Origin of the sequence: Paenibacillus sp. S28, from assembly GCF_016624415.1 — a bacterium.
Classification (GTDB): Bacteria; Bacillota; Bacilli; order Paenibacillales; family Paenibacillaceae; genus Paenibacillus_AQ; species Paenibacillus_AQ favisporus.
Map to the genome: position 1 here is coordinate 1 of NZ_JACVTM010000009.1, position 57239 is coordinate 57239.

The 57239-nt window shown below is 55.0% G+C and carries 53 protein-coding genes and 2 riboswitches (1 of these 55 running past the window's edge); of the genes, 16 read left to right on the top strand and 37 right to left on the bottom strand.

What is annotated here, in order from left to right; translation table 11 throughout:
• Nucleotides 1–5204 (bottom strand): hypothetical protein (locus tag IAE55_RS20840; RefSeq protein WP_200633806.1); only part of this gene is annotated, 5204 nt, incomplete at its 3' end.
• A gap of 366 nt (nucleotides 5205–5570) precedes the next feature.
• Between IAE55_RS20840 and IAE55_RS20845 the strand changes: the two genes are divergently transcribed.
• A complete protein-coding gene (locus IAE55_RS20845; protein WP_260986967.1) occupies nucleotides 5571–6674 on the top strand; it encodes a YheC/YheD family endospore coat-associated protein in 1104 nt (367 codons plus the stop codon).
• Nucleotides 6675–6865: 191 nt separating this feature from the next.
• On the opposite strand, the gene IAE55_RS20850 is transcribed toward IAE55_RS20845, so the two are convergent.
• Genes IAE55_RS20850 through IAE55_RS20860 form a run of 3 tightly spaced genes read right to left on the bottom strand, consistent with a single transcriptional unit; the run spans nucleotide 6866 to nucleotide 9889 of the window.
• Nucleotides 6866–7678: an energy-coupling factor transporter transmembrane component T family protein gene (locus tag IAE55_RS20850; RefSeq protein WP_145163207.1), complete on the bottom strand. Its 813-nt coding sequence runs from the start codon at nucleotides 7676–7678 to the stop codon at nucleotides 6866–6868.
• Nucleotides 7675–9285, bottom strand: coding sequence for an ABC transporter ATP-binding protein (locus IAE55_RS20855; RefSeq protein WP_234489748.1), 1611 nt, complete (start codon nucleotides 9283–9285; stop codon nucleotides 7675–7677). The genes IAE55_RS20850 and IAE55_RS20855 overlap by 4 nt, the downstream gene beginning before the upstream one ends.
• Nucleotides 9278–9889, bottom strand: coding sequence for an ECF transporter S component (locus tag IAE55_RS20860; protein ID WP_116234145.1), 612 nt, complete (start codon nucleotides 9887–9889; stop codon nucleotides 9278–9280). The genes IAE55_RS20855 and IAE55_RS20860 overlap by 8 nt, the downstream gene beginning before the upstream one ends.
• A 79-nt stretch (nucleotides 9890–9968) precedes the next feature.
• Nucleotides 9969–10082: riboswitch (TPP riboswitch) on the bottom strand.
• Between the two features lie 281 nt (nucleotides 10083–10363).
• Here IAE55_RS20860 and asd point away from each other — a divergent pair.
• The gene (asd, locus tag IAE55_RS20865) at nucleotides 10364–11158 is read left to right on the top strand and encodes an archaetidylserine decarboxylase (RefSeq protein WP_200633807.1); all 795 of its coding nucleotides are present in this window, start codon (nucleotides 10364–10366) and stop codon (nucleotides 11156–11158) included.
• Nucleotides 11159–11176: 18 nt separating this feature from the next.
• On the opposite strand, the gene IAE55_RS20870 is transcribed toward asd, so the two are convergent.
• From IAE55_RS20870 to pdxR, 5 genes are all read right to left on the bottom strand, one after another.
• Entirely contained in the window at nucleotides 11177–12034 is an 858-nt protein-coding gene (locus IAE55_RS20870) for an SDR family oxidoreductase (RefSeq protein ID WP_200633808.1), read from the bottom strand.
• 24 nt (nucleotides 12035–12058) lie between these two features.
• A complete protein-coding gene (locus tag IAE55_RS20875) occupies nucleotides 12059–13054 on the bottom strand; it encodes a phosphotransferase enzyme family protein (protein ID WP_200633809.1) in 996 nt (331 codons plus the stop codon).
• 232 nt (nucleotides 13055–13286) lie between these two features.
• On the bottom strand, nucleotides 13287–13409 hold the full coding sequence (locus IAE55_RS34130) for a hypothetical protein (protein ID WP_260866982.1): 123 nt from the start codon (nucleotides 13407–13409) through the stop codon (nucleotides 13287–13289).
• Between the two features lie 91 nt (nucleotides 13410–13500).
• Nucleotides 13501–14286 carry an AraC family transcriptional regulator gene (locus IAE55_RS20880; protein WP_076174099.1) on the bottom strand — a complete coding sequence of 262 codons (786 nt, stop codon included), beginning with the start codon at nucleotides 14284–14286 and terminating at the stop codon, nucleotides 13501–13503.
• A gap of 197 nt (nucleotides 14287–14483) precedes the next feature.
• Nucleotides 14484–15947: a MocR-like pyridoxine biosynthesis transcription factor PdxR gene (pdxR, locus tag IAE55_RS20885; protein WP_200633810.1), complete on the bottom strand. Its 1464-nt coding sequence runs from the start codon at nucleotides 15945–15947 to the stop codon at nucleotides 14484–14486.
• A 208-nt stretch (nucleotides 15948–16155) separates the two neighbouring features.
• Here pdxR and IAE55_RS20890 point away from each other — a divergent pair, with 208 nt between their 5' ends.
• The 3 genes from IAE55_RS20890 (at nucleotide 16156) to IAE55_RS33895 (ending at nucleotide 18536) form a co-directional block, all read left to right on the top strand.
• Nucleotides 16156–16809 (top strand): pyridoxamine 5'-phosphate oxidase family protein, encoded by a 654-nt coding sequence (locus IAE55_RS20890; RefSeq protein WP_200633811.1) that lies wholly within the window; start codon nucleotides 16156–16158, stop codon nucleotides 16807–16809.
• 165 nt (nucleotides 16810–16974) lie between these two features.
• Complete coding sequence (locus tag IAE55_RS20895; RefSeq protein WP_145163222.1) at nucleotides 16975–18276, top strand: aminotransferase class I/II-fold pyridoxal phosphate-dependent enzyme; 1302 nt, start codon at nucleotides 16975–16977, stop codon at nucleotides 18274–18276.
• Nucleotides 18277–18407: 131 nt separating this feature from the next.
• Nucleotides 18408–18536 (top strand): YjcZ family sporulation protein, encoded by a 129-nt coding sequence (locus tag IAE55_RS33895; RefSeq protein ID WP_212971272.1) that lies wholly within the window; start codon nucleotides 18408–18410, stop codon nucleotides 18534–18536.
• Between the two features lie 101 nt (nucleotides 18537–18637).
• On the opposite strand, the gene IAE55_RS20900 is transcribed toward IAE55_RS33895, so the two are convergent.
• From IAE55_RS20900 to IAE55_RS20920, 5 genes are all read right to left on the bottom strand, one after another.
• Nucleotides 18638–19858 carry an ABC transporter permease gene (locus IAE55_RS20900; RefSeq protein ID WP_145163224.1) on the bottom strand — a complete coding sequence of 407 codons (1221 nt, stop codon included), beginning with the start codon at nucleotides 19856–19858 and terminating at the stop codon, nucleotides 18638–18640.
• Nucleotides 19859–19861: 3 nt separating this feature from the next.
• Nucleotides 19862–20608 (bottom strand): ABC transporter ATP-binding protein, encoded by a 747-nt coding sequence (locus tag IAE55_RS20905; protein ID WP_076174092.1) that lies wholly within the window; start codon nucleotides 20606–20608, stop codon nucleotides 19862–19864.
• 91 nt (nucleotides 20609–20699) lie between these two features.
• Nucleotides 20700–22163, bottom strand: coding sequence for a DEAD/DEAH box helicase (locus IAE55_RS20910; protein WP_200633812.1), 1464 nt, complete (start codon nucleotides 22161–22163; stop codon nucleotides 20700–20702).
• Nucleotides 22164–22326: 163 nt separating this feature from the next.
• Nucleotides 22327–23100 (bottom strand): SDR family NAD(P)-dependent oxidoreductase, encoded by a 774-nt coding sequence (locus tag IAE55_RS20915; RefSeq protein ID WP_200633813.1) that lies wholly within the window; start codon nucleotides 23098–23100, stop codon nucleotides 22327–22329.
• A gap of 194 nt (nucleotides 23101–23294) precedes the next feature.
• Entirely contained in the window at nucleotides 23295–23753 is a 459-nt protein-coding gene (locus tag IAE55_RS20920) for a chemotaxis protein CheX (RefSeq protein WP_105446086.1), read from the bottom strand.
• A 384-nt stretch (nucleotides 23754–24137) separates the two neighbouring features.
• Here IAE55_RS20920 and IAE55_RS20925 point away from each other — a divergent pair, with 384 nt between their 5' ends.
• Both IAE55_RS20925 and IAE55_RS20930 read left to right on the top strand, forming a co-directional pair.
• The gene (locus tag IAE55_RS20925; protein ID WP_145948657.1) at nucleotides 24138–25040 is read left to right on the top strand and encodes a LysR family transcriptional regulator; all 903 of its coding nucleotides are present in this window, start codon (nucleotides 24138–24140) and stop codon (nucleotides 25038–25040) included.
• Nucleotides 25041–25091: 51 nt separating this feature from the next.
• Complete coding sequence (locus IAE55_RS20930; protein ID WP_145948658.1) at nucleotides 25092–25901, top strand: histidinol-phosphatase; 810 nt, start codon at nucleotides 25092–25094, stop codon at nucleotides 25899–25901.
• Between the two features lie 151 nt (nucleotides 25902–26052).
• On the opposite strand, the gene IAE55_RS20935 is transcribed toward IAE55_RS20930, so the two are convergent.
• From IAE55_RS20935 to IAE55_RS20960, 6 genes are all read right to left on the bottom strand, one after another.
• Nucleotides 26053–26682, bottom strand: coding sequence for a GNAT family N-acetyltransferase (locus IAE55_RS20935; protein ID WP_200633814.1), 630 nt, complete (start codon nucleotides 26680–26682; stop codon nucleotides 26053–26055).
• Nucleotides 26683–26742: 60 nt separating this feature from the next.
• Entirely contained in the window at nucleotides 26743–27657 is a 915-nt protein-coding gene (locus IAE55_RS20940; protein ID WP_200633815.1) for a metallophosphoesterase, read from the bottom strand.
• A gap of 183 nt (nucleotides 27658–27840) precedes the next feature.
• Nucleotides 27841–28479, bottom strand: a complete 639-nt coding sequence (locus tag IAE55_RS20945) for an ion channel (protein ID WP_105446083.1) — start codon at nucleotides 28477–28479, stop codon at nucleotides 27841–27843.
• 169 nt (nucleotides 28480–28648) lie between these two features.
• Nucleotides 28649–29413, bottom strand: a complete 765-nt coding sequence (gene sdhB, locus IAE55_RS20950) for a succinate dehydrogenase iron-sulfur subunit (RefSeq protein WP_145141832.1) — start codon at nucleotides 29411–29413, stop codon at nucleotides 28649–28651.
• Between the two features lie 16 nt (nucleotides 29414–29429).
• Nucleotides 29430–31175 carry a succinate dehydrogenase flavoprotein subunit gene (gene sdhA / locus IAE55_RS20955; protein WP_145163241.1) on the bottom strand — a complete coding sequence of 582 codons (1746 nt, stop codon included), beginning with the start codon at nucleotides 31173–31175 and terminating at the stop codon, nucleotides 29430–29432.
• A gap of 15 nt (nucleotides 31176–31190) precedes the next feature.
• On the bottom strand, nucleotides 31191–31859 hold the full coding sequence (locus IAE55_RS20960) for a succinate dehydrogenase cytochrome b558 subunit (RefSeq protein WP_105446082.1): 669 nt from the start codon (nucleotides 31857–31859) through the stop codon (nucleotides 31191–31193).
• A 496-nt stretch (nucleotides 31860–32355) separates the two neighbouring features.
• Between IAE55_RS20960 and IAE55_RS20965 the strand changes: the two genes are divergently transcribed.
• Entirely contained in the window at nucleotides 32356–33258 is a 903-nt protein-coding gene (locus IAE55_RS20965) for a LysR family transcriptional regulator (RefSeq protein WP_089548454.1), read from the top strand.
• Nucleotides 33259–33330: 72 nt separating this feature from the next.
• On the opposite strand, the gene IAE55_RS20970 is transcribed toward IAE55_RS20965, so the two are convergent.
• From IAE55_RS20970 to IAE55_RS20980, 3 genes are all read right to left on the bottom strand, one after another.
• Complete coding sequence (locus IAE55_RS20970) at nucleotides 33331–34593, bottom strand: cation:proton antiporter (RefSeq protein ID WP_145163243.1); 1263 nt, start codon at nucleotides 34591–34593, stop codon at nucleotides 33331–33333.
• Between the two features lie 18 nt (nucleotides 34594–34611).
• Nucleotides 34612–35283: a potassium channel family protein gene (locus IAE55_RS20975; protein WP_145163245.1), complete on the bottom strand. Its 672-nt coding sequence runs from the start codon at nucleotides 35281–35283 to the stop codon at nucleotides 34612–34614.
• A gap of 88 nt (nucleotides 35284–35371) precedes the next feature.
• Nucleotides 35372–36712: a TrkH family potassium uptake protein gene (locus tag IAE55_RS20980; protein WP_438822545.1), complete on the bottom strand. Its 1341-nt coding sequence runs from the start codon at nucleotides 36710–36712 to the stop codon at nucleotides 35372–35374.
• 66 nt (nucleotides 36713–36778) lie between these two features.
• A riboswitch (cyclic di-AMP (ydaO/yuaA leader) is annotated at nucleotides 36779–36925 on the bottom strand.
• Nucleotides 36926–37183: 258 nt separating this feature from the next.
• Here IAE55_RS20980 and IAE55_RS20985 point away from each other — a divergent pair.
• Nucleotides 37184–38878 (top strand): CPBP family intramembrane glutamic endopeptidase, encoded by a 1695-nt coding sequence (locus IAE55_RS20985; RefSeq protein WP_200633816.1) that lies wholly within the window; start codon nucleotides 37184–37186, stop codon nucleotides 38876–38878.
• On the opposite strand, the gene uvrC is transcribed toward IAE55_RS20985, so the two are convergent.
• A complete protein-coding gene (gene uvrC / locus IAE55_RS20990; protein ID WP_145163250.1) occupies nucleotides 38847–40730 on the bottom strand; it encodes an excinuclease ABC subunit UvrC in 1884 nt (627 codons plus the stop codon). The two genes, IAE55_RS20985 and uvrC, sit on opposite strands and share 32 nt — an antisense overlap.
• Before the next feature lie 251 nt (nucleotides 40731–40981).
• The gene (trxA, locus tag IAE55_RS20995) at nucleotides 40982–41299 is read right to left on the bottom strand and encodes a thioredoxin (protein ID WP_076174051.1); all 318 of its coding nucleotides are present in this window, start codon (nucleotides 41297–41299) and stop codon (nucleotides 40982–40984) included.
• A gap of 398 nt (nucleotides 41300–41697) precedes the next feature.
• On the opposite strand from trxA, the gene IAE55_RS21000 reads away from it, so the two are divergent.
• Nucleotides 41698–41856 (top strand): YqzM family protein, encoded by a 159-nt coding sequence (locus IAE55_RS21000; RefSeq protein ID WP_089548459.1) that lies wholly within the window; start codon nucleotides 41698–41700, stop codon nucleotides 41854–41856.
• Nucleotides 41857–41996: 140 nt separating this feature from the next.
• On the opposite strand, the gene dnaI is transcribed toward IAE55_RS21000, so the two are convergent.
• The 4 genes from dnaI to IAE55_RS21020 all read right to left on the bottom strand — a co-directional run bounded on the left by dnaI (nucleotide 41997) and on the right by IAE55_RS21020 (nucleotide 46625).
• Nucleotides 41997–42953: a primosomal protein DnaI gene (dnaI, locus tag IAE55_RS21005; RefSeq protein ID WP_200633817.1), complete on the bottom strand. Its 957-nt coding sequence runs from the start codon at nucleotides 42951–42953 to the stop codon at nucleotides 41997–41999.
• 31 nt (nucleotides 42954–42984) lie between these two features.
• Nucleotides 42985–44505 (bottom strand): helicase DnaB, encoded by a 1521-nt coding sequence (locus IAE55_RS21010; RefSeq protein WP_145948666.1) that lies wholly within the window; start codon nucleotides 44503–44505, stop codon nucleotides 42985–42987.
• A gap of 36 nt (nucleotides 44506–44541) precedes the next feature.
• Entirely contained in the window at nucleotides 44542–46233 is a 1692-nt protein-coding gene (locus tag IAE55_RS21015; RefSeq protein WP_200633818.1) for an alpha/beta hydrolase family protein, read from the bottom strand.
• A gap of 95 nt (nucleotides 46234–46328) precedes the next feature.
• Entirely contained in the window at nucleotides 46329–46625 is a 297-nt protein-coding gene (locus IAE55_RS21020) for a YuiB family protein (RefSeq protein WP_076174042.1), read from the bottom strand.
• Nucleotides 46626–46898: 273 nt separating this feature from the next.
• Here IAE55_RS21020 and hemQ point away from each other — a divergent pair, with 273 nt between their 5' ends.
• A complete protein-coding gene (hemQ, locus tag IAE55_RS21025) occupies nucleotides 46899–47648 on the top strand; it encodes a hydrogen peroxide-dependent heme synthase (RefSeq protein ID WP_105445085.1) in 750 nt (249 codons plus the stop codon).
• Nucleotides 47649–47713: 65 nt separating this feature from the next.
• Here the strand turns inward: hemQ and IAE55_RS21030 are convergent, their stop codons facing one another.
• From IAE55_RS21030 to IAE55_RS21040, 3 genes are all read right to left on the bottom strand, one after another.
• Nucleotides 47714–47974 (bottom strand): hypothetical protein, encoded by a 261-nt coding sequence (locus tag IAE55_RS21030; protein WP_116234121.1) that lies wholly within the window; start codon nucleotides 47972–47974, stop codon nucleotides 47714–47716.
• Nucleotides 47974–49167 (bottom strand): NAD(P)/FAD-dependent oxidoreductase, encoded by a 1194-nt coding sequence (locus tag IAE55_RS21035; protein WP_076173727.1) that lies wholly within the window; start codon nucleotides 49165–49167, stop codon nucleotides 47974–47976. The genes IAE55_RS21030 and IAE55_RS21035 overlap by 1 nt, the downstream gene beginning before the upstream one ends.
• 89 nt (nucleotides 49168–49256) lie before the next feature.
• Nucleotides 49257–49439, bottom strand: a complete 183-nt coding sequence (locus tag IAE55_RS21040; RefSeq protein WP_152398702.1) for a hypothetical protein — start codon at nucleotides 49437–49439, stop codon at nucleotides 49257–49259.
• Between the two features lie 156 nt (nucleotides 49440–49595).
• Between IAE55_RS21040 and IAE55_RS21045 the strand changes: the two genes are divergently transcribed.
• Complete coding sequence (locus IAE55_RS21045; RefSeq protein ID WP_076173725.1) at nucleotides 49596–50591, top strand: NAD(P)/FAD-dependent oxidoreductase; 996 nt, start codon at nucleotides 49596–49598, stop codon at nucleotides 50589–50591.
• 207 nt (nucleotides 50592–50798) lie between these two features.
• On the opposite strand, the gene IAE55_RS21050 is transcribed toward IAE55_RS21045, so the two are convergent.
• Both IAE55_RS21050 and IAE55_RS21055 read right to left on the bottom strand, forming a co-directional pair.
• Nucleotides 50799–50942 carry a sporulation histidine kinase inhibitor Sda gene (locus IAE55_RS21050; RefSeq protein WP_089548462.1) on the bottom strand — a complete coding sequence of 48 codons (144 nt, stop codon included), beginning with the start codon at nucleotides 50940–50942 and terminating at the stop codon, nucleotides 50799–50801.
• Nucleotides 50943–51219: 277 nt separating this feature from the next.
• Nucleotides 51220–51882 (bottom strand): YheC/YheD family protein, encoded by a 663-nt coding sequence (locus tag IAE55_RS21055; protein ID WP_145163259.1) that lies wholly within the window; start codon nucleotides 51880–51882, stop codon nucleotides 51220–51222.
• A gap of 194 nt (nucleotides 51883–52076) precedes the next feature.
• Here IAE55_RS21055 and IAE55_RS21060 point away from each other — a divergent pair, with 194 nt between their 5' ends.
• Entirely contained in the window at nucleotides 52077–52292 is a 216-nt protein-coding gene (locus tag IAE55_RS21060) for a hypothetical protein (protein ID WP_076173723.1), read from the top strand.
• Between the two features lie 81 nt (nucleotides 52293–52373).
• Here the strand turns inward: IAE55_RS21060 and IAE55_RS21065 are convergent, their stop codons facing one another.
• On the bottom strand, nucleotides 52374–52733 hold the full coding sequence (locus IAE55_RS21065) for a HesB/IscA family protein (protein WP_145163261.1): 360 nt from the start codon (nucleotides 52731–52733) through the stop codon (nucleotides 52374–52376).
• A gap of 821 nt (nucleotides 52734–53554) precedes the next feature.
• Between IAE55_RS21065 and mqnE the strand changes: the two genes are divergently transcribed.
• Together mqnE and IAE55_RS21075 are read left to right on the top strand one after the other, a co-directional pair.
• Nucleotides 53555–54661 carry an aminofutalosine synthase MqnE gene (gene mqnE / locus IAE55_RS21070; protein ID WP_076173721.1) on the top strand — a complete coding sequence of 369 codons (1107 nt, stop codon included), beginning with the start codon at nucleotides 53555–53557 and terminating at the stop codon, nucleotides 54659–54661.
• Nucleotides 54662–54720: 59 nt separating this feature from the next.
• Complete coding sequence (locus IAE55_RS21075; protein WP_105445080.1) at nucleotides 54721–55782, top strand: NAD(P)/FAD-dependent oxidoreductase; 1062 nt, start codon at nucleotides 54721–54723, stop codon at nucleotides 55780–55782.
• Here the strand turns inward: IAE55_RS21075 and IAE55_RS21080 are convergent.
• Nucleotides 55779–56033, bottom strand: coding sequence for a YuzB family protein (locus IAE55_RS21080; RefSeq protein ID WP_076173719.1), 255 nt, complete (start codon nucleotides 56031–56033; stop codon nucleotides 55779–55781). The genes IAE55_RS21075 and IAE55_RS21080 overlap by 4 nt on opposite strands.
• Before the next feature lie 162 nt (nucleotides 56034–56195).
• Between IAE55_RS21080 and IAE55_RS21085 the strand changes: the two genes are divergently transcribed.
• Nucleotides 56196–56441, top strand: a complete 246-nt coding sequence (locus tag IAE55_RS21085; protein WP_094599257.1) for a NifU family protein — start codon at nucleotides 56196–56198, stop codon at nucleotides 56439–56441.
• Between the two features lie 84 nt (nucleotides 56442–56525).
• On the opposite strand, the gene IAE55_RS21090 is transcribed toward IAE55_RS21085, so the two are convergent.
• On the bottom strand, nucleotides 56526–57239 hold the 3' portion of the coding sequence (locus IAE55_RS21090) for an SDR family oxidoreductase (protein WP_145163265.1). The gene runs 72 nt beyond the window's last position; the window shows 714 of its 786 coding nt (coding positions 73–786); the start codon falls outside the window, past its right edge — the gene reads right to left on this strand; its stop codon occupies nucleotides 56526–56528.

Sequence of the window (57239 nt, forward strand, 5' to 3'; positions counted from 1 at the left end):
ATGAGGCCGGGCTGCAGGTGCCATTCCTGCACAATGCCGGACTGCAGATGGTGCGGCTGAATCGATTCCGGCTGGATATGGTTGCCGTCGACCGCATGAGGAGCAATCTTGTCACCCGTAACGGCCTCATCTTCCAACGATTGGGTCGTGACGGTATCCGGCGCAAGGTGATGCGGTTGGATGCTGCCTGGCTGCAGATGACCCGAGGTGACGGATCCGGACGCCAGGTGTTCTGCACCGACCCCTCCTTCTGCAAGATGTTCTCCCCGAATAAGGCCAGGTTGCAGATGGTACGAACGGATCGACTTGGGCTGGATATGGCTGCCATCCAGTGTATTAGAGGCAATCTTATCCCCAGTCACTGCATCATCTTCCAGTGAATCGGTCGTAACCGAATCCGGCGCAAGGTGATGCGGCTGGATGCTGCCCGACTGCAGATGATTCGAGGTGACGGAATCGGCCGCCAGATGATCCGGACCGATAGTACCTTCGGCAAGATGCTGGCCCTGGACGATACCCGGCTGCAGATGCCATTCCTGCACAATGCCGGACTGCAGATGGTGCGGCTGGATCGATTCCGGCTGAATATGGCTGCTGCCTACCGCGCGAGAAGCGATTTTATCTCCCGTGACGGTTTCATTCTTCAGAGCATCTGTCGTGACTGCATTCCGGTCCAGGTGATGCGGCTGGATGCTGCCCTGCTGCAGGTGATCCGAGGTGACGGATTCGGCTGCCAGATGTTCCGCGCCGACCGCTCCTTCTGCCAGATGTTCCCCATGAATGAGGCCGGGCTGCAGATGGGACGGCTGAACCGATTCCGGCTGAATATGGCTGCTGCCAACCGCGTTGGAAGCGATTTTATCCCCCGTCACTGCTTCGTCTTCGAGTGAATCCGTCATGATCGAATTCCGTGCCAGGTGGTGTGGCTGGATGCTGCCCTGCTGCAGGTGATCCGAGGTTACGGATTCAGCTGCCAGATGTTCCGCGCCGACCGCTCCCTCTGCAAGATGTTCTCCATGAATGAGGCCGGGCTGCAGATGGGACGGCTGAATCGATTCCGGCTGGACATGGCTGCTGCTAACCGAGCCTGGAGCGATTTTATTCCCCGTAACGGCTTCGTTCTTCAGAGAATCAGTCGTAACGGAACTCCGATCCAGGTGATGCGGCTGGATGCTGCTCCGCTGCAGATGATCCGAGGTGACCGATTCGGGGGCCAGTTGATCTGGACCGACGGCCCCTTCTGTAAGATGCTGGCCCTGAATGAGTCCTGGCTGCAGATGCCAATCCTGGATGCTCTCGGCCTGAAGGTGAAGCGGGAGGATCGATTCCGGCTGGATGTGGACACTTCCTATCGCACCCGTGGCCAATTTAGCCGAGCTTACGGATCCATCCTTCAGCGCATGCTCGTGAACAGCCCCAAAGGCCAGGTGCTCCGCCGTTACGGCCCCTGTCTGGATGTGATGGCTTCCGATCGACGTGTCCGCCAGCTTATCGGCTGTGACCGCACCGGGATGCAGCGCTTCGGTATGCACCGAACTTGTGGCCAGATGCTGTATACCGACACTGCCTGCCTGCAGCTGTTCCTCTCCAACCGATTCAGGGGCTAAATGCCTGAAGTCCACCGCACCCGGGGCAATGTGCTGCTTCTCCACGCTCTTTTCCTGAAGCTGAGCCGAGCCGATCGATTTCTCCTGGATATGGCCGGTTCCGATCGAATTCGGCGCGATCTTGTCACCGGTTACCGCTCCGCCCTGGAGGGCAACTTCGGATACCGCATCCGGGGCAAGATGGCCGGATTGTATGCTGCCGTTCGTCAGATGGGTCGCTGTGACGGATGCCGGCGCTAACTGCTTAGAGCCGACAGCTTCTTCACCCAGGTGGCCGTTGCGGATAATCCCCTCCTGAAGATGCTCGAAACCAATGGAGGCCGGTTTCAGATGGGCGCTGTCGACGGATGCCGGTGCCAGCTTGGAGGCGCCCACCGCACCATCCTGCAGTGCCTCCGAATATACGGCACCTTCGGCCAGATGCTGGGCCTTGATGCTGCCTGACTGAAGCTGCTCTTCTCCCACGGAATCCGGAGCAAGATGCCGGAAACCGACCGCCCCCGGAGCAAGATGCCGCTGCTGTACGCTTTTCTCATGGAGATGAATGGAGCGGACGGCATCCTGTTTGATATTGACGCTGCCGACCGATTCCGGTCCGAGCTTCGATGCGGTTATTGCGCCGTCCTTGATGGCTTCTGTGTTAACCGATAACTGACTCAAATGGCGTTCCTGGATCAATGCGGACTGCAGATGCCCTTCGCTGACCGAGCCTGGTGTGAGATGACGCTCGCCGACAATGCCTTCAGCCAAATGTCTTTCCTCGACAGTACGGTCTTGCAGGTGCTCACCGGAAACAGAACCGGCCTGGAGCTGATTCCCTCCGACTGAGTCTGCAGTGAGATGACGCTCACTGATGATATTATCAGCCAGATGCTTCTCTTCCACCGCTTGGTTCTGCAGGTGCACCCCGGAGACGGAACCGTCCTGAAGCTGATTTCCGCCGATCGAACCGAACGTAAGGTGACGCTCACTGATGATATTGTCAGACAGATGCTTCTCTTCCACCGCTTGGTTTTGCAGGTGTATTCCGGAGACAGAGTCGGCCTGAAGCTGGGTTCCTCCGACCGAACCGGCTGTAAGATGGCGCTCACTGATGATATTGTCAGCCAAATGCTTCTCTTCCACCGCTTGGTTTTGCAGGTGTATTCCGGAGACAGAGTCGGCCTGAAGCTGGGTTCCTCCGACCGAGCCGGCCGTGAGGTGGCGCTCACTGACGATACCTTCGGCCAGATGTTTCTCTTCTACTGAATGGTTTTGCAGGTGCGCTCCGTTGACGGAATCGGCCTGAAGCTGGGTTCCTCCGACCGAGCCGGCCGTGAGATGGCGCTCGCTGACGATGCCTTCAGCCAGATGCTTTTCTTCGACCGCTCCACTGTGCAAATGCACGCTGGAAACCGAGCCGGGCTGAAGCTGTACTCCGCCGACTGATTCTTCCGAGAGATGCCGCTGGGTTACCGCACCCACGTTGATCGAGCGGGAAGTGACGGCGTTGTCGGACAAATGCTCACTGCTTACGGACGCGGAGGCCAGCTTGGGGCTGCTCACACTCCCATCAGCCAGTTTGGCCGACGTCACCGCCAGATCCTGAATTTTGTCGGTCGCCACGCTTTCGGGCGAAAGCTTCAGGGAGGTGACCGCATGGTCCGCTAAGTGAGCCGGATAGATAATGCCGTGATTGAGATGACCGGATTGAACGCTTCCTGCCGAGAGCTTTTCTGCAGTTACCGCTTCATTCCTAATGATTGCGTTGTGTACGATTCCCGGTGTCAGATGATCTGCGTTCACCGAACCTTTGGCTATATGCTGGGTTGTGACGGCCTGATCCTGAATCGCGGACGCCCGCACGCTTTTGTCGGACAAATGCCGATCCTGAATCGAAGCCGGGCGGATATGCTCCGCGCTGATGCCGCCTTCGGCTATATTGCGTCCGCCGACCGCGCCGTCTGCCAGTATGCCGCTCGTCACGCTGCCGCCTGCGAGCTTTTCACCAATGACAGATTTGTTCTGCAGATGACGGGAAGCTACCGCTCCATCCGAGATATGCTGCTCGACAATGGCGCTGCGGGTAATGTGTCCCGTAGTGATCGACCCGTGTCTGACATGAGAGCCTTCCACGACGTTTGCCGCAATATGGCTGCCGTTAACAGCCCCCTGCTGAATGTGGGACGTCTGAATGGAATTCGGCGCAATCTGTGCTTTCTGGACGGCACCTTGTGCCAGATGCCGGGTCTGCACGGCTTCGTCTGCAATCTTCTGGGGCAGAATGCTTTGATCGGCAATTTTAGATGAGGTGACCGTCTGCTCGACAATATGCACCGTTCCGACCGACTGCTCCGCCAATTTGTTCGCCCCGACGCTGTGGTCGGCCAAGTGTGCTGCAGTGATCTCGCCGGGGGCGATATGCTTGCCGCGAATGGTCGCATCCGCCAAATGCGCAGACGTTACTGCAAAGGGTGCCAATATTGGTCCGGTCACGGCTCCATCCTGCAGATGTTGGGTGCCGACTGATTTTTTGGCGACATGCTCGCTTGACACGCTCCCCGTCGCGATTTGATTTCCGCCAACGGAGCCGTTCTGAAGAAGTTCCCCGGTCAGTGATCCTTCCCGTATATGAACGCTTTCGATGGAGCGCTCCTTCAGCTTGTCGCCCGTAATTTCGCCGGTCCGGATCTTCGAGCCGGTAACGGCGCCTTCGGCCAGTTTCGACGTGTCGATCACTTCATTGGTCAAATGCATGGACTGGATGCTGGCCCCAGCAATTTTGCTTGCCGTTACGGCTTGGTCTTGCAGCAGATCTGTGTTTACGACCAGACTGCTCAAATGGCGTGACGTGATGGAACCGTCGGCGATTTTGGTGGAATCGATCACCTGGTCGCCCAGCTTGGCGGATGTAATGCTTCCGTCGCGGATTTTTTCCCCGCTGATGGAGCGATCCCGAATTTTGCTGCCGCTGATCGCGCCGTCGGTCAGATGCTCCTCCAAAATGGACTCAGAGGCAATTTTGGAGGAGACCACGGAGCCGTCGGCTAAGTGAATATGAGAAACAGCATAATCGGCAATGGCCTCGCTGCCTACCGAGCCGGGCTGAAGTCTGGACGAGTCAATGGCCCGGAGCGCAATTTTGGACGTCGTGACCGAACCGTCGCTCAGATCATCCGTATAAATGATTGGCTCCGGGGAATTCGGCATCCTTTTTTCTTCAATGATCTCCTCCAGCTCCTCACGGTCCCGAACCGGCACCGTCTCCTCAGGTATAGCTTCTTCAATAACAGGCTCCTCGGGTACCGCTTCCTCGGATACCGCCTCCTCCTCGGTCTCTTCTATTGCCTCAGGCTTGCTCTCTGCAGTGTCCTCCATTTGGTGCTCTTGTATCGGTTCAACTGTGTCCAAAGTCGTTGTTTGCTGGACTTCTTCCTTTTCAAGGACTGCATCAGGGGCAATGGATCGGATTTCCGCATATGAATCAAGTTGGTTTGTCTTTGGCGCCGTTACTTTGCTTTTACGGATCAGTTCCAACTCCTGAATTTCAGGATTATCCACGAAATAGAGGTTCTTGTTCGGTTGTTTAACCGTCCGGCTTTTATTTTTCTTCTTCAAAAGACCTCGCTCCTTCCTGACCGGATGCATCTTGGGCATCATATGCGAACAAATAGGCCGTTGTCACTGATTTCCCGGTTTTTGTAACGATTTTGAACTAGCCAATCGGATGGATGCTTCCGGCAGAACAATCCGGGAGGACGGGATCACAAATATTCAGGGATAAAAGGTTGAAGTTCTGGGGATGATCGAGGGACATCCTGAGGTACATGAGTGTCACCTGCCCACCAATAACTACTCTGTGCATTCATCCTTCACCGTTTGAGAAAATAGGCGGCACGTTACGGACAAAGACCCTTGCTTATAGCAATCTATGGCATAGGATATATAAAAAGTGGGATGACGGAATGCCAGGGAGGGATGAACGTGTGGATTTCTGATGTTGGAATTCTGCTGAATGCAGCGGTGCACCGGGGAATTCCCGGCGGAAAGACGGGAGCGGAATCCCTCGTCAATTATGAAGAGGCGGCCCGGATGTTCGGCTTGAGGCCGTGCTATATGAAACTACAGGATATCGATATTGAACGCCATGAATGTTCGGCGTTTGTTCTGAGAGAGGGGAAATACGTTTACACCAGGCTTCCGCTACCAAGGGTCATTCATAACCGGGCCATCTACTTTGACGGACGGTCAAAAAATAGAATTCAACGTCTTATAGACGGCAGATATATGATATTCAACGCCAACAATCGGTACGGGAAAGATGAAATTCATCACTTGCTCGAAAGTAACCCGCTGCTTTCGCAGCATCTTCCCGATACGACGATCGCCGCCCCTTCCTCTGTCCAGGAAATGATGCGGCGATATCGTGATCTGATATTAAAGCCTTGCGTCGGCAGCGTCGGCAGAGGAATTATGCGCCTTCACGCCCACGGCCAGCATTGGTATCTTACTTATGCCCGAACCGGGCGATCCCTGGGATGGACGACGGTTCGCTTGAATAGACAACAACTTCCGGGCATCCTGCTGCGCCGGATCTCCCAGGCGCCCTTCCTTGTCCAGGAACGCATCGCACTGGCGGAATATAAACAACGGCCTTATGACCTTCGCGTCTCCATCCAGCGAGGCATCAGCGGCAGCTGGAGCCTGACGGGAATGTACGCCAAAGTCGCCGCATCCCGAATGTTCGTCTCCAATGTCGCTCAAGGCGGCAAGGCCTTCCCGGCCGAACGAATTCTGGCCGAAAGCCTGCCGGGGTTATCTGCGGACAGAATCTCGGATAGCGTACATCAGCTGGCCTTCGGCGTGGTCCGGCAGCTGGAGCAGCACTTGCCTTTTGCGGCGGACCTTGGCCTGGATATCGGCGTCACCAAGGGCGGCAAGCCGTATTTTATTGAATGCAACGGACGGGATCAACGTTACGGTTTCCGAAACGCTAATATGCCCCAGTATTGGAAAAAAACATATCGGGAGCCTATGGCCTATGCCCGGTACCTGGTAAACCGGCAGCACACCGGCATAGAACTTTGAGCCGGATCTCGGGTTAGTCTGCCATTCATTGCGCGCATCCTCCGAGAAATCCGATATAGCAGGTAGAAACGCAAAACGGGAAACCGGGAAAACAACGGATGCTGAACAAAAATATGCTTAAATGAAAGACCGAAAATGCATCATGCCGCTTTTTCGGTCTTTTCAGCATCGGCTAATAGCTATCATACGGCTCAACCTTGTCCATGGTACCTGACATCTTCGATGCCGAACCAGGGAACGGCAGCGGCCGCATAGTATGCAGCCGCAAGGGCGATGATGAACATGAGAACCGCCAGCCCGTCGTATCTGCTGAAAGCCGACGGATAATAGTACGTTCTGCGCCCCGACCCGCTGAACTGCTTCGCTTCCATCGCCACGGCAACGCGGTGCGCCCGGCGGATGCTCTGCGACAGCAGCGGCACCGCATACAGCCGGACATGCTCAAGGAGGCCACTCAGCCCCCGCCCTGTCCGCACGCCGCGGATCCGCAGCGCCTGCCTGCGGATGAGAAACTCCTCCCAAACGATGGACAGCAGCCGGATCGATGCCATGAAGCTGTATGCGAATTTGGGGGGAAGGCGAAAATTTTGCATCAGCGAATAGAACAGTTTGACGGACGGCGTGGTCATGACAAAGAGCAGCCCTTCTGCCGCAAAGGCAATCGCCCGGAATCCCAGGTGCAGCCCGCGGTAGAAGCTTTCCTCGGATACGCGGAACAGCCCCCACTGCCACCAGACGTGATCCCCTTTCCCGAATAGGATCATCGTCAGGGATGAAGAGACGAATACGAGGCTGAAGGAGAGAACGAGCAGCGCCACCTTCCATGCCGGATAACCGCTGAGCAGAAACAGGAGGGCGATGTAGACCGCTGCCTGATAGACGGCAAAATCAATGCTCCGCGTCTGAACCGTAACGATAAACAACACGATCAGCACGGCGAGCTTCAACGAGGGATTCGCCCGGTGAAGCCAGGTAAGACGGCTCGGACTCAAAAACCGGTTCATCCGCTCACCTCCTCCTGCGCATCCGAAGCTGCGCCTTCTCCCTCAAGCCTCCGCCTCCCGGGCTTTATCGCCGTCAGGCTTCCGCCTTGGATTTCCCATACCTGGGTAGCGGCCAGCTCAGCGATTTCTCGCTCATGCGTCACCATGATGATCGCCGTGCCGCTGCGGCGCAGCGCTTCGCAGTATTCCAGGATGGCAAAGGCGTTGCGGGCATCCTGCCCGAACGTCGGTTCATCCAGCAGCAGCACCGCCTGGCGGCGCACCGCCGCAGTGGCAACGCTCAGCCTGCGTTTCTGTCCGGTCGAGAGCTGATACGGGTGCCGGTTCTCCAAGCCGTGCAAATGAAACGTCTTAAGGCAGTCTTCGGCTCTACGCTCCACCTCAGCCCGTGACATGCCGCCCTGCATATGAAGGGAAAAGGCCGTCTCCTCCAGTACTGTCTGGGCCACAAACTGAAACTCCGGGTTCTGAAACACGAACCCGATCCGGTCCGAAGGGCAGGTCCGCTTCCTGCCCCTTCCCTGCAGCAGCCTGCCTTCCAGCACGTAGCTGCCGGCTGTCGGAAGAAGCTGCATTAGGCTCAGCAGCAAGGAGCTTTTCCCCGCTCCGTTAGGACCGACAACGGCGACAAAATCGCCGGCATATACCTCCGCCTCTTCCACCATGATCGCCGGCGCATCTCCGCGGAGACCGACAAACCCCCGCAAGGAGAGGACCGGCGCCGCCAAGTCCGCACCTTGCTGCGGGGATTGCACTAAGCCGCTGTTCCATGTATCCCCGTGACGGATATAATCCTCCCAAACGCCGGGATACCAAATGCCATTTTCCTGAAGGGCACTGCGGTACGCCGTGAAGATTTCGGCCGGCTTGCCGTCGGCCAGAATGCTTCCGTCCGGCGCGAACAGAACGATCCGGTCGACCCAATTCACGATTTCTTCGATCCGGTGCTCAACGATCAGCACGGTCCGTCCGGCCGATACGCCGCGAACAGCCTCCCAAATTTGCCTTCTCCCCTCGGGGTCCAGCAGCGCCGAGGGTTCATCCAGAAGGAGCACCTCCGGTTCCAGCAGAAGGACCGAAGCGAGCGCGAGCCGCTGCTTCATCCCCAGGGACAGCCGTTCAATCGGAGTGTGCAGCTCTTCAAGGTCCAGGCCGACCCGGCCGAGCGCCTCCCGCATCCGCGGCACCATATCCTCCCTGGCTACTTGGCGGTTCTCCAGCACAAACGCCAGCTCCTCATCGACATACGGCATGCAGAACTGGGTATCCGGGTCCTGAAATACATACCCGCACGAGCGGGGCTTCCGGATGTCCGCATATTTGAGCGGAACGTCAATGACCGCCGGAATCAACCCGCCGAGCACCTGCAGCAGCGTCGATTTCCCGCATCCGCTTGGGCCGAGCAGAAGCACTTTTTCCCCGGCCGGCACGGACAGGGAAACATCCTTGAACACGAACGCCTTCTCACCCGGAAACTTCAGGCGCAGGTCCGTTACCGAAACGGCAATTTGCCCGCTCCCTTGATCCGCCCTTTGATCCGCTACTTGACCCGTCTCATGCACCGCCGAATGCTGCATCGTCACGACACCCCGGTTAGTCTCAGTCATGATCGAGCGCTTCATAATCCTTGGCTGTCACCGGCCGGAGCAGCTGGGTTACTCCGGTTGCTTCCAGCGCTTTGGTCAGGGCATACGCCAGGTACCCTGCGAGTACCGCCGAGCTGATTAACCGCATCACGTACTTGAACACGATCATCCATGTCGTATAGTCCGTGACGTAGCCGTAGTACACATCCACCAGGAATGATCCCAATCCCGAAGCCATACCAGCCAGCGCCGCTACCCCCATGGAGAATTTGCGGTAGCGGAACAGGGCGAAGATCAGCTCCGCGGCAAGACCTTGCGCCACGCCGTAAATCGCCAGCTGAAGGCCCCATTCACTGCCGAACAGAATTTCTACGTGAGCCGCGGCAACCTCGGCCAGGAGGGCTACGCCGGGCTTGCGGATCAGCAGCGCGGCAAGCGTCGAAGCGAGGAACCACATGCCGTACATCAGCTCATCCGCTTGGAAAAACAGCGGCTTGAACAAGTCGTTCACCGAACCCCAAAAATGGTACACCACCCCGATCACGAGGGAGAGCAGAATCGTCACGAGCAGGTCGCTGAGCTTCAGCCCCTTCGGCCGATCCATCTGCATCGTACTGCTGTTCATTTGACAACATCCTTTCTTTTTCCAAAGTTGGGCAATAAAAAAACCCCCTGGATAAGCGAGGGAGATCGTCAAATAAGCCCATAAAAGGACTTGAATTCTCTACGCTGGCATTATCCAGATCAGATTCCCGGTCAGCAGCGGTTCATTAGCTGCACTCTCAGCCCGATTCGCTCGAGCTCCCGTATTCCCATATGTACACAGATGAACGCAAGGCGCGGCATCGCCGGCTCCTGGTCCCGAAGCCATCGCCGTCCAAAGCGATGAGATGCTTGGGTTCGATTCCGTGTAACAGGCACCTCGCCGCGATGAGTCGGCATCGGGCCCGTATTGATTCCAAAATACATGATCCTCGAAGGATTGGCAATACCATTTTTCTCCGGGGCGGTTTCCAGCATTTGTTGCATATTGATTTGATAGCCGTTCTATGTCAATATATTCAGAGTGCTACAGGCACGTATGGAAGGGAGATTAGGCATGACAAAGAAATTACTGCGGCTCATGACAGAGCTCTCCTCGCGAAAGTGGCTCTCTTCCATGATGGGACGCTTCTCGCACAGCCGGTTCAGCAGAGGGGTCATCCCTACTTTTATCAAAAGCTATCAGATCCCGGCGCATGAAGCGGAGAAAGAAATCTATGAATACCGCACGCTCAACGAATTTTTTTCCCGGCGGCTGAAGCCCGGCATGCGTCCCGTTCACGAAGGCGAGCACGTACTCACGAGCCCCGTCGACGCCATGATCACCGCAATGGGTGAAATCACCTCAGGCACGATTCTGAACGTGAAAGGGCAGGATTATTCGGTGGCGGAGCTGCTTAATTTCTCTCCCCACCTGGAGTTATATAAACATGGCTATGTCTTTGTGCTGTACCTCAGCCCTACCGACTACCACCGGATCCACTCTCCAATCACAGGCGTGAAGGTGGAGAGCGAGCATATCAAGGGACGATGCTACCCGGTCAATGATTTTGGCATGACCCAGATGAAATCCGTGCTGTGCCGCAACGAGAGGTTGATAACGTACATCAAGGGAGCCCTGGGAGAAGTCGCGGTCGTCAAAGTCGGCGCCATGAATGTCAGCAGCATCCGCTACGACGACGAAACCGCCAATTCTTGGCATAACGGCGATCCGCTCGCCTATTTTGAGTTCGGTTCAACCGTCGTGCTGCTGATCCAGGACGGCGCGTTCACCCCGCGGACAGACCTCCGGACCGGAGATCATGTCCGCATGGGCCAGCTGCTCGGTCAGCTGCACCCGCCTAAAGGCTGAACCGGAAGCGAATCCGGCTCAGCCTTTTTTGCTTAGGAGCGCGAGCATAATCCGCTGAAACCACCGGCCCGGAAGCAGCTGCTTAGCCTTCATCGTCCAGCGTGTGCCGGCAGGCAGCGCATAGCGGAATGCCGGCTTGTTCATACGCGCGATTCTCCCGATCAGCCGGGCCACATCGGCCGGATCGCCGCGCTGGCCGGCGTTGTCACGGGAAAAGGCCATCACCTGGCTCAGCATCCGCTCGTAGGGTGACCGCTCCGCGGCGCTCATCTGCGCAAATCCTTTGTCCCAAATGGCCGTTCCGTACGAACCCGGCTCCACTATCACGACATCGACGCCGAATGGCCGCATTTCCAGGGCAAGGCATTCGCTAAATCCCTCTACAGCAAACTTTGACGAGACGTAGGGGCCAAAGCCGGGAAATCCGACAGCCCCGCTGACGCTGCTGATCTGAATGATTGTTCCCTGATGGGCCTCCCTCATCGCGGGAAGAACGGCCTGGGTGACCGCAACCATCCCGAAGAAATTCGTTTCCAGCTGCGCCTTCCACACGTCCATCGGAATCTCCTCGATCATTCCTCCGTATGCGGTGCCTGCATTGTTCACAAGCACGTCAATGCGTCCGTGGGATTTCAGGATGCCCGATACCGCCTCAAGCACCTGTCCCCCGTCCGTCACATCTAGCCTAACCACGTGAATATGCTCTCTGACCCCCGCCGTCTGCGCAGCGTCCATCAGCTCCCCGCTCGCCTCCGGCCTTCGCATGCCGGCAAAAACCGTGTATCCGGAGGCAGCCAGCTCCACGCTGGCCAGCAGCCCGAAGCCGCTGGAACCACCTGTGACCAGCACGACCGGCCGCTCATCATGTCCTCCCAATTGCGCTCCACTCCCGTTCAGATGTTATTTCGCCGGAAACAAAAACGGCTCTTCCGCCAAGTAGCTGCGGATCGCGGACAGAATATACCCCTTCTGTTCCTTCAGCGACGGAATTTCCTGCGGATTGCCGGCGTGAAACGCCTGATTCTCCAGGACCGCCTGCAGGAAAAAGGTTTCCAGCATGGACACGCTCTCCTTCGGAAGAAGTCGCATGCTTTCGTACCCGTCCAGCAGCATGCTCCGCTGTGCCGGGTACAGGCCGATGAGCGCCTGCGCCAAGTCGTATGCATAATAACCGAACCCGCAGCGGCCAAAATCGATAGGGCAAGTTTCCCCGTCCTTGAATACAACGTTCCCTTCGTGGAGATCCGCATGGATCATACCGTACCGGGAAGGCCCCGGAGGCCATGCGGCGATCCGCCCTTTGATTAGGTCCGCAGCCCGTACATAAAGCGCCCATTCATCGGAACTCAGAAAGGCGCGGTGCCGCCGTTCCAGCCGCTGCATATCTTCAGTCAGGCTCGCAGCCCCCCATTCGGGTCTGACGAACCCTTCCGGCGGAACAAAGCTCTCTGCAGCCTGGTGGAGCCTGGCCATAAGCACGCCCATCCGGTACACCTGCCTGTCATCGAGGCCGCCCTCCGCCTGCTCCCCTTCGATCCAGCGCAGCAGCGTCACCGGCCAGCCCTGACTCCGGTCCGCCTCGCAAATCGCCACGGTATTCCCTTCCTGATCCGCTACGCCCTCCGGAACCGGCAGGCCTTGGGAAGAAAGCCAATTCAGCCACATCATTTCCGATCGGATGGCCGGTACGTCGGCCGACACCGGATGGATCCGCAGCAAAAATTTGCCGCCGGACCGCGCGCTCACCCGGTACGTAATATGGTCTGATATTTGAATAAATTCCGCTTGCTCCTCCCTAATGCCAAACTTCTCCAGGGCGGACATCAGCACCTGCTCTGCCTGAACCAGCAGGAGGCGCAGGCTGTCCTCCGAATTTGCTCCGAATGCTTCATTCATTTCGCTATCCTCCATCCTCTGCTTAACACCTTGCTCCCACAGCATACCATAAGCCGGCAGGCCGGGGGAGAGCGCAACCGCGAACCGCATTCTCCGTGTAACCGGTGCTACAGACCATTTCAAACTAATGATGCGCACAAAAAAGCAGCGGCGGGCTGGCATCCCGCGCTGCTCTTAGACATCATTTATATCATGTGTGATGAAGTTCATAAAAAAAGGTTAACGAGTGGGGTTAAAACCATACGTCGCTCATGATGCTGACCGGTCTGAACCGGCGCATCCGGTTACGGCAGTTCCCCCGCGCCGCCGCAGCTGCGGCATACCCGTCACGCCTGCGAATCCGCCGTCTGCTCATCCGACTCTTTCCTCCCTTCGTTTATTCGGTGCATTTGCAAGCTTGAAGCTTATTACCCGAAAGGGGAAGACCGCGAAACAGCAGGAAACAATTACCGGATTTCGGACGGATTCTTGCCCGTATACTGCTTGAATTGCCGGCTGAAGAAAAAAATGTCGCGGTATCCGAGCGCATCGGCCACCTCCGTGACGTTCATGCCGGCATGCAGGAGCAGATGCTGCGCCCGGTCGATCCGCGTCCGGATAATGTAGGATTGAACGGGTGAGCCGATCAGCTCCTTGAATTTGATCGAGAAATACCGCGGCGACAACCCGGCGCGGGCGGCCAGATCCTCGACCCGGTGCGGTAAGCCGGGATGCTGCTGAATGTAATTAGCGATCTCGTGGATCACTTCGGTCAGCTGGTTGCTGACCTTCTTCTCCTCCGGCTGCTGCCGGTCGTGCCGGAGCAGATGGATCATCAGCTGCTTCAGGATGAGCTGCCCCTCTTCCTGGGCCGCAAAGGTGTTCACAAGAAACAGCCTGACGTAACGGGCAAGCATGTATTCAAAGTCAACGGTTTCCGTCAGCTTCCGGTACGGCAGCGGAATATCCGTCACAGGCTCGGACACCCGAAAGTGGCTGTAAGTCAGAACAAGCGGCTTCTGCGGGTTGTGCGTGGCGCTCGTGTGGTCGCCGGGCCTGAACAGGAAGCAGCTCCCCTTGCCGACCTCATACGGTTCGTCATTCCGGATGACGGTCCCTTCCCCGCTCCATACATAAAATAAATCGTAATTTTCCAGCGCCTTCTCGCGCTTCTGCCATTTCCATCCAGGCTCGCACACAATTTTGGCGAGGGACGGCAATATTTCAAAAGATGACGGCGATGCGTGCAGCATGTCGTCATTCCCCCCTATATCATAGACTCATATCTTTCCTCCCTATGATACTATTTCGGCGCGGTTTTTGCACATCCGGCCCATATCCCCTGAGCTTCCGCCGGTTTTACCGCCCCTGTAGGCCTGTCCAAAATCGCGCCTTCTCCCAATGCTCACAGCACAGTAAATAACCGAAGCGGTTGCGATGCTTGCTTCGCCTACCCGTTCATACCATGCCGGATATCCTCCCATGCCGCGGCCAGCCGGTCAACCCCCTCCTCCAGCTGCCGCTCATCCCATCGGGCATAGCTGAAAAAGGCGGCCGGCGGTCCCGGCTGGATCCTGTAGCCGGACGCGTCCCTGAACGTTACGCCACGAGCCGCTGCTGCGGCTGTAAAGGCTGCAAAAGCTTCCGGCGGTTGCAGCCAATAAGCATACACATGCAGGCCGGAATCCCCAGGCATCAGCGAGAACAGATGCCCCGCCTTCTCCTGCATCCGGGTGCAGAAATGGCGGTGACGGGCACCATAGATCCGCGTAAGCCGGCGGAGATGCCGGCCATAATCGCCGCGGGCCATAAACCGGGCAAGCGCCCGCTGTTCAAGCAGCCCTGTCGTCAGCGGCTCGTACAGCGTTTTGGCCCGCAGCACCGCATCCACGAGCGATTGGGGGACGATGGCGTAACCCAGGCGCAGCCCGGCAAACATCGTCTTCGAGAAGGAGCCGATATAAATGACCCGCTCCCGCGTATCCAGCGTCTTCAGCGGCTCGATCGGCCTGCCGCCGAAGCGGAACTCGCTGTCGTAATCGTCTTCCAGGATGACCGCCTGATGCCGTTCCGCCCAGTCCAGCAGCTGCCGGCGCCGCTCCAGCGTCAGGACGGCGCCGGTCGGGTACTGGCGGCTCGGCGTCACCAGTACAAGGCGGGCGTTCCAATCGGACAGACGGATGCCGTGGACATCGACCTCAGCCGGAATCACCTCCGCTCCGCAGGCAGCTGCCGCCCGGATGATTCCCGAATAGCACGGATCTTCAAGCACGGCCGCCTCGCCTTCATTCAGCAGCAGCTGAAAAAGCAGGGTAATGCCCTGCATCGATCCGCTGAAGAGCACGATTTGCTCCGGATCGGTATGAATTCCCCGCGTGACGCGCAGGTGGGCGGCGAGCGCCTGCCGCAGGCCAAGGTCCCCGGCGGGATCAGCTCCGCGCTGCATATCCTCTCCGCCCCGGCCTCCTGCATAGGTCATGGCGCTGCGCCACTCCGCATAGGGAAACAGCTCCATGCTCATCCCGCCTCCCCCCAAGTCGATGCCGGCCGTACCCTTGCCGCCGCCGGATTTCGGGATTGGCGGGAGCTCAAGCAGCCGCTCTCCCCAGCGGGAAAGAGCAAGCGGAGCGGCTGCCAGATCCCCCCCTGCTGCCGGCGCAGGTCCCGCTTGAGCCACGAAGGTCCCCCGGCCCACTTCGCTGTGGACATAGCCTTCCGACACCAGCATATCGTAGCCTAAGGCGGCCGATCCTCTCGACAAGCCGTATTGATCCGCCAGCTCGCGGGTCGAAGGCAGCTTCGTTCCTCCAGGCAGCCTCCCATCCATGATGGCGTCCCTCAAAGCGTGATACAGCGCAAGGTACTTGTAGCGGTGTTTCTCAATATAAGTTTCCAGATGCAGGGATATCTCCATGCCGTCCTCCCTTCCATTGCTGTGGAAAAACCAGATTCAACAAACTATTTTTCCTCCCGTGACCGCTTATCGTCTCAACCGCCAGCAAAATGGACTATAAAAAATACTCTAAATTGGACCTTTTTCCTTGTCAATATTCCCGTTATGCTGTTGTCACCGCAGCGATAACCGCCGATCGGCAAGCGATGCATCAAGGAGGAGAAAACCAATGAGAAGAAATGAATTTGAAGTGACGCGTGAGGAAGAAATCGAGGCGTTTTTATCGGAGATGAGCTTCGGCTTCCTGGGAACCATCGGAGAAGACGGACATCCCCGGGTGACTCCGATTAACTATGTGTATCATCAAGGCATGTTCTACATGCATGGCAGCCGTTTCGGCGAAAAAATGGACCACCTCGCCGCCAATCCCGCGGTGAGCTTCAGCGTCGCGGAGGAATATGCGATCATTCCTTCCTACTTTACCGACCCTCTGATGGCCTGCCCCGCCACTTCGTATTTCAAGAGCGTGACCGCATCGGGACAGGTCGAAATCGTACAGGACCTGGAAGAGAAAGCAGCCGCCTTTACCCTGTTTATGAACAAGCTCCAGCCCGAGGGTGGATACGCCCCCATTGACGCGGCCAACCCCAAATACGCTTCCAGGCTGCGCGGGGTCGCCGTTCTGCGGATCGTTCCCGACCGAATCACTGCGAAGTTCAAGTTTGGGCAAAATTTGACGGAGGACAAAAGGGAACAGGTGCTGCAGGGTCTGGACGCGAGAGGCCGCGGCAAGGATCGGGAGACGATGGAGCTGATACGCAGCAGCGCTTGCCCTCATATGCAGCAAACCTTGGCCCCGGATCCCTATTCTGAAGAAGAGTAAAGCGGCATCGCTCAGGAAGCGCCTTAGAGAGCCTTTTTCACAGCACAACCATCCTTTTCCTTTTTCCGTGACGGCTCTCATCACAGGTGATATAATGTTAGGCAGTTAAAATGGCATATACCTTGCAAAAGCCTATCATTACACAGATTTGGAAGGATGGAAACCATGTTAAACCCACTCGCTGCACAGTTGAACGAAAGTTTGAAAGACGGCAACGCGCATGTGTACGAAATGTTGTCCAAGCTCGGCCAGGAAATCTATTTTCCGAAGGAAGGCATACTGAGCCAATCCGCGGAAGCGACAAGCCATGCCAAAAAATATAACGCAACGATCGGCATTGCGACCGAACAGGGCATCCCGATGCATCTGGCTGCTATCCAGGAGAAGCTGTCCGCGTTTGCGCCGAAGGACCTGTACCCATACGCACCACCCGCAGGCAAACCCGACTTGCGCGCTGCCTGGCTGGCAAAAATGATCGAAGAAAACCCGTCGCTCGCGGGCAAAACGGTTAGCAGCCCGATTGTGACGAACGCCCTGACCCACGGGCTTAGTATCGTGGCCGATCTGTTCGTGGACGAAGGGGACGCCGTGATTTATCCGGACAAAAACTGGGAGAACTACGAGCTGACCTTCGGCATCCGCCGCCATGGCGAACTGGTCAATTATCCGCTGTTCACCGGGGACATGACCTTCAACAGTGACGGACTTCGCGAAGCCCTGCTGGCCCAGAAGGACAAAGGCAAAGCCGTCGTGCTGCTCAACTTCCCGAACAATCCGACGGGATATACCCCGGGACCGGCGGAAGGCGAAGCCATCGTCGCTGCCATCAAGGAAGCTGCCGAAGCCGGCATCAATGTCGTGGCGGTTACGGACGACGCTTATTTCGGCCTTTTCTTTGAGGATTCCCTCAAAGAGTCGCTGTTCGGCAAATTGGCGGATATTCATCCGCGCGTGCTGGCCGTTAAAGTCGACGGCGCCACCAAGGAGGAGTTCGTCTGGGGATTCCGGGTCGGCTTCATCACCTACGCTTCCCAAGATACCAACGTGCTCGCCGCCCTCGAGCAAAAGACGCTGGGCATCATTCGCGCGACGATTTCCAGCGGCCCTCATCCTTCCCAGACTTTCGTGCTCGATGCGCTGAAATCGCCTGATTTCGCGGCTCAGAAGGAAGAGAAGTTCCACATCATGAAAGGCCGCGCCAACAAAGTGAAATCGCTGCTGAACAGCGGCAAATACGGCGACGTGTGGGAATATTATCCGTTTAACTCCGGATATTTCATGTGCCTGAAGCTGAAAGACGTGTCGGCCGAAGAGCTGCGCAGCCATTTGATCCACCAATACGGAGTCGGCACCATCGCCCTCGGCGAGCATGACCTGCGCATCGCGTTCTCCTGCATCGACGAGGAATATCTCGAAGACCTGTTCGATTTAGTCTATCAGGGCGTCCGGGATTTGCAGCGGAAATAGGCCCGGGGGTTACGCATCATCAACAACCTATTTTTTTGGAGAAGAACGGGTGATATGCCCAAGCACAGCCGCCCCCCTAGACATAGGATACGGTGTAACGAAAAACAAACCACTGTAAAGGGGAATGCACAATGAGCGAAGAAGTAAGAGGCGGATATGGATACGGATATGGACATTGCCACGGAATGTTTGGCAACACAGGCGCCATCCTGGTTCTCTTTATCCTCTTGGTCATCATCACTCGTTCTTTCTGGTTATAATCGAAAAAGCAATCCATTCAAGCAGACCGCTGATCAATCACGCGTTTCTGTTGGATGCACAAAAAGACCGGGAGCCTTATTCCCGGTCTTTTTTCGCTTGGCTATTCATCGTCATCGTCATCACTCTTGCCCTTCCGGGACTGAAAATAACGGAACAGCACGCTGATCACGACCCCGCCAAGCAGCGTCAGCAGCATCGGTCCGATTCGGCCGCTCCCCGCACCCAGCATGGGCAGCCAGATCAATACAGCTACAACCAGCTGAATTTGAAACGCCAGGTTAACGGCGTTCTGCTTGCGTGATGCAGGCGGCACCGGATAAATGTGCAGCCAGAAAGATTCCTGGTGGTAGCGCAGCAGCGAGGACAGCTGAACGCCGATCACGAATACGAAAAACAGGTAAATCCCGCTGCCGAGCAGCCCCTGCCGGGTCCACCAAACGAGGAGCGCTGCGAGGATGCCTGCCCGGATCACGATGCTGAATACATCACTGCGGACAAAGCTCTTCGTAATTAAATAGCGGTACGCTGCCTCTGGCTTCCAGGGAACCCGGTTCCCCGCCCAGGACATCCACCTGCGCGGATAGACGCGCTGCTGCCTGCCTGGAACGTTGACGAACCAGCCGAGGATCTGCATAACGCGGGCGCTGTGGGTTTTCTCCGCGGCAATCAACCGCTCCCAGGCCACCAAGTGCTTGGCCGGAATGCGCAGGGCGGCGATATAGGTCAGCGCCAGCAGCACGATAAACAGAAGGCTCCGCCACTCCGGCTGCCACAGCCAGGCGGCAACCGCAAGAATCAGCACGACGTAACGCAGCAGACGGTAACCTGCCGATGCCTGACGGGAAACCATCCGCAGCTCCTTCCAGCAGCCGTAGGAAGCCAGAATCTTCAAGGCAAACAGGAGGAGCAGGAACGGCCAGAAGGACCTGGGATCTGCATCACTGCGTACATACAGCGGCCAGGACAGGATGAAGACCAGGGCAAGGCCGATAAGTTTATAAACGACGCCACTGGTCCAGCCTGCCTTGAAATAGTCGTTCATCCTGGACTCCTGCGGCAGCAGAAACACCGTGTCCGCCGGCTGCAAGTACGTCCGGAAGCTGCTGTTTACCGTCAGCGGCACGAACAGGATCAGCATAATCCAGCGAATCGGCAGCCCGGCTGGAATATGCTGAACGAGCGACGTGTACCACGCTGCAAAAGCAATCAGCATAAACAGCAGCAGCACGGCCACACCGCTTTGGATCACGTAGCCGAGATAAGGGGTGACTTCCCCCCAGAAGCGGCCGCGCCGCTCCATCCGAAGTTTTTTCAAGTCCATCATTCAATCCCTGCCCTGCACGAGAGTATAGAACAGCTCCTCCAGCGGCAGTCCCGGTCTGCCGGCCTGCGCGGCGATGTCCTCCAGCGTCCCCTGCGCGATCACGCGTCCCTGGTGGAGAACGATAAAGCGGTCACAGTAATTTTCGATCGTCGATAAAATATGGGAACTCAGCAGGATCGACGACCCGCCTTCTTTGAGCTCGACCATAAAATCAAGAAGGGAGCGGATGCCGAGCGGATCCAGGCCAAGGAACGGCTCGTCGATAATGTACAGGGAAGGCCGGGCCACGAACGCGCACATAATCATGACCTTCTGCCGCATCCCCTTAGATAAGTGCGTGGACAAGCTGTCCATCTTGTCCTGCATCCGGAAGATGCGTGACAACCGGTCCGCCCGCTCTTCGTAGTCCTGGCGGTCCACGCCGTACGCTCTTGCGGTAAACTCCAAATGCTCCCTGACGGTCATCTCGTCATAGAGCAGCGGAGATTCCGGAACGAAGGCAAGCGCCCCGTGGTAGGTCCCGGCGTCTTCCTCCCGCTTCTTGCCCTTCACGCGGATGTCACCCTTTTGCGGATGCATTAATCCGAGAATATGCTTCATTGTCGTGCTTTTGCCGGCCCCGTTCAATCCGATCAGGCCGACCATCTCGCCGGACCCGACCTGAAACGAAATATCGTGCAGCACCGGGCGGTTCAGGCTGTAACCACCGATGAGGCCTTGAATATCCAGCACAGCCGTATCACTCATCAACTCTTCACCTCATTCAATTCCCGGGCGGAACAGCCAGGGGCGCGTCCGCACGGGAGAATCCATCCGTACTTGCCTCCCCGCTCGCCGATTAAGGCCGGGGAGGTTTATTTTTCAACCATTTCGGGGCGCCCTTGTTCTTGCGGATGCGCTCCCGTTCGCTTTGGCTCTGGCGGGCCGCCGGTTTGCCGCCCTTGAAAGGCTCACCGCCCTGCCGGGTCGTTTCCCGGCCGTCGCGGCGTCCTCCGCCTTCCCGCGGTTCGCCCGGGCTGGATGAGCCGCGGATGCTCCCCTTGGCCGGCTTCGAGTCTCCTTGCCGGCTGCCGCGCACTTCCGCCATGCCTGCTTGGCTCCCGGATGGCCGAACCTGGCGCTGATGGGGCTGGCCTGACGGCTCCCCCTTCCGGGCCGCAAACTGCTCCGGCGACAGCACTTTGCCGGCGTACAGCACGCGCGGCTCGAGAGAGATGCCGAGCTCTCCTGCAAACTTCCGCATAATAAAGGTCTGGCGGTCCGTCACAATCGAGATGACGCGCCCGCTGCGCCCCATCCGGCCCGTCCGTCCGGCACGGTGCACATAGTGCTCGGCGTCAGGCGCCGGGTCGAAGTTGATGACGAGCTCGAGCCCTTCGATATCAAGCCCGCGTGCCGCCACATCGCTTGCCACGAGCACTTTGAACCTGCCGTGGCGGAAGCCGCCCAGTACCCGGCTGCGCGCCAGTTTGTCCGCGTCTCCGTACAATCCCTCTGCCGCGATGCCCAAATGGGTCAGCTTCGCCTCCACCTCGGCGATCGATTCGGTCTGATTGACGAAGACGATCGCCCGCTGCGGGTTGTACTGGCGGATAAGGCGCCGCAGCATTTCGACCCGGTCGCGTTCCTCGGCGACCACATACAAATGCTCCAGTCCCGGCGCGGTCGTCTGGTCCGGGTCGATGCCGATTTCGACCGGGCTGCGCATTTCCCGTTTGACCAGCGCCGCCGTGCTCTCGCTGACCGTGGCCGACAGGAATACCAACTGCCGGTCACGCAGTGCGCTGCTCAATATCCGGTCGACGTCGCCGGCGCCGCCGAGCTGAAATACCTGGTCGACCTCGTCCACCACGATGGTCGAGACGTGATGCATCTTCAGCTTGCGCATCTCGATCAGCTCGCGGACTCTGCCGGGAGTTCCGACCACAAGCTGTGGATGCAGCCGCAGCTTCTCCACCTGGCGCTTGACCGCGGCCCCGCCGATCAGCCCAAGCACGCCGATCTCGCGGGCTTCCCCGTATTTTTCGCCTTCGCGTACAATCTGCATCGCCAGCTCCTGCGTCGGCGCAAGAATAAGCTTCTGGGTCGCCTTCAGCTCCGGATCGATGGTCTGCAGTACGGGCAGAAGGTAGGCCAGCGTTTTGCCGGTTCCCGTCTGCGAGCGGGCGAGCACATCCGCTCCGCGCAGCACCGCAGGAATGGCCTGCGCCTGGACCGGCGAAGGCTCCGTTATGCCGTACTCGGCCAGCTTGTCTATCCATACTCGGTCAATACCTGTTGCTTCAAAAGAAGTCGGGTTCATGAAATCGTTCATCCTTTATGTTTTAAGTCATTCTTTATCATTATATGCCAAAAGCGCCATCCCACCAAATGCAAGTATCGGACTCACCGCAAAATTCTGCGGGCGTAAAAAATAAGCCGGCCCCATATGGGAGCTGGCTTATTTATAGAGATCAGGAGGCGTATCACTTCCGGTTCATGATCCGGTAGGTCAGCCGGTCCGCCAGTCTAGGAAACATCTGATACAGGCGCATGGCGACCGCCGCTTTCCCCGGCAGGTTCATTTCTTCCTTCCCGGTATGCATCACCTTGACGATTTTGCGGGCTACATGTTCCGGCGTCATCATCAGCCATTTCACGTTGCTGACATATCCACCCGACGGGTCTGCAATGTCAAAAAACGGCGTATCGATCGGACCTGGATTGATCGTCGATACCCGAATGCCCGATTCCCGCAGCTCCTGCCGGAGAGCGTTGCTGAAGCCGAGAACGGCATGCTTCGTAGCTGTGTACGCCGTGGATTTGGCCGTTCCGATTTTCCCCGCCACCGACGCCACATTGATGATTTGTCCCGCTTTGCGCTGAAGCATTGACGGCAGCACCGCCTTGGTGCACCGGACCGTGCCCATATAGTTGACGTCCATCATTTGTCCGAACTCCCGGGCAGGCATGTCCGTAATCGTCTCAAACTTGCCGTAGCCCGCATTGTTCAGCAAAATGTCAATATGTCCGTACTTATGTATAATGTCTTGCATCGTGGTGCTCACCTGGTCCTCCCGGGTCACGTCCATGGCCCGCAGTTCGAAGGATCCCGTCATGCCCTCAGCTGCTTCCTGCAGGCGCTGCTCCGACCTGGCGGTCAGCACCGTCACCGCGCCTTCCGCTGCGGCCAGCTTCGCCGTCAAGGCCCCGATCCCGCTCGACGCCCCGGTGATCACGACGACTTTGTCCTTTAACATGGCTTCTCGTCCTCCTATAGGAAAACAAGCCGGAACACCCCGAATCAGCGCAGCAACGCCGTCCGGAGCTTGTTCCCGCCCTTTCCCACTTCTGTAGGATAACGTCGTCCGCATGCTCACAGCGGACCAGCATCATGCCCAGGGATCAGCAAACGTATCGCTTGTGCTTCCTGCCGTTATTCCTTGCTGATATTTTAAGATATCATGACCTGAATATCCAGTTCGCCGATTCCGTCCATGAGCAGCGGAATGCTGAGCGCCTTTTGCGGAAGGAACGACACGATATGCTCGCTCTTCATCACTCTCGGAGGCGTAATGTCAACTGTGACCCCTTGGTTGGACAAAATCGTGCTGGCATTGCCGCTGATCATATTACCAAGTTCGGAGATGGCGCTCTGGCCCATTTCGTCCATTTCCGTCAGAATGTAACCGCCCATCATCACGGACACCATCCGCAGCGCTACATGCTCTTGAATTCCGAACACGATATTGCCGGTAAGCTGTCCTGTCATCCCGATTTGAATCCAGATGTGATCCTCGATGATCTCCATATTCTTCACCCCGAGGCTGCCTGTAGAAGGGGTAACCTGAATCACTTGTTCAATGACGGTCCGGGCGGACTCCAGAAAAGGATTAATGACTTCAGCCTTCATATGTAATTACTGCCCCTTTCACAACGGGTTGGGACATGTCCCAAAAGTCCCATTACCATTGGAATAATTATACTTTAAACCCTGGAATAAATCACGAAAAATTCATGAAACGTCTTCAATCCAGGGTATAAATACCCTTATATATCCACCGGCTTTCCTATTTAAGAAAGAAAACCGGGATGATTCCCTTTATCTATATCGGTACTTCCGGAGCAATTTTGAAGACCGTGGCGAATTTTGTAGATTGCTTTTTCCAAAAATAAACGAATCACCGGCTGCATCAGCCCGCGTTGCCCTGACTTCTGGAATCCCATATAATGAAAGGATACACTTGTTCGAACTGATCTGCTTGACGGCAGCCATTAACGCCGAAGGAGGAAATGCATGAACATTAGCCAATTGGAGACCCTGATTACCATCTCGAAAACCATGAGCTTCCGCAAAGCCGGAGAGCTGCTCAACTTAACCCAGCCGGCTGTGTCTGCCCAGATCAAAAGTCTGGAGGACGAGTTCAAGACGGTGCTTGTGGACCGGAATCAGCCCGTCACGCTGACCGACCGCGGAGAAGTGTTTCTCAGCCATGCCGAACGGATTCTAGCGATTGTGGAAGAGCTGAAGGAGCGCCTGTACGACCTGGATCAAACACCCCAGGGACACATCGTGCTCGGAACCACCACTTCGATAGCCATACAAATTTTACCCAGAGTCCTTTCTTACTTCCAGAACCAGTTTCCACTCATCAAAACCTCCATCATGTCCATGGCTTCTTCCCAGATTTACACCAGCGTGGAGAACGGACAGATCGATGTGGGCCTGGGTTATCTGATCGAACGCAACCCCAATTTGATGACGTCGGTTCTGTACTATGACACGTTCGAGCTGATCGTCTCCCCGCGCCATCCGCTTGCCCGAAAGTCGGGCGTCACGATCGATGTCCTCCGGGAAACGCCCCTCATCCTGCTGTCTCCCGATACGGTGGGCAGACGGTTTGCCGATGATATTTTAAAAAAGCACGGAATCGAGCCCAATGTCGTCATGGAATTGTCCAGCAGTGAAGAAATCAAGCGGATGGTCGAAATCGACCTCGGCGCGGCGATCATGTCCAAACAGTCGGTCGCGAGCGAGCTCCGCCTCGGCACACTGAAGATCATACCGCTGACCGAACTGGAAGTGAGCCATCCCGTCGGCGTCATTTACAAGTCCGGCAAATACCTGAACTCGGCCATGCAGCAATTTTTGAGCGACCTGAAAGGCATGCCGGAAACGAACTTCATCAGCTCGGAGTAAACCCGCCGCAGACCTTTGATTCCAACGATTATTGACGAGGAGGAGTACGATATGAAATTCGATCTGCATACCCATCACTTCCGCTGCGGACACGCTGACGGCAATATCCGGGATTACGTGGAAGCGGCGCTGGAGGCTGGACTTCAAGTCATCGGCATTTCGGACCACACCCCTTATTTTGGCGAGAAAGAGGACCGGGCGTTCCCACGCATCGCCATGGGCAAATCGGAGCTTCAGCATTATGTGCGGGAAGTGCTTGATTTGAAAAAGGAATACGAGGGGCGCATCGACGTGCTGCTCGGCATCGAATCCGACTTTTTTCCGGAGCATGCCGAAACATACAGAAAGGTTCTTGCCGATGTTCCGTTTGACTACATCATCGGCTCGGTACATAGCGTGGGCGGCGTCAGCATCTTTAACAAAAACCGCTGGAAGGGGCTGTCCGAACAGGAGCGCATCCGCGTAAAGGAGGAGTATTACCGGCTGATCCAGAGCTCCGCCCGAAGCGGCATGTTCCAAATCCTTGGGCATATTGACGCGATGAAAGGCAACTTCCCTGCCTTCTCCGACATCCCCGCCGATGAGATCATTGACGAAACGCTGCAGACCATTGCCGAGTGTGGAATCGCGATCGAAATCAATACATCGGGCAAAACGAAACTCAGCGGCGGCTGGTACCCGGCGGACGCCATCCTTGAGCGGGCGCTCCACTTCGGCGTAGACGTCACTTTCGGCTCGGACGCTCATGTTCCTGGAAGGGTTGGAGACGAGAGGGACGAAGTAGCCCGGCGCCTGAAGGATATCGGATTCAGGGAATGGGTGTATTACAAGGGCAAAGACAAAAAGGCGGTTCCCCTCTGAGGGAGCCTCTTTTTTTGGGCAAAAAAAATGAACCCGCACGATCCGGGTCCCAGAACATCATTTATATTTTCAAAAAGGGGGTCATGTGAATAAGTTTACCCTGTCTCTGTTAGAGTCCCATAACAGCAATATTTCATTTATGTTACAAATCTTACCTGATTTCATATGATTGCAGATTTGGCGCATTCTCCTGGTTTACCTGAAGCTGCAGCCCCTTCCGGTATTCATCATAGGTACGGTCGGTATGAGCATACACCATCATCTCGACCGGTGCAGCGAAAAACATGCGTCTATGCTGAAAGGTACGGCTGAGCTGCATCCCGTTTTTTTGCATAACCCTGGCCGACGCCGTGTTGACCGCATGGCATCTGCCTTCGATGTGCAGCAGTTTCAGCTCGGTGAAGGCATAGTTCAGCATCAAGCCGAGCGCTTCGGTGGCGATTCCCCTGCCCCAGTACGCTTTGGCGAGCATATAGCCGATCATGGCATCGCGCTTCTCCTCACGCCAATGCTGCATCGACACCACGCCGGCCAGCTCGCGCTCGCCATGAAGCCAAATGCCCATGTGCAGCGAGTCCCTGCGGCCGGTGCTCAGCAGCTCTGAGGCGATGCGCCGCGAGCGGGCAAAGCTGAAGAAGGAGCTCTGGGTCACGTATTTGATCACCTGGGGGTCTGCCAGGATATCCAGCAGCCTCGGCGCGTCCTGCGGTTCGATCGGTTTCATCATCAGACGGCTGCCCGTAAGCAAGGGCGTCGGCGTTCGTGTGTCCTCATTCAGCACGCTCTTCTCCCCTTCCTTCGCTTGATTCCCTTGGTTTGATTCGAATCGTTACCAGCTTGTCTAACGAGCGCCAGACTGCAGGGTGAAGACGGTTAGCTCCGGCTTGCATAACAAGCGGACGGGAAGGTGGGTCTCCCCGATCCCCCGGTTGACATACAGCGGCATTCGGCGTTCTCCCACTTCGTACATGCCCATGACGTACCGTTTGGATCCCGGAGGCGTCATCAGCGCACCGAGCAGAGGCAGACGCACCTGTCCGCCATGGCTGTGTCCGGACAGCTGCAGATCGAAAGGAAACAGGGCGGCGTTACCTGCGTAATCCGGCTCATGCATCAAGAGTAAAGTGAACATGTCGTCCGGTATGCCGGATCTTCCCTTCTGCGGATCGGGAAATCCATGCAGCCAGTCATCCAAGCCGACCACCGCGATGGACTGTCCGCCGCGGTTCAGAAGCTGGCTACTGTTCTGCAGGACCCGAAAGCCGGCCACCTGCAGCTTGTGGCTTACATCCTTGCCGCTCCCTCCCCAAAAATCGTGGTTGCCCAGCACCGCAAATTTGCCTAATGGGGCATCAACCGAAGCGAGCAGCGGAATATATTCGTTCATCGCCTCCGCAGTCGAATCAATGATATCGCCGGTAAAGCAGATCAGCTCGGGAGCTTCCCTGCGAATGGCCGCGATCAGATGCTCGATGTGCTTCTTTCGGGTGTGAAACCCGAGGTGGGCATCGCTGAAATGGACGACTTTCAAGTTGTGAAAAGCCGCCGGCAGCCGCGGACATACCAGGGTCTGGTACACGGTGTCCAGCTGCTGCGGCTCCCATAACGAGGCGTAGGCGCCTGTCAGCAATCCCGCTCCGGCCGCTAGGGTGACGCCGCGCTTCAAAAATTGCCTGCGAGTGAGCCGGCTGCCGGGCAGCTCCGGCTGGGCTGCATCCTGCCGATTTCCCGTTCCCGGATGCGGCGTATTTTTCATGCAGGCGGCCTCCTGTATTGGAATAGAATAGGACTTTCCCCTATTATATCCTTCAGGCCGCCGCTCTTCCAGCAGTGCGGATCACTCCGCCGGAGGCGGTGCGCTGGCCCGGGACAAACGCTGCTGTTCAAAGGATACAATGAACGGTTATGCGCGAAGTCCGGGGATGGTGCGGGGGATAGTTTACACTTCCTCCTGACCTGCGCCATCCGGGCCTTCTTTGAAAATTTTACGGAACACGCTGAGCAACGACATTGCGTAGGCAACCGTAATAAAACTGAAGGCGATCTCCATCACGACGGCACCTCTGGAGGTGTTATCGACAGGCGTGATATCCCCGTAACCGACGGTCGCAAAGGTTGCGACGCTAAAATACAAGAAAGAAATCAGCTGGCTCAGCAAATCGTTGCCGATATTTTTGCCGTCGAAGCTGTTATGGCCAAAGAGCTTGTAAATCGACGTGTAGATAACGGTAAAAAAGAGGATGCACGTTAACGTGGCCATGCTGATGCGCGTAATGACGGTTTTGAGCTGCACTTCCTTTTTCAGGGCCGACTCGGCAATCCGGTTGAAAATATACAGCACGTAGAAGATGACCGAGCTCAGGCAGAAGATCAGAATCAAGGCCCGCATCCCGCCTGTTCCCGGGACAACCCGGGAAAGATCGATCCAGCCGATCAGGTCTTCCAGGGAGACCAGAACATAAATGAGAATTGGCCCAAGCAGGATCGCCTTGCTCGTCCATTTTTTCTCCAACCCGTAAAACACCGCAATCAGGACAATCAAACCGGAAATATTGAGCACCCACATCCACCAAGACATGAGCCATCCTCCTCCATTCTCCCTGCACGTCTTCTGCCTGTAAAGTTTTAGAAGTCTTTATGGTTAGATTACCCCCGCCACAAGGGTTGGACGCATCCCGAGGTATACCAAAAATCCCCTTGCCGGCGAAAAGCTGTCCGCTGACAAGGGGATGATGGTTAACGATGATTTATACACCCAGCCACTGCTTGAACATGTGCTTGGTGGTTTGCTTGTTCATTTCCGCGATCGACGTGGTCAACGGAATGCCTTTCGGACAGGAGCGCACGCAGTTCTGCGAGTTGCCGCAGCCTTCGATACCGCCGTCCTGCATCAGCGCTTCCAGGCGCTCTTCCTTGTTCATCTCACCCGTTGGGTGGGAGTTGAACAGGCGAACCTGGGAAATCGCCGCCGGACCGATAAAGTCGGTTTTGTCGTTTACGTTCGGGCAGGACTCCAGGCAGACGCCGCAGGTCATGCACTTGGACAGCTCATAAGCCCACTGACGCTTCTTCTCCGGCATCCGTGGTCCAGGGCCGAGATCGTACGTGCCGTCGATCGGAATCCAGGCTTTCACCCGCTTGAGCGCGGTGAACATCCGGCTGCGGTCGATGACAAGGTCGCGTACGACCGGGAACGTCTTCATCGGTTGAATCCGGATCGGCTGTTCCAGCTTATCGATCAGCGCCGCACACGCTTGGCGCGGCTTGCCGTTGATCACCATCGAGCACGCGCCGCACACCTCTTCCAGACAGTTGGATTCCCAACATACCGGGGCGATCTTTTCGCCTTTGGCGTTGACCGGGTTGCGCTGAATTTCCATCAGCGCGCTGATCACGTTCATCCCCGGGCGGTACGGAAGCTCGAACTCCTCGGTATAGGCAGCAGCGTCCGGGCCGTCCTGACGGGTTATCATAAACTTCACTTTTTTGGAAGATGCAGTTGCTTCCGCCATGTCAAATCCCCCTTCTTTACTTGTCTTTGGAGTAGTCGCGGATCCGTGGAGGGATCAGCGATACATCCACTGCTTCATAAGAAATTTGCGGGCCATCCGGTGTCCACGTCGCTTTGGTCGTCTTGAGGAACTCCTCGTCGTTGCGTTCCGGGAAATCCGGCTTGTAGTGAGCCCCGCGGCTCTCGTTGCGGAGCAGCGCCCCGAGCGTCATCGCCTCGGCCAGCTCCAGCATGTTCCACAGCTGGCGGGTAAACGAAGCGCCCGGATTGTTCCAGCGCGACGTGTCGTTGACGTTGATGTTTTTGTAGCGCTGCTTCAGTTCCTTGATTTTGGCGATCGTTTCTTCCAGCTTTTTATTGTAACGGACCACGGTCATATTGGCGGTCATGATATCGCCGAGCTCCTTATGCAGCCCGTACGCATTTTCCGTGCCGTTCATTTTCAGGATGCCTTCGTATTTGTCCGTCTGCTGCTTCTTATAGCGTTCGTATACGCTTGAAGATACATCAGCTGAGGATTTTTTCATTCCCTTAATGTATTCCACGGCTTTCGGTCCGGCCACCATGCCGCCGAAGATCGCCGATACGAGCGAGTTGGCTCCAAGACGGTTGGCCCCATGGTATTGGTAATCGCATTCGCCGGCTGCGAACAGGCCTGGAATGTTGGTCATTTGGTTGTAATCGACCCACATGCCGCCCATGGAATAGTGAACCGCCGGGAAGATCTTCATCGGAAGCTTGCGCGGATCGTCGCCGACGAATTTTTCATAGATTTCGATAATGCCGCCAAGCTTGACGTCCAGCTCTTTCGGATCTTTATGGGACAGGTCGAGGTACACCATGTTCTCCCCGTTGACGCCGAGCCCCTGATTGACGCACACGTCGAAAATTTCGCGGGTCGCAATGTCACGCGGCACCAGGTTGCCGTAGGCCGGATACTTCTCTTCTAGGAAGTACCAAGGCTTGCCGTCTTTGTACGTCCAGATCCGTCCGCCTTCACCGCGGGCCGATTCGGACATCAGGCGCAGCTTGTCGTCGCCCGGAATCGCTGTCGGGTGAATCTGGATGAATTCGCCATTCGCGTAATGAACGCCCTGCTGGTACACGGCGCTGGCCGCGGTGCCGGTATTGATGACCGAGTTGGTCGTTTTGCCGAAAATGATCCCCGGTCCGCCGCTGGCGAGAATAACCGCGTCAGCCTGGAATGTATGAATCTCCATCGTGCGCAAATCCTGCGCGCAGATGCCGCGACAGATGCCTTCGTCGTCGATGACCGCCTGCAGGAATTCCCAGTGCTCATGCTTCGTGACGAGGCCTTCCGTTTCGTGGCGGCGCACCTGCTCGTCGAGCGCGTACAGCAGCTGCTGTCCGGTCGTTGCACCGGCAAACGCCGTACGGTGATGTTTCGTTCCCCCGAAACGGCGGAAATCGAGCAGTCCTTCCGGCGTACGGTTGAACATAACGCCCATCCGGTCCATCAAGTGGATGATGCCAGGCGCCGCCTCGCACATCGCTTTGACCGGCGGCTGGTTGGCCAGGAAGTCCCCGCCGTACACGGTATCGTCGAAGTGAACCCATGGCGAGTCGCCCTCACCCTTCGTATTGACGGCACCGTTGATGCCGCCCTGCGCGCACACGGAGTGCGATCTTTTGACCGGAACCAAAGAAAACAAGTGAACATGGACGCCTGCTTCCGCTGCCTTGATGGTGGCCATCAGACCTGCCAGACCGCCGCCCACGATAATAATATTAGATGTTGCCATGCCTGCTCACTCTCCTTAACTTAAAACTGACTTCACGGTATCAATCCATACCGAAGCTTCCTGGAACTCCGCTCTGCGGAAGGCGACCAGGGACAAAATAAACAGCAGTGCTACCAAGACGAACAGCGTCATGCACACATACGAGGATACCCGCTGTGCGCGCGGCCCGACCGTGATTCCCCATGCGACCAGGAACGACCAGAGTCCGTTCGCAAAGTGGAAGGACGCGGATACGACGCCGATCAGATAGAGGATGAAAAATACCGGCTGTGTCACGATATCATGCATAAGGGAGCCTAGCCCTTCGTGGGTCACGTTGCCGAGAGTGATCTGGAACCGGGTTTCGAATACGTGCCAGATGATGTATACGAACGTAATGACACCGGTAATCCGCTGCAGCAAATAACGCCAGTTGCGCTCATAATTGAAGTGTCCGTTATTCGGTTTCGCCTGATACGCGATATACAGCCCATACACGCCGTGGTAGATCAGCGGGAGATAAATCAGCACCCACTCCAGCACGAAAATGAGCGGAAGGTCGTTCAGCAATTTGACGCCAGCGTTAAACCGCTCAGGACCTCCTTCAAATGCGCCAAAATTCGTCAGGGCATGCTCGATGAAAAACAAGGCGAGCGGAATGACCCCAAGAAGCGAATGAAGCTTTCTGGCATAGTAACCTTTCATAAATTGACGTGCCCCTTTCTTCATAGTACAACGTTTTCATAATTCATTATTCGACATCATTCTGCCACCCTTTTTCTAACCTGTGAACAACTTGTGGCACTTTTCATGTTACTCTTTTTTTTCTTATAATGGAATTGCAATATAATTATTAAACGTTATAATGTAAATGCATAACAAAATCAATTGTCGATGTAACTTCACAGAAGACAGACCGCGTTTAGTGGTAGTTTTTCTTGCGATATAATGATGTTTAGTCTCTGAAGCTTATTCGTTCTTATATCTAAACAAAATCACTTATCGAAGTAAATTCTAAGAAGACAGACCGCACTTAGCGGTAGATTTTCTTGCGATATAATGGTGTTCAGTCCCTGTAGCTTATTCGTTCTTATATCTAAAGCAAATCAATTGTCGATGTAACTTCACAGAAGACAGATCGCACCTATAACCATCTTACCCCAAGCAGCCGCAATCCAAAAGTTCCTTGGAGATGAATGATATGTTTGAAGATCTTGATGTATTCGCCACGGTGGTGGAGCAGTCGAGCCTGAACAAGGCCTCGAAGCTGCTGAATTTGTCCCAGCCCGCCCTCTCGCGTAAAATTACCAAGCTGGAGGACGAGCTCGGCGTGCAGCTGTTCAACCGCCGCGGCAAGCGCCTTGAGCTGACGGCCTTCGGCCAGTCGGCCTATACCTTTGCCCTGGAGCAGCGGCAGCAGCAGCAGAAGTTCATGCAGATGATCGCCAAGTACAAAGGGGACGATCAAATTTCGGTGACGCTCGGAGCCAGCCTGACCACGCTTCAGACGACGCTGCCGCCTTTGGTGAACGCGTTTATGGAGAAGCACCCTTCCGCTGAGCTGAAGCTGGTCACCGGGAAAACGCACGAAATCGTGTCGGCCGTCCGCGACAAGAAGCTGGACGCAGGCATCGTCGCCTCTTCAATCGAAGAGCCCGGCCTGCGCTGCACACCGCTGTTCGACGACCACCTGGAGCTGGTGCTTCCCCGCAATCACAGGTTGTGCGGTCAGGATAACGTGAGCATGGACATGCTTCACGGCCTACCGATGATTATTTTCTCAACCGGAACGTGGTACCGGAAATTGACCGACGAATTGTTCCACCGGGCCGGCGTCGTGCCAGACATCCGGATGGAAATGGATTCATTTGAAGCGATCGTCCGGCTTCTGCCCGCCTGCAGGGCGGCGGCACTGCTGCCCAAGTCGTATTTGCGCAGTCAGCTGCTGGACGACAACGACCTGGCGATTCTTCATATTCCCGATCTGCAGGAAACACGGCGCACCACCTCGCTTGTCTACTCCGAAAACGGGGGACTGAGCGCCGGGGCACGCCGCTGGATTGAAGAAACGAAAAAGATTTTCGGCCGCACCCGGGATGAATGACGCGGTGCCGGCAAATGACGAGCCGTCTAGATGGGATTCCCCCGTTCCTGACGGCTCGTATCATGTTACAGGCTATTTCTTCCCCATGGACCTGGAAGCCGCCGGCTCTGTCTTGACCTCAAGGCCCAGCTTGCGGGCGACAAGACCCGTGGTGCTGGCCTGCAGCAGAATCGTCAGCATGATCGCCATGAACGTCACGGCCGAGATGACATCAGCGTGGGCTACGCCCATGCCGGCGATCATGCCCGAAAGGGCGGCGGGAATGACCCCGGTCTCCCGGACCCACATCATGAACAGCAGCTCGCGCCAGGACCATTTGACCTTTCGGTCGGGCAGGGCGCAGAGCAGAATCGTGATGGGCCGGGCGATGACCATCAGCACCAGGACCGCCGCCAGGCTTGGCCAGAAGTAATCGCCAAGCACCCGGAAGTTGACCTGGCTGCCGAGCAGGATGAAAATCAGCATCCGCATCATGACGCTTGTATTGTCCGCAAACGATGCGGTCTCCTCCAGCTTATCGTCCATTGACAGCCCGAACGTATCCGCGTTCCCCCAGATCAGCCCGGCCACAAAGGTCGCCATAAATCCGCTGACATGAATCAGGTCCCCTATTAAATAAGAAGAAAGTGCGACGACGATCATCGTGATCGTCGTGTAATCCTTCAGGACGCCAAGCCGGAAATGGGCAACGAGGTACGTAAGAATCATAGATACGACGGCGCCGACGAGAATGCCGCCGACGGCGGTTTTTACGAAATCCCAGGCCATCGTCCCGATATGTAAGGAACCGCTGCCCGTCACCGCGGCCAGCAGGGCAAAGGTCAGAATCGAGCCGGTCGCGTCGTTGAAGGCAGACTCGCTCTCCACCGTCTCCCGGACCCTTTCCTTGATCTTTACCTGCTTGAACACAGGAATGATCGAAGCGGGGTCGGTCGAGGCGATGACGGCGGCGGCCAGGAAGGCTACGAGCCAGTCCAGGCCGAACAGGTAATGCACGACCGTTCCGACGATCAAGGTCGTGACGATGACGCCGGGAACGCTCAGCATGGAGAGCGTGATCCATACCTTCCGCAGCCCACTCAGCTTCAGGTTACGGCCGCCGTCAAACAGAATGAGTGCCGAGCCGACGGAGAGGATCAGCTGGTTGATAAGCGAGCTGCTTGCCTCGTTGATCAGATGCAGCCCCTGCCCAAGCAGCATGCCTGCCACGATAAACACAGCAACGTCCGGAAGCCTGAGCCAGGAGGCCAGTCTTCCGGACATCATGCCGACGGCAATGATAAACAGCAGCAGTATTAAAATGTGATGAATAATTTCGGTCGTCGGAGTTTCCATGGATTTCTCACTTCCAGATTACGATTTGACGTTCACCGCTTCGCTCTCGAAGCGGTCGATATTGCTGTTGGAGCCGATGATGACCATGATGTCGCCCGTATGCAGCTGGTCCATCGCCGTCGGCGCAACGATGACTCCCTCGGTACGGTGGAGCGCAACAATGCTGCATCCGTACCGTGCTCTCGTATTGACTTCGCTGAGCGTCTTTCCGTTCAGGCATTGCGGTACGGTCATCTCCACGATGCTGTAATCTTTGGACAGCTCGATGTAGTCCAGCAAATTGGGGGTCACGAGCTGGTGTGCCACCCGGATGCCCATGTCCCGCTCCGGGTAGATCACCCGGTCCACGCCCAGCTTGGACAACGCTTTGCCGTGCAGTATGGAAATCGCCTTGGCTACCACGGTCTGAACGCCCAGTTCCTTCAGCAGGATCGCAGCCAAGATACTCATCTGGATATCGTCCCCAATCGCCACGATCCCGCAGTCAAAGTTACGGATCCCGAGCGATTTAAGAACCTCCTCATCGGTTGCATCCGCCACCACGGCGTGGGTCAGATGCTCGCTCATATCATCTACCACTTCTTCATTGATGTCCACCCCAAGCACCTCATACCCCAAATCCATAAGCTCCATGGCCAGGCTTGAGCCGAACCGCCCCAAACCGATGACGACAAACTGCTGTGTTTTCATTTCTCCCCAGTAGCTCCTTATCCCTTAATGTTGATTTTATATATGATGACTTTGACAAGATGGAAACGTTGATTCATCCAAGCCATGGTTACCCGATAATGATTTTGCCTTCGGGATGGCGGTACAGCTCCTTGCCCTTCTTCGGACCGAGCGCATAAGCGAAGGTCAGGGGTCCAAGGCGCCCGGCAAACATCGTCAGACAGATCAGGATTTTCCCGATCAAGGACAAATGCGGCGTCAGCCCGAGCGATAAACCTACCGTGCCAAAAGCCGACGTCGTCTCGTACAGGATCATCAAGAAGCTGCTGTCTTCCGTCGTGGACAGAACCATCGACACGCCGACGACCAGGAACAGGGCCAGGAACGTAATGGTCAACGCTTTGAAAATCCGTTCCTGGGGCAAACGGTAACGGTACAGCACAATATCGTCGCGGCCGCGGATCATCGCGATCACCGCACCGACGAGGATGGTGAACGTCGTGGTCTTAATCCCGCCCCCCGTGGAGCCCGGCGACGCACCGATAAACATCAGAATGATCGTAAAAAATTGCGATGCCTGACGCATATCTGCCAAGTTCAGCGTATTCGCCCCGGCCGTTCGCGGCGTAACCGACTGGAACAGCGAGGCGAGAATTTTGCCGCCCCAGTTCAGCGAACCGAGCGTCTTGGGATTCGTGAATTCAAAGATAAAGATGACGACCGCTCCGATCACGATCAGGGCGCCGGTCATGGACAGCACCACTTTCGTGTGGAGCGACAGCTTCCGGTGTACCTGGTAATCCACCAGATCGGACATGACGATAAAGCCGATGCCGCCCGATACAATGAGAAACATCACGACAAAATTGACGAGCGGATCGTATACAAATCCCGTCAGGCTGTTAAAATGGCCGAACAGGTCGAATCCCGCATTATTGAACATGGACACGCCATGAAATATTCCATAAAAGATCGCTTTTCCAAGAGGCATATCGAACGACCACCGGATGGCGAGCAGTAACGCTCCGCAGCCTTCGATCGATAACGAAAAAAATATCACTTTCCGAATCAGGCGGACGATGCCCTCCATCGTATTCTGGTTCATCGCTTCCTGCAGCAGGAGCCGGTCCCGAAGTGAAATCCGGCGCTTGAAAGCCAAGGCGACCAGGGTGGCCATCGTCATAAAGCCGAGTCCCCCGACTTGAATCAGCAGCATGATGACCACTTGGCCGAACGTGCTGAAGTATAGCCCCGTATCTTTGACAACCAAACCGGTCACGCAGGTCGCCGAGGTTGCCGTAAACAAGGCATCAATAAAACTTAGCGGTTTTCCTGTCGTGTTCGAAATCGGTAAGGTGAGCAGTATGGCTCCGATCAAAATAATGGCCGCAAAACCCAGAGTTAATATTTGTGGAGGGGCCAGCCGGAACCACTTCCATTTACCAATCAATACATTCACCTCTTTAAAAAAGTCAAAAGAAAAAAGCATCGGAAATCCAATGCCTTTCGGTTTGGCTCCTGCATGCACGACGCCTACGAGGTTAGCTGACGGATTCGGGCATGCACAGGTTGCCCTATTCGTGGACGACTAAACCATCCAACGAAATTCACCCCAAAAAAATGGTTCCCCCGTTTTCAATGAGAAATTCGGCGTTCTTATTCATTTGCATCAAAATTATAATCTTTATTGTAGGACATCACAAAGGCCTTTTTCTGATAAATTGGATGGAAAACAGCCTGATTCGCAATGCAGGTGGACACGGCCTGCGGTTATCTTCTCTTTTCGATAGCTTTCCTTGATTTTCATCGTTTTTTCACCACTATTTTCAGGGTATACTGGTTTTGGGCGAATCTTCTATGTTATGTTTACCGTACTGTATTGGGGGGAATGGTATCTTTATCACATTCAAGGGGGGATTTCATGGACCGGTTAAACCAGCCGCTGGAAATCAGGGCCAATTATAAATGGCTGGGCATTTTGGGAGTCATCGGCCTTATTTTATTCTTTTTCGTACAAGTGTTTCCGCAGACGAGCTCGGAGACGCTGGAGGGGCAAACGACCAAGGTCATCAGCAAATCGGAGGCAGAAGCAGCCGCCAAAGCGTTTGCCTCAGACCGGTTGAATATTCAAACGGGGATTGCAGATAAGCCGCTTGTCACGTACCAGTCGGAATCGGACCTTTACGGTTATTTATCCAAAGAGAAGCTTCTTACCGAATATAACAAGAAATACGAACCGAAGTATCCTTATGACGTGTTCCGGGTCCGGCTGCCCGAGTCGAGCGATCAGGGATATATCAATGTAGACGTACATATGAACACGGGCAAGGTGGTCGGGTTCTCCATCACGCCTCCGTATTCCAAGTATGCGGCCGCGATGGCCGAAACGAACGAAACGATGCGCAAGCAGAAACTGAGAATTGTGGAAGGGAACATGACGCTGGAGGATAAAGAGGAAATCGCCTCGTCCTGGCTGCAGAAGCTGGGCTATAACACCGGCTCCCTGAAAGTATCGAGCGGCAAGGATGAGCCCGGCTTGATCTATACCGACTCCTCCTCCCACATTGGGCAATCGCAGCTGGAATTCAAGTTTGCCTTTGAAGATGGGGAGCTCCACTCCTTCCTCCCTGGATTTTCGGTCCCATCCGCTCATACGGCTTATGTAGAGAAGCAGACCAATAGCGCCACGATGCTGACCATGCTGGGATACGGACTGTTTACGATCGTGCTAGGCATTCTCGCCATCATTTACAGTGCGCTGACACGGCGGTACACATCCTTTGCCCGCGGGCTGTTTTTGTCCTTGTTTTATTTTGTTGTCTCATTGCTGACGACTTATAACATGCTGCCGGTGCTGGAAGCGGAAGGCTTCTCCCAGTTCGGGCTGATCGTGGCCATGGTCGTTCAGGTGATCCTGAGCATAGCGATGACGGTGCTCCTGTATTTCTCCCTGGTCGGCGGGGACGGACTGTGGCGCAAAGCCGGTTACAACGCCTGGGCCCGCGCCAAAGAGCCAGGATACGGGCGTTACGTGCTCCACAGCATGTTCACCGGGTATTTGTGGGCGTTTATCCTGATGGGGGCGCAGTCGGTGATCTATCTCGTCCTGGACCGGACGATCCACAGCTGGTCCACGACGGACGCCTCGCAGTCCCCGTATAACATGCTGTACCCGTGGATGCTGCCGATCATGGCCTGGATGGCCGGCATCTCCGAGGAAGCCGTGTACCGCCTTTTCGGCATACCGATGCTGAAGAAAATTGTAAGGAACACCTTTGTCGCCTGCGTCATTCCGACGCTGATTTGGGCCTTCGGCCATACGCTGTACCCGATCTACCCGATATACACTCGTCCGATTGAGCTCCTGTTCATCGGTCTCCTGTTCAGCTTGATCTTCCTGCGTCACGGCTATATCGCGGTCATGTTCGCCCACGTCGTGTTCGACAGCATCCTGATGAGCTTCAGCTTGTTCAGCATGGGGGATCTGACGAACATTTTGGCGGGCGTGGTCACCTGCGTCATGCCGTTTATCGTCGCCTGGGTCATTTACCTGTTTTACGGCAAAAAGAAGGAGAAGCCGTATGTTACGACTCCTCCTCCTGAAGGGCTGCTATAATTTGTCCGGCGAGCTTGTCGCCGATCGAGAGAGGCCGGAAGTCTTCAATCCGGGCCTCTTTTATTTTTTTAAGCGAGCCAAAATGCTTCAGCAGCAGCTTGCGCCGCTTCTCGCCGATGCCCGGGATGGCGTCGAGCTTGGATGCCACCATCGACTTGCCGCGCTGCTCGCGGTGGAAGGTGATGGCGAACCGGTGCACCTCATCCTGGATGCGCTGGAGCAGGTAGAACTCCTGGCTGTCGCGCGGCAGCGAAATCGGCTCGGGCGGATCGCCCACCATCAGCTGCGCGGTCCGGTGCTTGACGTCCTTGACCAGACCGCACACCGGAATGAACAGGCCCAGCTCGTTCTGCAGCACGTCGATCGCGGCGGAAATTTGCCCTTTGCCGCCGTCCACGACAATCAGGTCGGGCAGCTCCAAGTTTTCCTTCAGCACGCGCTCGTAGCGTCTGCGGACGACCTCCCGCATCGTATCGTAATCGTCCGGTCCCTGAACCGAACGGATTTTGTACTTCCGGTATTCCTTTTTGTCGGGCTTGCCGTCGATAAACACGACCATCGCCGATACCGGATTCGTTCCCTGGATGTTGGAGTTGTCGAACGCCTCGATCCGGTGCAGCGACTCAATGCCGATATACTGGCCGAGGTTCGCGGCGGCCTTGGACGTCCGCTCCTCATCCCGTTCGATCAGGCGGAACTTCTCGTCCAGTGAGACCTTGGCATTCTCTTCCGCCATGGCCACGAGCTGGCGCTTCGTCCCCCGCTGGGGCACCAGCACCTTGATGCCGAGCCATTCCTGCAGGGATGCTGCGCCGCCGCCGGCATCGATCGATTCCGCGGCATCCTCTGGCCGGCTGCTGTCTTCCGCCTCTTCCCCTTTTGGCATGTCAGGCAGCAAAATTTCTTTCGGCAGCGCCGGATTGTCGCTGTAATACTGCGTCACGAAGGACATAAAATCGCTGTACGCCTCCCCATAAAACGGAAAAACAGACGCGTGACGCTGAATCATTTTCCCCTGGCGCATATACAGAATCTGCACGCACATCCAGCCTTTATCCACGGCAAAGCCCAATACGTCGCGGTCCTTCGTGTCCGTCGTCGTAATCTTCTGCTTCTCCATGATCGCTTCAATATTGAGGATCTGGTCGCGCAGTTCCTTTGCCCGTTCAAAATACAGTTCTTCCGCCGCCTCCTGCATCTTGCGCTGGAGCTCCTTCTTAATCTCTTCGTGTCCGCCGCTCAGAAAAGAATTAATTTCCTGGGTAATACGGTCATACTCCTCCTGAGGGACTTCCTTCTCGCAAGGTGCCAGGCATTGGCCCATATGGTAGTACAGGCATACCTCTTTCGGCATGACCCCGCATTTGCGCAGCGGGTACATTCGGTCCAGCAGCTTTTTCGTCTGCTGCGCGGCGTAAGCGTTCGGATAAGGGCCGAAATACTTGGCTTTGTCCTTGAGCACGCGGCGGGTCACCTCAAGGCGGGGATGCGGCTCATTGGTAATTTTAATATAAGGAAACGTCTTATCGTCCTTCAGCAGGACGTTATATCGCGGCTGATGCGTTTTGATCAGATTACATTCGAGAATGAGTGCTTCAATGTTGCTTCCGGTCACGATATATTCAAAATCCCGGATATCCGCCACCAGGCGCTGCGTCTTGCCGTCATGGCTGCCGGTAAAATAGGAGCGGACCCGGTTCTTCAGCACCTTGGCTTTACCTACATAAATAATCTTGCCATCGGCATTCTTCATCAAATAACAACCGGGCAGATCGGGCAGCAAAGCCAGCTTGTTGCGGATCTTCTCCAGTGCTTTTTCCTGTTCCTGTAATTGCTTTGCAAAATCGTCCATGCCGTATCGGCTCACCTCCCGGTACTTATATTATAGGAGAAAACGGCTGAATACAGCAATATAACCCGGCAAAAGTCGGGGTTTCGTCAAGATAGCCTATTCGGTTACCTTCGGGGCATCCCGCCACTGCATGTAAATATACAAAAAATCCCGACAGCCTGTTTTCGGTCATCCGGCAGGCATCCGTACCTGCATACGAATAAAGCGCCCCCGGAATCATCCGGAGGCGCCTGTCATCGGCCATGCACCAATTATTGGTGTTTAGCGATGATGTTTTTCAGGTTTTCTTTGGAGTTCAGGCCGACCACTTTATCAACCGGTTGACCGTCCTTGAAGAAAATCAAAGTCGGGATACTCATCACGCCGAAACGGGACGCCGTTTCCGGATTGTCATCCACGTTCAGTTTGGCAATTTTCACGGAGTCTCCGAGCTCGTTAGCCAGGTCTTCCAGAATCGGAGCGATCATTTTGCAAGGACCGCACCATGGTGCCCAAAAATCTACCAGAACCGTACCTTGACCTTCGATTTCAGCGTTAAAGGATTGGTCGGATACATTCACAATTGCCATAATAGGTTTCCTCCTTATAAGAAAAAATTCGGTGTATTCTGCTTCACAGAAGACAGACCATGTTTAGCGGCTGTACGCAAGGGATGAAAAAACGGCCATCCGGCTTGGTATCCCCCGTAATCGCAAGAGCGCAAATGGACGTCTAAACTGATATGTCTTTGTGGACAGTTTAAGTATAACACATTCCGTCAAGAAATGTGAAACCCTTAATTACAGATTAAACGAAATTCGGGCCCCTTAACCGTTCAGCCACCCTTCCCTGCCCCTATAAGTATTCACCATATATTCTTTACAAATTCTTTGAAGTTTGGGTATACTAATGTTAACTCGGGTTTCTCTGTTCATGAGAAGGCTCATTGACATCAGGCTGAAACCATGATGAGGAGGCATTTGTTCAAATGGATGCAAACGTGCACGCTAACGATCCGCGGAAACACGTGAACGAAGAGCCGCGCAATGATTTAATGGATCTGATGAATGGCTTTGGCGGAATGGCGCTGTTTATGACCGTTCTGTTTGCAGTCATGGTGATCATTAAATTTGTTATTTCCGGCTAATTAGCCCCATAGGGCTTACAAGAAAACCTGGCTTCGCCTGTCTTTTGGACAGGTTGGCCAGGTTTTTTTGGCTTATAAACAGTGAATTTGGTAATGTGATGCAAAATGCCGCTTGGCCCGGGTCCTGTTGAAATGGCCCTTTATTCCTGTCTGCGGCGCTGATTCTCCCCGTGCAAATGCACGACATCGACGAACGGCGCAATGCGGTCCATCAGCCGCTGCCCCTTATGCCCTTCTTCGCCATCTTTGTTCGTGAAGCTCAGATGCCTTTCCAGGCCGTCCAGAGCATAATTCGACGTATAGAAGGTTGGTTTGCGGTTCATCCGGTAATTCAGGATGGAGCCCAGCACGTGGTCGCGTACCCAGGGACTCAAATTTTCGGCGCCGATATCGTCAAAAATGAGCAGATCGCACGCCTTCATCAGCTCCACGGTCTCCTTCAGCTTCACGTTATCGCTAAGCATCCCCTTCAGATCCTCCACAAAATCAGGCATGTACACGATAACCCCGGTATGACCGGTAATTGCCAGCTCATGGAGGAGATAGCTCATCAGGAACGTTTTGCCGGTCCCGAACGATCCGTACAGATACAATCCCTTGTTCGGCAGTCCGTTCTCGCGTACGTCCCGGATATACCGGAATACCTGGTTCACCGCCGGAGCCCGGTTCCGGTCCTTGCCCATAATTTCGACCTCGTTATATCCTTCGCTCAATGCACGCTCGTCCACGTAAAAGCTGCGGATCCGCTTCTTGATCTGGTCCTCTTGCTGCTTGGCCGTCTGCAGGTTGCAGGGAACCTTGCGTTCCACCAGCTCCGTAATCCCGTTGACGACCTCCACCTCCAGCTTGCTGTAATGCCCCTGAAAATCGTTCGGGCACCGCTCGAGCCCCGGGCAGCGGTCACAGTGCCGCCGGTCGGTTGCAAACTGGTACAGTCGGGTCACGTTCATCCGCAGCAGCGATTCTTCCAGCTCCGGATACTCCTGCCGAAGCTCCCGTACCGCCGGATCCCTTAACAGTTCGTCCGCGATCTCCTGCGACCGCTGTATAAAGGATGGCCCTCTCATCTGCTTCAGCAGCTGCCCCAAAGAATCCATGCCGGTTGTCCTCCCCTCTCTTCAGGCGGTTCTATATGCCGCCCTTTTTCTTGCTTGCCTGCATTTCAGCTGCCATACGCAGCATTTCCTCAAACTCTTCCTCGCTGACATCGCCGACCTGCCCGTCTTCCTGGGCCAGCGGGATATCCGGCTTCATCTTCACCGTTTTGCCGCCGTATGTACGGGTTCTTGCGCCGCCGGCTCCTGCGGCCTGCTTGCCTTTGACCTTGGACTGGTCGCGGATGTACTCCACGGCTTTCTCATAGGAGTTGACCTGCTTCAGCAGCATGTTGGAGGCGATGGCCTCGACAAAATTGCGGTTGATCCGCTGGTCGTTCCCGCCTTCGGTCAACAGGGACATCAAGTAGTGGATCAGCACATTGATGACTTCACCCGGCAGCTTGTAGCTGAGGTCGATCTTCTCGAATATATCGATAAAATTGTCCGGCACCGAGCCCGGAAAATAAGTTCTGAGCAGCTTCGTATACGGCTCATTCCGAAGCATCATATTATACTGGTGAATGTCGCATTTGGATTGGAACTGAACCGGAACGTCGACGTAATATTCCATCTGCACGGCATGCTCCAGCGGAGCCTGCTCTTCTTCCGTTTCTGCCTGCCGGAAGGAAATGACTTTCCCCGCGTACACGTCCCGCTGTTCCTGGCGCCGCTTGTCCTGGCGGAACTGTAGGCTGGCCTTATGCTGGAACTCGTCGAGCAGAATGTCCCCGTCAGGTCCAAAGATGCCGTCCTCATCGAGCAGGCGGCAAATGTCCTGGACGCTGAGATCGTATTTGCGTCCGACAAAATTGATGACGCCCATCTGCTCATGGTTGAAGCGCAGCCCCTCCACATGCCGGCGGTTGGCGGAATCCCGCGGGAAGCGCAGGATGATATCGGAATAATTCAGCGCCCCTTCTTCATCGAGAACCCGAAGTCCAGGCTGTCTTGACGTGGATACCTCAGACAACGCCTGTTCCAGCTCGTAATCGATCACATGGGTGTTCAGTTCAAAAATATCGTAAAAGGCCAATGAAATATTTTCTTTATGGACGGACGATGATCCGGCATACTCTTCCGGTTCCTTCGACCACAGCTCCTCGCGCAGCGACAGGACGGCAAATTTGCCGATCTTATCGCGCAGCAGCAGCGTCAAATGCTGTGTATTAAAGAACTCCGACGGCGAGAGCGGTGCCTGGAGCTCGTATTCGTACATGTAATCTTCCTGCTCGGGCACGTAAATCCGGCAGGATTGCAGCAGCCCTACCGCTTCCAGACGGGAAGCCTGCTCAATCAGATATTTGCGTCCCTTTTCGCTCGGCTCAAGGCCAAGCGACAGGAAAATGCGCCGCTGCTGTTCAACCCGGGAGTAGCCCAGCTTCTCTGCCGGGATATGCTGAAACAGCAGGTGGTATAAGCTGATGGCAAATGCCCCGACCATGGGCTGGTATACGGAGCTGAGCATTCGGTTGTCGAGGCTGCTTAAACCAAAATCGCGGAACACGCAGTACCGGTGGTTTTCGGTAAAATGCAGCAGGCTCTTCATATGCATAATCTATGCTCCCTCCCATCGATTCGTAGACTTTCTCTATTCTATCACAAAAGGGTCCGCTTCTTCTCCGTTTTTCGACAAGTCTTTCATCCCCAAATGAATCCAGCTTGCGACATCGGTGATGACCTCCTCGGGTACATTGCCGGGCAGCTTGTACTCCTCGCCTGTCGAGTTCTTACTATAATATATATACATATGATTAAGTCCCGGATATGACTTAAAGGCTACGTCTTTTCGTTGGCTAAGCGCACTTCTCCACACCTTGAGGCTCGGCGGAGGGACCTGCACGTCATTCTCCCCCTGGAGGATGTACATCGGGACGTTCTGATTTCTGGCGAGCAGCGGCCCGCTGTAGTTTCTGAAATCGAACCACCAATACGCGTTCGGCAGCGGAAAATGTTCCGGCAGATGCTCCTTCGAATAACCGGGGTCCTTCAGCAGCGCGACGGCTTTTTCCCATGTGTCCACCTGCTTTTGCAGACGGGCCAGCTTCTCATCCGAAGCTCCCTCTTCTTCCGCCCGCCCTAATATTCCCCGGTACTGCATCAGCATCAGGTCCTCCAGCGGTCCGGATGGGGCGGACATCACGACCGCGCCGGCGATATGCTTTCCCGCATCCGAAGCGATGATGCGCGGGACAAGCATTCCGCCTTGGCTGTGGCCGAGCACGTAAATCTGCTGCGGGTCGATCCTTGGATCGGCGGCCAGCAGGGCAGCGGCGCTGACGGCATCGTCGACCGTCTCCTCCTGGACGGTAAAGGACGGGGTGGCGGAACGAAGCGGGTATTCCCGCGTCCGCTTTTCGTAGCGGAGCACCGCAATCCCTTCGCCGGCCAGCCCCACCGCCAGGTCCCTGAACAGCTTGCCTCCGCCGGAAGACTCGTCCCGGTCATTGGGGCCGGAGCCGTGGACGAGCACAAGCGCGGGAACCTTCTCCTGAACGTTCCGGGGGAGCGTCAGCGTGCCTGGAAGGAGCAGAGGGCTCTGGCCGACCTGCACTTCTTCCTCCGTGTACTTTTCCGGGTGGTCATAGGCGGGTGCCCGATAGCTGCTTGTGACATTTTCGATCCAGGCGATATCGTTCAGCAGCCCCTCAGGGCTGAACCGGAGCTCCATGCCGAACGTCTCTCCTTTTGGCGTCTGATAGACCAGGCGGGCGTTGCTGCGTACGGAATCCGTATAGGCTTCGGCATGCAGCAGGCTCCAGTCGAGGCCGTACAGCTTTTCCAGCCGATCTTCGTACTTGGAAAGCGACGAAGGCGGATACGCCTCCGATAAGGACGCATCCATCATCCATCCCGCCTCTTCCCACTTCCCCTGGCGCAGCAGGGTCATCCAGTAGATCGCCCGCCCCTTCCAGTCATCCGGATCGAGGGACCAGCGATGGTCCGCCCAAGTTCCCCGGATGCCCAAAGCCCCGGTAAACGATTGGAGTGGCACGAGCAGCGCTCCTCCGCCGTCCGTCACCGCGGTACGCGCAAGTTCATACGGCGCTTGGTCCAATAAGGACTGCTTGCTGCCGGGCGAGATTTTCCAGCGGGTTTTGCCGAGCGAGACCTGAACCCGCTTGTCCGTCCCGTCCCACAGCACCTTGGCGCCAAGCGCCTCGGCCGCAATCCGGAGCGGAATCATAGTCTGCTCTCCTGCGGAGGCCGCCATCCCGTTTGGTAACGAACCTCCCGCCATCAGCCCGGCGGCAAGCACCAGACCCAATGCTTTTCTCCACATCCATCCGTCCCCCCATCATTCAACCCTTCAGCGCCGGGATAGCGCAAAACAGCCCCCCGGGTGGAGAGCTGTTTCGAAATCGGCCGATTTGCGGCCTAGAACATTTTAAATCCGCTTCTGCGAAGCTTCTGGATGGACCAGCCGCTGATAACCGCGCCTGCCAGTCCGGCTACCCCCGTTAAATAGTCGACTACGCGAAAAGACTCCAAGTGACTGAGCAGCGACATTTGGCTGCGGTCCCATAAAGAGTATACGACCACCGGTAAAATAACGATGACAAACAAATAGCAAGGGAACCAGGTCGTTTTCATTAACATATTCAAAATAAAGCCGATGCCGAACATCATGACAAAAAATAACACCATCAGCACGAGAACGGGTATAAATTGCATCTCAGCCAAGTCACCTCTTCTTTTGTTTCGCCCCGCTAAAACGGATACAAACAGGCCGTTCACAGTCTTGCCACGTTTTGTGGACTAGTAGTTAGTTTACTAAAAAAACGGTCACGAATCAACGAACAATCGGTGAATAGATTGTGACTTCATTTGCTCTTGCGCTTGCGGTTGAGCTACAATGAAGAAAAACGTCAACGACCCTGATACTCGGGTCCAGCAAGTAACCTTGGGATCCGCTTACAGGCAACTATTTATAGGAGTGATTCATAGATGAATGAAGCAGCATCAACTCTGGAGGGCTGGTACGCTCTCCACGATTTCCGTTCCATGAACTGGGCCGCATGGAAGGCCGCCGACGACGAAGACCGCGCCATGGCGCTGGACGAGCTCCAGGCGTTCCTGAACGAATGGTCCGAGGTGGAATCCAGCAAGCAGGGCAGCACAGCAGTGTACAGCATCATCGGACAGAAGGCCGATTTTGTGTTCATGCACCTGCGCGAAACGCTTGAAGACCTGAACGCCATCGAGACTGCGTTTAACAAAACGCTGTTTGCGCAATATACGACAAAATCCTATTCCTACGTCAGCGTCGTCGAGCTCAGCAACTATCTCGCCGGTTCCGGCGAAGGTGACCCGATGGAAAATCCGCATGTCGTTGCCCGTCTGAAGCCAATCCTGCCGAAGACGAAATACATCTGCTTCTACCCGATGAACAAAAAGCGCGATCAGGCCGACAACTGGTACATGCTTGACATGGACGATCGCCGCAACATGATGCGCAGCCACGGGCTGATCGGCCGCAGCTATGCAGGCAAGGTGAAGCAGATCATTACCGGCTCCATCGGGTTCGACGATTGGGAATGGGGAGTTACCCTGTTCGCCGAGGACGCGCTTCAATTCAAGAAGCTGGTCTATGAAATGCGCTTTGATGAAGTCAGCGCCCGTTATGCCGAATTCGGCGGCTTCTTCGTCGGAGCGATTCTGACGCAGGAATCTTTTGAGGACATGCTGAAAATTTAGAATACTTTCATATATTAAAAAGGTTTGCCCCGAGTAAATTCAGGGCAAACCTTTTTGCTGTTTCCTTAGTCCTCTTCCTGTTGTTCATCCTGCTGCGATTTCATCGACTCCAAAAATTCGGCGGTCGCCCGGTCGCGGTCCCTTCCCTTTTCCTTCAGCCTTTCAATGGCCGGCAGGATGAGGATGTCCACTTCCTTTTGGACCGTGTACGACAGATCGTACCGGTTCTGGTCCTCGAGGAAGGATCCCACTTCCATCAAGGCGTTATAACGGTCCAGTTCGTCCCGGGTCAACAATGCGCGGACTTGAACACTGCAGTGCCTCATTACAGGAATTTTCCTTTCTTCAATACCAGCGGAATGCCGCCGATAATAAATAGGTAGCGCATATCTACGATCTTCTTCAATTGAGCTGCCCGCCAGCCCTTTATATGCTTGTCGCCTACTACTGCGATACCTTCGCCTTTACCCAGGGAAGCGACGGTGCCCTTGTTGCTGAATTCGAACTTTTTCGGCTGCTGGCCGCGGATTGCCGTGACGATGTTATGAGCGCAGCACACGCCCTGCTGCATCGCGATCTGCGCCGTCGGAGGATACGGACGCCCTTCCGGATTCATAATCAGGGCGTTGTCCCCGATGACATAGATGTGGTCGCTACCAGGCGCCCGCAAGTACTCGTCAACCTTCACCCGTCCTCTTGCCGTTTCAAAGCCGGCCGCTTCAATCATATGGTTGCCGCGGATTCCTCCGGTCCACACCACTGTAGCCGCCTTGATCTCTTCACCGGTCGCAAGCACTACGCCGTCCGGCTTGCATTCTTTGATGGCCACGCCGATTTTGAAGGTTACGCCTTTCTTGCGGAGCACCTCCATGGCATACTCCACGAGCTCCGGAGCAAAACCAGGCAGCGCCGTTGGCGCCGCTTCCACATTGTAGACATTCACAAGATTCGGATCGACATCGTATTCCTTGCACAGTGCCGGAATGCGGTCGGCCAGCTCGGCAACAAACTCAATGCCGCTGAAGCCCGCTCCACCGACGACAAAATTGATTCTTTCCTGCGGACTGCGTTCATTTTTATACAGCGCGAACTGGTACTCGATATGCTTGCGGATCAGCCGCACCGAGTTGATGCTGCGGATCGTCATCGCATATTCGGCCATCCCCGGAATGCCGAAGGTTTCGGATTCCCCGCCGAGGGCAATGACCAGGAAATCGTAGGAGAGCGTCCCGTCCTCCAGGATGACCTTCTTCTCATGCGGGCGGATTTCCTGAACGGAGGATTTGACCAGATCGATCTTGAATTCGTCAATCAGCTTCGAAATCGGTACCCGTGTATTCTCGACGCTGTCCGTACCGGCAGCGGGCATATGCAAATGGGTCGTAATATAGTGGTAATCGTGACGGTTAACAAGCGTTACGTCCGCTTCATTATAATTCAATTCCTTTTGAAGGCGCTGTGCTGTCAGGATGCCGCCGTAACCCGCACCAAGGATTACTATCTTGGGAATGTTGCTCATCATCTTGCTCCTTCCAAAATGTCGGTCTCTATATATATTTGTGAACCATTACAAATGTTATTGTGAAATATTACACATTAGTTTGAACTTCAATGAATCTTTTTATCACAGGCAGCCTGTGTAAGAAAAAAAACAGCGGGAATACTACCAAAACCTGCCCGCACATAACTAAAATGATAGCCACTTTCCCATAAAAGATCAAGTATTATTTGGCCCTCCAAGTGAGCATCCATGCTGTTTTCATTTTCCTTTTCATTCCAGTTTTCAGGCAAGTTTATTCTCTTATCCAAACGGGGAATTTGCAAAATAGGATGTAAACTTTTCAGCCGAAGCCCGGATGTATTATAATGAGATGGAATTTGAAGAATATACAGCGTGTTTAATTTCGCTAGCGTTCTTATTTATATTTGTTGGAGGTGCTTACACTAATGACATCGCAGCCGGCTGACATAACCGACCTGCTCATTATCGGAGGAGGTCCTGCAGGCATGTTCGCTTCTTTCTATTGCGGGATGCGCCAGGCATCAGTCACACTCATTGAAAGTATGCCCCAGCTTGGCGGGCAGCTTGCAGCCTTATATCCCGAGAAATACATTTATGACGTGGCCGGATTCCCTAAAGTAACGGCACAGGAGCTGGTCGACAATCTGCAAAAGCAGATGGACCTGTTCCAGCCGAACGTACGACTGGAGGAAAAGGTTACTTCCCTCGTTAAGCAGGACGAGCGCCATTTTGTGGTGACGACCGATAAAGGCGAATACCACTCCAAAGCCGTCATCATTACGGCCGGGGTCGGAGCCTTTGAACCCCGCAGACTGGAGCTTGAAGACGCTAGGAAATTTGAGAAAACGAATCTGCACTACTTTGTGAATGACTTAAACCGCTTCAAGGGGAAAAAGGTGCTGATCAGCGGCGGCGGAGACTCCGCAGTAGACTGGGCGCTCATGCTGGAGCCGATCGCCGAGCAAGTCACACTGATTCACCGCCGCGACAAATTCCGTGCGCATGAGCACAGCGTCGAGAATTTGATGGCTTCCAAGGTTCAGGTCGTGACGCCGACGGAAATCACCGCCCTGCACGGGGAAGACACGATTACCAAGGTGACCTTGTCCCATGTGAAAACCAAAGAAACGCAGGAGATCGAAGTCGACGACGTCATCGTGAACTTTGGCTTCGTATCCTCCCTTGGCCCGATCTCCGATTGGGGCATTCAGATCGAGAGCAACTCCATCGTGGTGGATTCCCGCATGGAGACGAACATTCCCGGCGTATTCGCCGCCGGAGACATCACCACGTATCCGGGCAAACTGAAGCTTATCGCCGTAGGATTCGGCGAGGCGCCGACCGCGGTCAACAACGCGAAGGTATACATTGATCCGGAAGCTAAGCTGTCTCCCGGCCACAGCAGCAATATGAAACTCTAGCCCGAATTAACGCGCAAATTGGGCCACAAAAAAAGAGGGTATCCTGATCTGATCGTCATGGAATCATGATTCAGATAGGATACCCTCATTTTGTTGCGATGCTGCCAATCTGGAAAATAGATGTTACACCTCCACACCTTCCATAACTTCCACGTCATATGCAGCTTATAGTACAACAGCATTTGTGGATGTGTACCGGGATGTGTCCTAATGAACTAAACTCTCTGATGAAGTCTCTAGATTCCTCTTGTGGATTTCGGCCAGGAGTAAAGCGATGAAATCATGATCCAGCATGAGTTCCACGGCCATATGATAAGAATCGAGCAGCAATTCATCCGACAACATAGCCATTATCTTCACATCCTTTCCTTAATTTTCCTCAAACCTATCATATCAAACATCGCATAAGAGAACAAGCGTTCGCTTTATCCACAACCTGTTGTGGAAATCCTGTGTATAATTTGTTAGCAAGTGTCGGAATACCAATAAAAATGCAGTGGATTTTGGGGATAAACGTTATACACAGGTGCTGTGCATACGACCCGGCTTTAAAAATATTTTTACATTTTCATAGTCTTATATAATGATATTACCCCGTCTATAATCTCCCAAACATTGCCAGTTTGGTTTATTGTGGGCGCGTATTTACTTCAAAAATCCAAATTCTCCCGCTGTCGTCCAGGCCGTAGTCAAAGCCGAGCTCGCCGATGCCGGGAAAACGCCGCTCCAGAATTGCCGTACAGCGCCGGGTAAGGGAACGCATCTCTTTAAGCTTTGCTTTGGAAGAAATCTGCGGCAGGGAACGGCTCAGGCCAACGCGGCCTTTCAGCAAAAAACCGCCCTTGCACAGATTGGTTACGAATAGTCCGCTGCGCGCGACTCGTCCCACCATTGCGGTAATGACCCAACGATCGTCCACTTTGACGTATTTGACACGGTAATCGATCGGACGCCCATCGACCTTGGCCAATTTAATCCCCTGCTGAATTAAATAGGTCCTTCTCACCTTTAGCTTCCGAAAACCGCTGTACATGCCGGAGAAGCTGTCAAAATAATAGGTTTGAGAGAAGCGGGTTATACTATAACCGCTGCCGGTACGGGATATTTTCATGACACCGTAACCGCCTCCGCCGACGACCGGTTTTACGACGACAAAGTCATACATCCCCAGCATTTGCTGGAGATTCTCCCGGCTCATAGACCGGGTCTGCGGAATATATGGGGCAACATCCGGATCCGTCAGCAGCGCTTCGGTCTTCAGCCATTTGCTTGCCAGCTGTCTTCCCCCCATGTTGTCGCCTCCTTTCTATGCTCCTATGTTATTAACATACTCGTATCTACAGGTTCCCTCCTGTATGTTTGTGCATAGAAAAGGATAAACGCATAAAAACGGGGGATAGCGGAGCCTTGGCGTGCCTGTCTAAATCGGATATAATGAAATGAAGTGTGTAAATTTGGAATATCCTGCGAAGGAGGATAACAGCTGTGGCTCAATTTTTCGGGGTATTATACTGGGTCGGCATGATCGGCATGTCCCTTGCTCTGGTCGTGACAACCGTTTTAATCTTTGCTTTGGGCTTTAAATTTCTGAAAGACAGACGCAAAGGGCTCGGCACCTGCTGCATCGCCTTTTCAATCGTGGCGGCGGCCATGCTCGTCATGATGGTGAACAAAACGTTTATCGTTCCCGGGCTCTCCTAACGAACAAAAAAAGGCTCACAACCTGCTTCTGGACGAAGAAGGTGTGAGCCTTTTGTCTTATTCATCCGCAGTGCGTGCCCGTTAGCACTCCTCCGGAGCCGGTTTGCCTGCATCGAGCGCTGTACGGAACGAAGCGCCGCATCCGCAGGTCGCCGTAGCGTTCGGATTGTTCATGGTGAATCCGCCGCTCATGCCGGACTCCTCAAAGTCGATTTCCAGCCCGTCAATCAGGCGGAGGCTTTCTTTATCCACGACCACCTTCATGTCGTTAACGTCCATGTATACATCGTCTTCGGTTTCGGCATCGTCGAAGCCCATGGCGTAAGAAAATCCGCTGCATCCGCCGGCCTGTACCCCAAGACGGAGGAACATCCCCGGAATTTCCTGTTCGGCGAGCATTTCTTTCAGCTTATCGGAAGCAGAATCGCTAATGTTGATCATAGGTAACCCTCCTTGGTTAACTGATGTGAATTTATTCATTGCAGGGCTTCAGCAGCGCACCTGAAAGGCGGCCGAGCAAAAGTCCCGCTCTGTGAGTACATTGCACTTACCTTTAGTATACTCCACAACGTTGTTCCCCTCAAGAGAGGTTCCGCCCGGCAACATCCCCTCCTCCGTTCCCATGATGTACCAGAAAGGCGGTCGGAACGCCGTATTCGCGCCTCCAAAAGGTATAATCAGGCTTAATCCGGAGGATTTATAACACATTTGCCCCCTTCGCAGGATCCTTAAAGATGGTATGATTTCCGGATCTTCGCATGCCGATTCTGTATAACTGTATTGCGGACCCCGGATAGGCGGTTTATAATAGGTGGGTAATGAGGGAGCAAGTGTCGGTATTTTGTCATGGAAAAGACAACGGTCTGTCACTCTGGGTTGTAACTTTTTTCACATAAAAAAGTCTATCGATTCATTCACAGAAGACAGGCCGCGCTTAGCGGATGTTTGTCTTGCGATTATAGAATTCTTCGGCTTCGTTGAAAAATTTATACATTCTATAATCTAAAAAAGGCGGGCCCCCTACTTTTTCTTTACCGGCCAAAAGCCTCTCCGGAGTGCTTACCAAAGCGTCTGGCCTTACGGCTTGGATGATCCGCTGAATACATATCCTCTGCGGTACATGGAAGACGCTGACCGATAAAATTGGCAAATCGACTGGACGGGTTGAACGCCGGACTCCTTCCAGGCGCTGCGGGTTGACTCTTGCGTCCTGCAAAGGGCGTGTCTTCCGCACGACCAAAATGCGAACAGGAGGAATGGAAATGTCCACTATTGTAACATCGAACACCGAAAGACGCATGCAGGAAATCATCGAGAAGGTCCGCCAGGGTGAGCGGCTGAACCTCGAGGATGGAGTATTTCTGTATGAAACCGATGATCTGCTGACGCTGGGGCAGCTGGCGAACGAAGCCAACCTACGCAAGAACGGCAAAAAAGTATATTTCATCGAAAACATGAGCCTGTACTTTACCAATGTCTGCGAAGCGCACTGCGCGTTCTGCAACTTCCGCAAAGACCTTGGTGATGAAGGCTCCTATACGTATTCCGGTCCTGAAATGGTCGAATACATTGAGCAGCACATTCATCCGGGCGTCCGGGAATTCCATATCGTTGGCGGACATAACCCGCACGTGCCTTTCCAATACTATGTGGATTCCTTGCAGGCGCTGACCGACCGCTTCCCGGACGTAACGCTAAAAGCCTATACAGCGGCCGAAATCGACTTCTTCACCCGCATCAGCGGCCTCAGCATCAAGGAAGTGCTGCAGGAGCTGCAAAAAGCTGGACTGAAATCGCTGACCGGCGGCGGTGCGGAAATTTTGTCCGACCAATACCGCAAAAAAATGCGGGTGGAAAAGGCTAACGTTGAGCAATACCTCGAGGTGCACCGGACGGCGCATAACCTGGGCATGAAGACGCATACTACCATGCTGTACGGATCGATCGAGTCCCATGAAGACCGGATCCGCCACATGATGCAGATTCGCGATCTTCAGGACGAAACGAACGGATTTATGGTATTTATTCCTCTTTCCATGCAGCCAAGAAATAAAAATGCCGGCATCATGCGCCGTAACTCCGCCTACGAGGATCTGAAGACCATTGCCATCAGCCGTCTGATGCTGGACAACATCGACCACGTGAAGGCTTACTTCATTAATATCGGGCCGCAGCTGACCCAGGTTGCGCTGAGCTTCGGCGCATCCGACGTCCATGGCACCATCCTTAAGGAACGCATCAGCCACGCCGCAGGCGCGCTCACTCCGGAAGGCCTCACCCGCGATGAGCTGATCTGGCTAGTCAAAGGCGCCGGACGCATTCCAGTGGAACGCGACACGTTTTATAATGAAATAAAAGTTTATGAATAAGTAAGAGGAATTTTATACCTTACCTCAAAGCCGACGTATGAGAAAGGAAAGACGGACATATGAGAAAATTCGTCATCCTGGGTGGAGGTTACGGAGGCCTTGCATTGATTCAAGGTCTCCTGAACAACCACTTCCCCCAAGATATGGAGCTGATTTTGATTGACCGCATGCCTTTCCAAGGCATTAAAACCGAGTATTACGCGCTTGCGGCAGGGACGGCAAGCGACTATGATCTGCGCATCCAGTTTCCGAACCATCCCCAGCTCACGAAAAAATACGGCGAAGTCACATCCATCGATCTGGAAGGCAAGCGGGTACACCTCGAAGGCGACGACCCGATCGAATACGACTACCTGACGATCGCCTTGGGCTGTACCGACCGTTATCACGGCATACCTGGCGCGGATCAATTCACGAACAGCATCCAGACGTTCTCAAGCACTCGCCAAACCTATCAGCGCTTGAATGATGTCAAGCCGTACGGAAACGTACATATTATCGGCGGCGGCCTCAGCGGCGTTGAAACGGCTGCGGAGCTGCGGGAGAGCCGTCCGGATCTTAACATCACGATTCTGGACCGGGGCAGCCGGGTGCTCTCCTCCTTCCCGCAGACGGTTTCCTTGTACGTGGAGCAGTGGTTCATGGATCATGAAGTGAATACGCGCTCCCACATATCCGTGTGCCGGGTGGAAGACGGTATCGTCTATAACGGGGATGAAGCAATCTACACCGACGCCGCGGTTTGGACGGGCGGCATTCAGCCGGTGAAGGTCGTTCAGGATTTGAACGTGCCGAAGGATCCGGGGGGCCGGGTCGTGGTCAACACGTATTCCCAAATTCCGGATTACCCGGAAGTGTATGTTGTGGGGGACTGCGCCAGCATTCCGTTCGCTCCCAGCGCCCAGGCGGCAGGAGCTCAGGCCAAGCAAGTGGCCGACGTGATTCATGCGCTCTGGAAAGGAGAGACGCCGAAAATCCACAAGATCCACCTTCGTGGAACCCTGGGATCGCTTGGCAGCAAGGCAGGCTTTGGCCTAATGGGGAAAACTTCGGTAAAAGGAAGAGTACCCCGCCTGTTAAAAAGCGGGGTACTCTGGAAGTCCAGACGCCATTTCGGCTAATCCAGCTCGAGGCTGTCCCAAGCCTCGAGTTCTTTTATTTTGGCCATAATGGCCTCATACAGCTCATCGGCGCTGTCAGCATCTATAATCTCACCGTTCACCATGGCGAAGGGCATCATGGCGCATTGGCCGCAATTGCTCAGGCATCCGTATTCGATAACGTCGTAATCCGGATTCTCCTCCAGCTTCTCCATGACTTCATCGGTTCCGAAATGCATGTTGTTGGTGCAAAACTCAATGATGGGTCTCAATGATATCACCTGCTTTAGGTATTGATTCTTAGGTAGGCCTTATCTTAGTTTACCGGGTGAAGCAGATAATATCAACGGTCTTGTCCGATGCAGCATATATAGCCATTTTATTTTGTCTCGGTTTGTAATATAATAAGAATTACAGGAAAGGAGTTGAAATCAATGAGCGAAAACGCACAGAGCACCATGTATGATGATGTAGCAGAAGTGCTTGATAAGCTTCGCCCGTTCCTTCAACGCGATGGCGGCGACGTCGAATTGGTTGACGTGGAAGACGGCATCGTGAAGTTGAAACTGATGGGTGCCTGCGGCAGCTGCCCAAGCTCCACCATTACATTGAAAGCCGGGATCGAACGCGCCCTCGTTGAGGAAGTTGAAGGAATCAACGACGTTATTCAAGTATTCTAATCCCATTCAATAGCAAGAAGAGACCTGACTTCATCGAAGACGGGTCTCTTCTTTTTTTGTGGCGTGGGACGCCATCTCTGGCAGTCACATCCCGTGATCTGCCGGACCAATCCAGGGACGGATCGGATCCAGCCCGCCGGAGATGTCCATAATGTTGCCGGTGATAAAGTCGGAAGCGTCGCGGCACAAGTACTCGATCACGCGCGCGATATCCTCGCCGCTGCCGGGTCTGCCCCGCGGCGTCTCGCCGTCCTGCAATCCGGCGACCTCGGCAATGGTCTTCTCTTTGTTATCCCCTCGGATGTCCCCGGGACACACCATATTCACCGTAATGCCGTACGGGGCCTCCTCGACCGCCAGCGTCTTCGTAAAAGAAACCAGTCCGGTCTTGGCGGCGGCGTACACCGCCCGGTGCGGCCACGCTCTCGATTCCGCCGCATGGCCGAAGCCGAAGTGGACGATTCTTCCCCAGCGCTTAGTCCGCATCCCAGGCAGCACCAAATGGTCCAACAGCATCGTGCCGACCAGATTGCCCTGGATGAGCGACAAAATTTCCGCCTGGGTATAATCGGAGAACCGTTTACGCTCGCGGATAAAAGGGCCTGCGTTGTTCACGACGATGTCCGGACTGCCGAGCTCGGACTCGACGCGAGCCACCAAATGCTCCAGCTGGCCCGTGTCGGAGACATCAGCTTGCACGGCGATACTGCGCACGCCCAGTCCCTCGATGACCGCCTGCAGTTCCTCCGCTTCGCGGCGGCTGTGGACATAGTTAAGCGCGACGTCGCAGCCGGAACG

What these genes read in the sequence shown, in the direction of transcription:
- IAE55_RS20850 (WP_145163207.1), bottom strand. Translation starts at nt 7,678, where the DNA reads ATGAACCGGTTTTTGAGTCCGAGCCGTCTTACCTGGCTTCACCGGGCG.
- IAE55_RS20855 (WP_234489748.1), bottom strand. Translation starts at nt 9,285, where the DNA reads ATGACTGAGACTAACCGGGGTGTCGTGACGATGCAGCATTCGGCGGTG.
- IAE55_RS20860 (WP_116234145.1), bottom strand. Translation starts at nt 9,889, where the DNA reads ATGAACAGCAGTACGATGCAGATGGATCGGCCGAAGGGGCTGAAGCTC.
- asd (WP_200633807.1), top strand. Translation starts at nt 10,364, where the DNA reads ATGACAAAGAAATTACTGCGGCTCATGACAGAGCTCTCCTCGCGAAAG.
- IAE55_RS20875 (WP_200633809.1), bottom strand. Translation starts at nt 13,054, where the DNA reads ATGAATGAAGCATTCGGAGCAAATTCGGAGGACAGCCTGCGCCTCCTG.
- IAE55_RS34130 (WP_260866982.1), bottom strand. Translation starts at nt 13,409, where the DNA reads ATGAGCAGACGGCGGATTCGCAGGCGTGACGGGTATGCCGCAGCTGCG.
- IAE55_RS20880 (WP_076174099.1), bottom strand. Translation starts at nt 14,286, where the DNA reads ATGCTGCACGCATCGCCGTCATCTTTTGAAATATTGCCGTCCCTCGCC.
- pdxR (WP_200633810.1), bottom strand. Translation starts at nt 15,947, where the DNA reads ATGGAGATATCCCTGCATCTGGAAACTTATATTGAGAAACACCGCTAC.
- IAE55_RS20890 (WP_200633811.1), top strand. Translation starts at nt 16,156, where the DNA reads ATGAGAAGAAATGAATTTGAAGTGACGCGTGAGGAAGAAATCGAGGCG.
- IAE55_RS20895 (WP_145163222.1), top strand. Translation starts at nt 16,975, where the DNA reads ATGTTAAACCCACTCGCTGCACAGTTGAACGAAAGTTTGAAAGACGGC.
- IAE55_RS33895 (WP_212971272.1), top strand. Translation starts at nt 18,408, where the DNA reads ATGAGCGAAGAAGTAAGAGGCGGATATGGATACGGATATGGACATTGC.
- IAE55_RS20900 (WP_145163224.1), bottom strand. Translation starts at nt 19,858, where the DNA reads ATGGACTTGAAAAAACTTCGGATGGAGCGGCGCGGCCGCTTCTGGGGG.
- IAE55_RS20905 (WP_076174092.1), bottom strand. Translation starts at nt 20,608, where the DNA reads ATGAGTGATACGGCTGTGCTGGATATTCAAGGCCTCATCGGTGGTTAC.
- IAE55_RS20910 (WP_200633812.1), bottom strand. Translation starts at nt 22,163, where the DNA reads ATGAACCCGACTTCTTTTGAAGCAACAGGTATTGACCGAGTATGGATA.
- IAE55_RS20915 (WP_200633813.1), bottom strand. Translation starts at nt 23,100, where the DNA reads ATGTTAAAGGACAAAGTCGTCGTGATCACCGGGGCGTCGAGCGGGATC.
- IAE55_RS20920 (WP_105446086.1), bottom strand. Translation starts at nt 23,753, where the DNA reads ATGAAGGCTGAAGTCATTAATCCTTTTCTGGAGTCCGCCCGGACCGTC.
- IAE55_RS20925 (WP_145948657.1), top strand. Translation starts at nt 24,138, where the DNA reads ATGAACATTAGCCAATTGGAGACCCTGATTACCATCTCGAAAACCATG.
- IAE55_RS20930 (WP_145948658.1), top strand. Translation starts at nt 25,092, where the DNA reads ATGAAATTCGATCTGCATACCCATCACTTCCGCTGCGGACACGCTGAC.
- IAE55_RS20940 (WP_200633815.1), bottom strand. Translation starts at nt 27,657, where the DNA reads ATGAAAAATACGCCGCATCCGGGAACGGGAAATCGGCAGGATGCAGCC.
- IAE55_RS20945 (WP_105446083.1), bottom strand. Translation starts at nt 28,479, where the DNA reads ATGTCTTGGTGGATGTGGGTGCTCAATATTTCCGGTTTGATTGTCCTG.
- sdhB (WP_145141832.1), bottom strand. Translation starts at nt 29,413, where the DNA reads ATGGCGGAAGCAACTGCATCTTCCAAAAAAGTGAAGTTTATGATAACC.
- sdhA (WP_145163241.1), bottom strand. Translation starts at nt 31,175, where the DNA reads ATGGCAACATCTAATATTATTATCGTGGGCGGCGGTCTGGCAGGTCTG.
- IAE55_RS20960 (WP_105446082.1), bottom strand. Translation starts at nt 31,859, where the DNA reads ATGAAAGGTTACTATGCCAGAAAGCTTCATTCGCTTCTTGGGGTCATT.
- IAE55_RS20965 (WP_089548454.1), top strand. Translation starts at nt 32,356, where the DNA reads ATGTTTGAAGATCTTGATGTATTCGCCACGGTGGTGGAGCAGTCGAGC.
- IAE55_RS20970 (WP_145163243.1), bottom strand. Translation starts at nt 34,593, where the DNA reads ATGGAAACTCCGACGACCGAAATTATTCATCACATTTTAATACTGCTG.
- IAE55_RS20975 (WP_145163245.1), bottom strand. Translation starts at nt 35,283, where the DNA reads ATGAAAACACAGCAGTTTGTCGTCATCGGTTTGGGGCGGTTCGGCTCA.
- IAE55_RS20985 (WP_200633816.1), top strand. Translation starts at nt 37,184, where the DNA reads ATGGACCGGTTAAACCAGCCGCTGGAAATCAGGGCCAATTATAAATGG.
- uvrC (WP_145163250.1), bottom strand. Translation starts at nt 40,730, where the DNA reads ATGGACGATTTTGCAAAGCAATTACAGGAACAGGAAAAAGCACTGGAG.
- trxA (WP_076174051.1), bottom strand. Translation starts at nt 41,299, where the DNA reads ATGGCAATTGTGAATGTATCCGACCAATCCTTTAACGCTGAAATCGAA.
- IAE55_RS21000 (WP_089548459.1), top strand. Translation starts at nt 41,698, where the DNA reads ATGGATGCAAACGTGCACGCTAACGATCCGCGGAAACACGTGAACGAA.
- dnaI (WP_200633817.1), bottom strand. Translation starts at nt 42,953, where the DNA reads ATGGATTCTTTGGGGCAGCTGCTGAAGCAGATGAGAGGGCCATCCTTT.
- IAE55_RS21010 (WP_145948666.1), bottom strand. Translation starts at nt 44,505, where the DNA reads ATGCATATGAAGAGCCTGCTGCATTTTACCGAAAACCACCGGTACTGC.
- IAE55_RS21015 (WP_200633818.1), bottom strand. Translation starts at nt 46,233, where the DNA reads ATGTGGAGAAAAGCATTGGGTCTGGTGCTTGCCGCCGGGCTGATGGCG.
- IAE55_RS21020 (WP_076174042.1), bottom strand. Translation starts at nt 46,625, where the DNA reads ATGCAATTTATACCCGTTCTCGTGCTGATGGTGTTATTTTTTGTCATG.
- hemQ (WP_105445085.1), top strand. Translation starts at nt 46,899, where the DNA reads ATGAATGAAGCAGCATCAACTCTGGAGGGCTGGTACGCTCTCCACGAT.
- IAE55_RS21030 (WP_116234121.1), bottom strand. Translation starts at nt 47,974, where the DNA reads ATGAGGCACTGCAGTGTTCAAGTCCGCGCATTGTTGACCCGGGACGAA.
- IAE55_RS21035 (WP_076173727.1), bottom strand. Translation starts at nt 49,167, where the DNA reads ATGAGCAACATTCCCAAGATAGTAATCCTTGGTGCGGGTTACGGCGGC.
- IAE55_RS21045 (WP_076173725.1), top strand. Translation starts at nt 49,596, where the DNA reads ATGACATCGCAGCCGGCTGACATAACCGACCTGCTCATTATCGGAGGA.
- IAE55_RS21050 (WP_089548462.1), bottom strand. Translation starts at nt 50,942, where the DNA reads ATGGCTATGTTGTCGGATGAATTGCTGCTCGATTCTTATCATATGGCC.
- IAE55_RS21055 (WP_145163259.1), bottom strand. Translation starts at nt 51,882, where the DNA reads ATGGGGGGAAGACAGCTGGCAAGCAAATGGCTGAAGACCGAAGCGCTG.
- IAE55_RS21065 (WP_145163261.1), bottom strand. Translation starts at nt 52,733, where the DNA reads ATGATCAACATTAGCGATTCTGCTTCCGATAAGCTGAAAGAAATGCTC.
- mqnE (WP_076173721.1), top strand. Translation starts at nt 53,555, where the DNA reads ATGTCCACTATTGTAACATCGAACACCGAAAGACGCATGCAGGAAATC.
- IAE55_RS21075 (WP_105445080.1), top strand. Translation starts at nt 54,721, where the DNA reads ATGAGAAAATTCGTCATCCTGGGTGGAGGTTACGGAGGCCTTGCATTG.
- IAE55_RS21085 (WP_094599257.1), top strand. Translation starts at nt 56,196, where the DNA reads ATGAGCGAAAACGCACAGAGCACCATGTATGATGATGTAGCAGAAGTG.